Annotated in this window: 52 protein-coding genes and 1 riboswitch (2 of these 53 running past the window's edge); of the genes, 30 read left to right on the top strand and 22 right to left on the bottom strand. The window is 69.9% G+C overall.

Translation table 11 applies throughout. From position 1 onward, the window contains the following. From ACZ7OO_RS25695 to ACZ7OO_RS25710, 4 genes are all read right to left on the bottom strand, one after another. Positions 1-74 carry the 5' portion of a response regulator gene (locus ACZ7OO_RS25695; protein ID WP_471508033.1) on the bottom strand. 607 nt of this gene lie to the left of the window's left edge, so 74 of the gene's 681 nt are visible here — the first part of the coding sequence; the start codon lies at positions 72-74; the stop codon falls past the left edge of the window. Continuing rightward, the gene (locus ACZ7OO_RS25700; protein ID WP_471508035.1) at positions 71-1,726 is read right to left on the bottom strand and encodes an ATP-binding protein; all 1,656 of its coding nucleotides are present in this window, start codon (positions 1,724-1,726) and stop codon (positions 71-73) included. Before ACZ7OO_RS25700 ends, ACZ7OO_RS25695 begins: the two co-directional genes overlap by 4 nt. A 95-nt stretch (positions 1,727-1,821) precedes the next feature. Continuing rightward, the gene (locus ACZ7OO_RS25705) at positions 1,822-2,763 is read right to left on the bottom strand and encodes a sucrase ferredoxin (RefSeq protein WP_471508037.1); all 942 of its coding nucleotides are present in this window, start codon (positions 2,761-2,763) and stop codon (positions 1,822-1,824) included. A 70-nt stretch (positions 2,764-2,833) separates the two neighbouring features. After that, entirely contained in the window at positions 2,834-4,087 is a 1,254-nt protein-coding gene (locus ACZ7OO_RS25710; protein ID WP_471508039.1) for a citrate/2-methylcitrate synthase, read from the bottom strand. 109 nt (positions 4,088-4,196) lie between these two features. Between ACZ7OO_RS25710 and ACZ7OO_RS25715 the strand changes: the two genes are divergently transcribed. Further along, positions 4,197-5,360 carry a citrate synthase/methylcitrate synthase gene (locus ACZ7OO_RS25715; RefSeq protein ID WP_471508041.1) on the top strand — a complete coding sequence of 388 codons (1,164 nt, stop codon included), beginning with the start codon at positions 4,197-4,199 and terminating at the stop codon, positions 5,358-5,360. Positions 5,361-5,490: 130 nt separating this feature from the next. Continuing rightward, positions 5,491-6,567 carry a CobW family GTP-binding protein gene (locus ACZ7OO_RS25720; protein WP_471508043.1) on the top strand — a complete coding sequence of 359 codons (1,077 nt, stop codon included), beginning with the start codon at positions 5,491-5,493 and terminating at the stop codon, positions 6,565-6,567. On the opposite strand, the gene ACZ7OO_RS25725 is transcribed toward ACZ7OO_RS25720, so the two are convergent. After that, positions 6,564-9,020, bottom strand: a complete 2,457-nt coding sequence (locus ACZ7OO_RS25725) for a DNA gyrase/topoisomerase IV subunit A (RefSeq protein WP_471508275.1) — start codon at positions 9,018-9,020, stop codon at positions 6,564-6,566. The two genes, ACZ7OO_RS25720 and ACZ7OO_RS25725, sit on opposite strands and share 4 nt — an antisense overlap. Positions 9,021-9,297: 277 nt before the next feature. Between ACZ7OO_RS25725 and ACZ7OO_RS25730 the strand changes: the two genes are divergently transcribed. The 4 genes from ACZ7OO_RS25730 to ACZ7OO_RS25745 all read left to right on the top strand — a co-directional run bounded on the left by ACZ7OO_RS25730 (position 9,298) and on the right by ACZ7OO_RS25745 (position 14,149). Next, positions 9,298-10,701, top strand: coding sequence for a M16 family metallopeptidase (locus tag ACZ7OO_RS25730; protein WP_471508045.1), 1,404 nt, complete (start codon positions 9,298-9,300; stop codon positions 10,699-10,701). Next, complete coding sequence (locus tag ACZ7OO_RS25735) at positions 10,698-12,086, top strand: M16 family metallopeptidase (RefSeq protein WP_471508047.1); 1,389 nt, start codon at positions 10,698-10,700, stop codon at positions 12,084-12,086. The genes ACZ7OO_RS25730 and ACZ7OO_RS25735 overlap by 4 nt, the downstream gene beginning before the upstream one ends. 223 nt (positions 12,087-12,309) lie before the next feature. After that, positions 12,310-12,473, top strand: a riboswitch (cyclic di-AMP (ydaO/yuaA leader). A gap of 12 nt (positions 12,474-12,485) precedes the next feature. Next, complete coding sequence (locus ACZ7OO_RS25740; RefSeq protein WP_471508049.1) at positions 12,486-13,241, top strand: M23 family metallopeptidase; 756 nt, start codon at positions 12,486-12,488, stop codon at positions 13,239-13,241. 212 nt (positions 13,242-13,453) lie between these two features. Further along, a complete protein-coding gene (locus tag ACZ7OO_RS25745) occupies positions 13,454-14,149 on the top strand; it encodes a GntR family transcriptional regulator (protein ID WP_471508051.1) in 696 nt (231 codons plus the stop codon). A gap of 279 nt (positions 14,150-14,428) precedes the next feature. On the opposite strand, the gene ACZ7OO_RS25750 is transcribed toward ACZ7OO_RS25745, so the two are convergent. Then, entirely contained in the window at positions 14,429-14,710 is a 282-nt protein-coding gene (locus ACZ7OO_RS25750) for an HPr family phosphocarrier protein (RefSeq protein WP_030563197.1), read from the bottom strand. A 176-nt stretch (positions 14,711-14,886) separates the two neighbouring features. Between ACZ7OO_RS25750 and ACZ7OO_RS25755 the strand changes: the two genes are divergently transcribed. From ACZ7OO_RS25755 to ACZ7OO_RS25770, 4 genes are all read left to right on the top strand, one after another. Continuing rightward, a complete protein-coding gene (locus tag ACZ7OO_RS25755) occupies positions 14,887-17,889 on the top strand; it encodes a bifunctional acetate--CoA ligase family protein/GNAT family N-acetyltransferase (RefSeq protein WP_471508053.1) in 3,003 nt (1,000 codons plus the stop codon). Positions 17,890-17,970: 81 nt separating this feature from the next. Further along, entirely contained in the window at positions 17,971-18,567 is a 597-nt protein-coding gene (locus ACZ7OO_RS25760) for a DUF5998 family protein (RefSeq protein WP_352225937.1), read from the top strand. Further along, positions 18,567-19,760, top strand: coding sequence for an alkaline phosphatase family protein (locus ACZ7OO_RS25765; RefSeq protein WP_471508055.1), 1,194 nt, complete (start codon positions 18,567-18,569; stop codon positions 19,758-19,760). The genes ACZ7OO_RS25760 and ACZ7OO_RS25765 overlap by 1 nt, the downstream gene beginning before the upstream one ends. Positions 19,761-19,800: 40 nt before the next feature. Continuing rightward, on the top strand, positions 19,801-20,448 hold the full coding sequence (locus ACZ7OO_RS25770; protein WP_471508057.1) for a thymidine kinase: 648 nt from the start codon (positions 19,801-19,803) through the stop codon (positions 20,446-20,448). A 1-nt stretch (position 20,449) separates the two neighbouring features. Here the strand turns inward: ACZ7OO_RS25770 and ACZ7OO_RS25775 are convergent, their stop codons facing one another. Beyond that, positions 20,450-21,253: a VOC family protein gene (locus ACZ7OO_RS25775; RefSeq protein WP_471508059.1), complete on the bottom strand. Its 804-nt coding sequence runs from the start codon at positions 21,251-21,253 to the stop codon at positions 20,450-20,452. A gap of 312 nt (positions 21,254-21,565) precedes the next feature. On the opposite strand from ACZ7OO_RS25775, the gene ACZ7OO_RS25780 reads away from it, so the two are divergent. Further along, complete coding sequence (locus ACZ7OO_RS25780; protein WP_471508061.1) at positions 21,566-22,408, top strand: sulfurtransferase; 843 nt, start codon at positions 21,566-21,568, stop codon at positions 22,406-22,408. A 62-nt stretch (positions 22,409-22,470) separates the two neighbouring features. Here ACZ7OO_RS25780 and sepH read toward each other — a convergent pair whose 3' ends face one another. The 5 genes from sepH to ACZ7OO_RS25805 form a co-directional block, all read right to left on the bottom strand. Continuing rightward, entirely contained in the window at positions 22,471-23,505 is a 1,035-nt protein-coding gene (gene sepH / locus ACZ7OO_RS25785) for a septation protein SepH (protein ID WP_471508063.1), read from the bottom strand. A gap of 395 nt (positions 23,506-23,900) precedes the next feature. Then, positions 23,901-24,284, bottom strand: a complete 384-nt coding sequence (locus ACZ7OO_RS25790; protein WP_471508065.1) for a hypothetical protein — start codon at positions 24,282-24,284, stop codon at positions 23,901-23,903. 96 nt (positions 24,285-24,380) lie between these two features. Further along, positions 24,381-24,677 carry a hypothetical protein gene (locus ACZ7OO_RS25795; RefSeq protein ID WP_471508067.1) on the bottom strand — a complete coding sequence of 99 codons (297 nt, stop codon included), beginning with the start codon at positions 24,675-24,677 and terminating at the stop codon, positions 24,381-24,383. Positions 24,678-24,688: 11 nt separating this feature from the next. Then, positions 24,689-26,008, bottom strand: coding sequence for a D-arabinono-1,4-lactone oxidase (locus tag ACZ7OO_RS25800; RefSeq protein WP_471508069.1), 1,320 nt, complete (start codon positions 26,006-26,008; stop codon positions 24,689-24,691). After that, a complete protein-coding gene (locus ACZ7OO_RS25805; protein ID WP_471508071.1) occupies positions 25,968-27,206 on the bottom strand; it encodes an MFS transporter in 1,239 nt (412 codons plus the stop codon). Before ACZ7OO_RS25805 ends, ACZ7OO_RS25800 begins: the two co-directional genes overlap by 41 nt. 159 nt (positions 27,207-27,365) lie before the next feature. Between ACZ7OO_RS25805 and ACZ7OO_RS25810 the strand changes: the two genes are divergently transcribed. Both ACZ7OO_RS25810 and ACZ7OO_RS25815 read left to right on the top strand, forming a co-directional pair. Continuing rightward, positions 27,366-28,493, top strand: coding sequence for a ferrochelatase (locus ACZ7OO_RS25810; RefSeq protein WP_471508073.1), 1,128 nt, complete (start codon positions 27,366-27,368; stop codon positions 28,491-28,493). Positions 28,494-28,501: 8 nt separating this feature from the next. After that, positions 28,502-29,317: an inositol monophosphatase family protein gene (locus ACZ7OO_RS25815; RefSeq protein ID WP_471508075.1), complete on the top strand. Its 816-nt coding sequence runs from the start codon at positions 28,502-28,504 to the stop codon at positions 29,315-29,317. A gap of 141 nt (positions 29,318-29,458) precedes the next feature. Here ACZ7OO_RS25815 and ACZ7OO_RS25820 read toward each other — a convergent pair whose 3' ends face one another. Further along, positions 29,459-29,632 (bottom strand): hypothetical protein, encoded by a 174-nt coding sequence (locus ACZ7OO_RS25820; RefSeq protein WP_352225948.1) that lies wholly within the window; start codon positions 29,630-29,632, stop codon positions 29,459-29,461. A gap of 417 nt (positions 29,633-30,049) precedes the next feature. Between ACZ7OO_RS25820 and ACZ7OO_RS25825 the strand changes: the two genes are divergently transcribed. From ACZ7OO_RS25825 to ACZ7OO_RS25840, 4 genes are all read left to right on the top strand, one after another. Further along, complete coding sequence (locus ACZ7OO_RS25825; RefSeq protein ID WP_196943825.1) at positions 30,050-30,703, top strand: response regulator transcription factor; 654 nt, start codon at positions 30,050-30,052, stop codon at positions 30,701-30,703. Positions 30,704-30,708: 5 nt separating this feature from the next. Continuing rightward, positions 30,709-31,959 carry a sensor histidine kinase gene (locus tag ACZ7OO_RS25830; protein WP_471508276.1) on the top strand — a complete coding sequence of 417 codons (1,251 nt, stop codon included), beginning with the start codon at positions 30,709-30,711 and terminating at the stop codon, positions 31,957-31,959. Positions 31,960-32,361: 402 nt separating this feature from the next. Further along, a complete protein-coding gene (locus ACZ7OO_RS25835; RefSeq protein ID WP_003997302.1) occupies positions 32,362-32,658 on the top strand; it encodes a DUF4193 domain-containing protein in 297 nt (98 codons plus the stop codon). Between the two features lie 13 nt (positions 32,659-32,671). Then, positions 32,672-33,589: a hypothetical protein gene (locus ACZ7OO_RS25840; protein ID WP_471508077.1), complete on the top strand. Its 918-nt coding sequence runs from the start codon at positions 32,672-32,674 to the stop codon at positions 33,587-33,589. Positions 33,590-33,609: 20 nt separating this feature from the next. On the opposite strand, the gene ACZ7OO_RS25845 is transcribed toward ACZ7OO_RS25840, so the two are convergent. Further along, entirely contained in the window at positions 33,610-34,071 is a 462-nt protein-coding gene (locus tag ACZ7OO_RS25845) for a DUF3093 domain-containing protein (protein ID WP_352225950.1), read from the bottom strand. 58 nt (positions 34,072-34,129) lie between these two features. Here ACZ7OO_RS25845 and ACZ7OO_RS25850 point away from each other — a divergent pair, with 58 nt between their 5' ends. The 8 genes from ACZ7OO_RS25850 (at position 34,130) to ACZ7OO_RS25885 (ending at position 42,087) form a co-directional block, all read left to right on the top strand. Next, positions 34,130-34,714, top strand: a complete 585-nt coding sequence (locus ACZ7OO_RS25850; RefSeq protein ID WP_352225951.1) for a PaaI family thioesterase — start codon at positions 34,130-34,132, stop codon at positions 34,712-34,714. Beyond that, positions 34,711-35,274: a dUTP diphosphatase gene (dut, locus tag ACZ7OO_RS25855; protein ID WP_471508080.1), complete on the top strand. Its 564-nt coding sequence runs from the start codon at positions 34,711-34,713 to the stop codon at positions 35,272-35,274. The genes ACZ7OO_RS25850 and dut overlap by 4 nt, the downstream gene beginning before the upstream one ends. Position 35,275: 1 nt before the next feature. After that, positions 35,276-36,037 (top strand): DUF3710 domain-containing protein, encoded by a 762-nt coding sequence (locus ACZ7OO_RS25860; RefSeq protein WP_471508081.1) that lies wholly within the window; start codon positions 35,276-35,278, stop codon positions 36,035-36,037. 192 nt (positions 36,038-36,229) lie between these two features. Beyond that, entirely contained in the window at positions 36,230-37,399 is a 1,170-nt protein-coding gene (locus tag ACZ7OO_RS25865; protein WP_471508083.1) for an alginate lyase family protein, read from the top strand. Positions 37,400-37,555: 156 nt separating this feature from the next. Next, positions 37,556-40,123, top strand: a complete 2,568-nt coding sequence (locus ACZ7OO_RS25870; RefSeq protein WP_471508085.1) for a DUF4118 domain-containing protein — start codon at positions 37,556-37,558, stop codon at positions 40,121-40,123. Then, positions 40,120-40,806, top strand: coding sequence for a response regulator (locus ACZ7OO_RS25875; protein WP_471508087.1), 687 nt, complete (start codon positions 40,120-40,122; stop codon positions 40,804-40,806). Before ACZ7OO_RS25870 ends, ACZ7OO_RS25875 begins: the two co-directional genes overlap by 4 nt. A 123-nt stretch (positions 40,807-40,929) precedes the next feature. Continuing rightward, complete coding sequence (locus ACZ7OO_RS25880; protein WP_471508089.1) at positions 40,930-41,328, top strand: OB-fold nucleic acid binding domain-containing protein; 399 nt, start codon at positions 40,930-40,932, stop codon at positions 41,326-41,328. A gap of 3 nt (positions 41,329-41,331) precedes the next feature. Then, positions 41,332-42,087: a DUF3159 domain-containing protein gene (locus tag ACZ7OO_RS25885; RefSeq protein ID WP_471508090.1), complete on the top strand. Its 756-nt coding sequence runs from the start codon at positions 41,332-41,334 to the stop codon at positions 42,085-42,087. Positions 42,088-42,145: 58 nt separating this feature from the next. On the opposite strand, the gene ACZ7OO_RS25890 is transcribed toward ACZ7OO_RS25885, so the two are convergent. Then, on the bottom strand, positions 42,146-42,817 hold the full coding sequence (locus tag ACZ7OO_RS25890; RefSeq protein ID WP_471508091.1) for a potassium channel family protein: 672 nt from the start codon (positions 42,815-42,817) through the stop codon (positions 42,146-42,148). Further along, positions 42,817-43,488, bottom strand: a complete 672-nt coding sequence (locus ACZ7OO_RS25895; RefSeq protein WP_471508093.1) for a potassium channel family protein — start codon at positions 43,486-43,488, stop codon at positions 42,817-42,819. The genes ACZ7OO_RS25890 and ACZ7OO_RS25895 overlap by 1 nt, the downstream gene beginning before the upstream one ends. Before the next feature lie 362 nt (positions 43,489-43,850). Between ACZ7OO_RS25895 and ACZ7OO_RS25900 the strand changes: the two genes are divergently transcribed. The 4 genes from ACZ7OO_RS25900 to ACZ7OO_RS25915 all read left to right on the top strand — a co-directional run bounded on the left by ACZ7OO_RS25900 (position 43,851) and on the right by ACZ7OO_RS25915 (position 48,393). Next, positions 43,851-45,899, top strand: coding sequence for an APC family permease (locus ACZ7OO_RS25900; protein WP_471508095.1), 2,049 nt, complete (start codon positions 43,851-43,853; stop codon positions 45,897-45,899). 98 nt (positions 45,900-45,997) lie between these two features. After that, the gene (locus tag ACZ7OO_RS25905; protein ID WP_471508097.1) at positions 45,998-47,326 is read left to right on the top strand and encodes a class I SAM-dependent RNA methyltransferase; all 1,329 of its coding nucleotides are present in this window, start codon (positions 45,998-46,000) and stop codon (positions 47,324-47,326) included. Positions 47,327-47,719: 393 nt separating this feature from the next. Then, a complete protein-coding gene (locus tag ACZ7OO_RS25910; RefSeq protein ID WP_328779982.1) occupies positions 47,720-47,998 on the top strand; it encodes a hypothetical protein in 279 nt (92 codons plus the stop codon). Continuing rightward, on the top strand, positions 47,995-48,393 hold the full coding sequence (locus ACZ7OO_RS25915) for a DNA-binding protein (protein ID WP_471508099.1): 399 nt from the start codon (positions 47,995-47,997) through the stop codon (positions 48,391-48,393). The genes ACZ7OO_RS25910 and ACZ7OO_RS25915 overlap by 4 nt, the downstream gene beginning before the upstream one ends. 421 nt (positions 48,394-48,814) lie before the next feature. On the opposite strand, the gene ACZ7OO_RS25920 is transcribed toward ACZ7OO_RS25915, so the two are convergent. Continuing rightward, positions 48,815-49,228, bottom strand: a complete 414-nt coding sequence (locus ACZ7OO_RS25920; RefSeq protein ID WP_471508101.1) for a hypothetical protein — start codon at positions 49,226-49,228, stop codon at positions 48,815-48,817. An 87-nt stretch (positions 49,229-49,315) separates the two neighbouring features. After that, positions 49,316-49,990, bottom strand: coding sequence for an IS701 family transposase (locus tag ACZ7OO_RS25925; RefSeq protein WP_471508103.1), 675 nt, complete (start codon positions 49,988-49,990; stop codon positions 49,316-49,318). A 502-nt stretch (positions 49,991-50,492) separates the two neighbouring features. Here ACZ7OO_RS25925 and ACZ7OO_RS25930 point away from each other — a divergent pair. Further along, positions 50,493-51,683 (top strand): cupin domain-containing protein, encoded by a 1,191-nt coding sequence (locus ACZ7OO_RS25930; RefSeq protein WP_471508105.1) that lies wholly within the window; start codon positions 50,493-50,495, stop codon positions 51,681-51,683. A gap of 453 nt (positions 51,684-52,136) precedes the next feature. On the opposite strand, the gene ACZ7OO_RS25935 is transcribed toward ACZ7OO_RS25930, so the two are convergent. The 4 genes in view from ACZ7OO_RS25935 to ACZ7OO_RS25950 are tightly spaced (at most 51 nt apart) and all read right to left on the bottom strand, a layout consistent with a single transcriptional unit that may run on beyond the window. Beyond that, positions 52,137-52,271 carry a hypothetical protein gene (locus ACZ7OO_RS25935; RefSeq protein ID WP_471508107.1) on the bottom strand — a complete coding sequence of 45 codons (135 nt, stop codon included), beginning with the start codon at positions 52,269-52,271 and terminating at the stop codon, positions 52,137-52,139. Between the two features lie 51 nt (positions 52,272-52,322). Further along, positions 52,323-53,342, bottom strand: coding sequence for a DUF8094 domain-containing protein (locus ACZ7OO_RS25940; protein WP_471508109.1), 1,020 nt, complete (start codon positions 53,340-53,342; stop codon positions 52,323-52,325). A gap of 27 nt (positions 53,343-53,369) precedes the next feature. After that, the gene (locus ACZ7OO_RS25945) at positions 53,370-56,315 is read right to left on the bottom strand and encodes an NHLP bacteriocin export ABC transporter permease/ATPase subunit (protein ID WP_471508110.1); all 2,946 of its coding nucleotides are present in this window, start codon (positions 56,313-56,315) and stop codon (positions 53,370-53,372) included. A gap of 1 nt (position 56,316) precedes the next feature. Further along, a protein-coding gene (locus ACZ7OO_RS25950) for an NHLP family bacteriocin export ABC transporter peptidase/permease/ATPase subunit (protein WP_471508277.1) crosses the window boundary here: on the bottom strand, positions 56,317-56,977 show its final stretch. Its footprint extends 1,559 nt past the window's final position; the window shows 661 of its 2,220 coding nt (coding positions 1,560-2,220); its start codon lies beyond the right edge, outside the window; the stop codon is at positions 56,317-56,319.

Raw genomic sequence — 56,977 nt, forward strand, 5'->3', positions numbered from 1 at the left:
GGCACCTTCTCGACGTAGGCGGCGTTGACGCGGGCGACCCGGGTGTCGTCGTCCACGACCAGGACCTCGATCATCGCGTCTCCTCGTCGGCCCAGATGAGCGCCGGTTCCTGCTCCGGCTCGGTCAGCGCCTCCGGGAGCACGACCGTGAACTGCGCGCCCCCGCCGTCCGCCTCGCCCACGGTCGCCCGGCCGCCCTGCCGTTCGGCGAGCCGACGTACCAGCGAGAGCCCGATGCCGCGCTTGCCGTGCACGGGCGGCTTCTTGGTGGACCACCCCTCGGTGAAGACCAACTCCCGCTGCTCCGCCGGGATCCCGGGCCCGGTGTCGCGAACCCTGAGGACGATCGCGCGGTCCTCGGCGCACAACTCGACCTCCACACGCGCGTGCGGAGTGCCGGCGACCGCGTCCAGCGCGTTGTCCACGAGATTCCCGACGACCGTGACCAGACCCCTGGGGTCGATCAGCCGGTCCGGCAGCCGGGTGCGGTCCGACACCCACAGGGCGACCCCGCGCTCGGCCGCGACGGTGGCCTTGCCGACCAGCAGGGCGGCCAGCAGAGGGTCCTGGATCTTCTCCGTGACCTGCTCGGCGGTGACCCGGTGGTCGCCCACCACCTCGCCGACGAACTCCACGGCGTCGTCGTACATCTCCAGTTCCAGCAGCCCGAGCAGGGTGTGCATACGGTTGGCGTGCTCGTGGTCCTGGGCGCGCAGGGCGTCGATGAGCCCGCGTGTGGAGTCGAGTTCGCGGCCGAGCTGCTCCAGCTCGGTGCGGTCACGCAGGGTGGCGACGGCACCGCCGTCGTCGGTGGGCATGCGGTTGGCGACCAGGACCCGCTGGCCGCGCACGGTGAGCAGATCGGTGCCGGCCACCCGGCCGGCCAGGACATCGGTTGTACGGCCCTCGCCGAGCGCCTCGTCCGGAGACTGGCCGACGGCCTCGTCACCGATGCCGAGCAGCCGCCCCGCCTCGTCGTTCAGCAGGCGGATACGGCCGCCGCGGTCGAGGGCGACCACACCTTCCCGGATGCCGTGCAGCATGGCCTCGCGCTCCGCGAGCAGCGCCGAGATGTCGGAGAAGGCCAGGTCACGGGTCTGCCGTTGGACCCGCCGGGAGATCAGCCAGGCGGCCAGCGCGCCGGCCGCGAGCGCGCCGCCGGCGTACGCGAACAGCCCGGGGATCGCGCTGAGCAGGCGCGCCCGCACGCTGTCGTACGCGATGCCGACCGAGACCGCCCCGATGATCCGGTGCTTCGAGTCGTACAGCGGCACCTTGCCGCGCGCGGAGCGGCCCAGGGTGCCGTTGTCGATCTGCATGACCTCCTTGCCGGCCAGCGCATCCCGGGGACTGGTCGAGACATGGTGGCCGATCTCCGAGAGCGTGGTGTGCGACCAGCGGAATCCCCGCTGGTCCATCACCACGATGTACTCGGCACGGGTGGCCTTCCGGATCCGCTCCGCCTCCCGCTGCACCGGTCCGGTCGTGCTCGGCTCGGTGGTCAGGACGCCCTCGGCGATCTGCGGGTCCTGCGCCGTGGTCTGCGCGATCGCCAGCGCCCTGCGCATCGCCTCCTGGTCCAGTTGTTTGCTCAGCGGTGCCAGGAAGAGCCCGGTCGCGAGCACCGCGACCCCCGCGGCGATCGCCACCTGCATCAGCAGCACCTGAGAGAACGCCCGTCGGGGCAGGCCGAGGCGCAGGCGGCGTGCGGGGGGAGTGGGGCTCATACCCACGACGGTACGTGCGCGTGCGGGCCTGGCCGTAGCGGGTGTGGCGTGGATCTCTTGACTGTTTCTTGGGGAAATCCGGCTGCAGGGGCGCGTCAGCTCGCCAGAGCCGTCGTCCGCAGTTCCCGCAGCGACACCACGTCCATCCGGGCCGGCGACCCCAGCACCGACACCCCGCAGCTCTCCGCGCGGGGCGGCACGGAGGCGCCCTGAGCCACGCCGACCCGCCACCGACGGCCGTCGCTGTGGGCGACGGTGACGTCCCAGCGCGGGGCCGCGCCCTCGGTCCGTACGACGCTCAGCACGCCCGCCGCGTACTCGCCCACCGCCTCGCGCACGGCCAGCTCGGCCGCCTGGCCGGGCCGTTCCCAGGCGGAGCACCCACGGCACCCCTCCAGTACCACACGGCCCTCCTGGGCGCCGTGCACGACCTCCTTGACGGCACGGGCCTCGGCGCGGCCGTACGCGTAGCCGTACGGCAGGACGAGCACCGTCGGCGAGAAGCGATGACCACCCAGATGGGTGACCTCCCAGGTGCCCGTCACGCCGGAGGCGGCCAGCTCGGCGGCGAGCGGGCGGCCCAGCAGGGCGCAGCAGCGGTCGCGCTTGCCGTTGGTGCAGATGAGGGCGAGGGGGCTGCCCGCGTGCGGCCGACCGCCGAGCGCCGCACCGAAGGAACGGTGGTCGCCCGCGCCGAGCGCGCCGAAGTCGAGTCCGAGCAGCCGCCCGGGATCGCGGGTGGTGGCACTGTGCAGCCAGACGTTCCCGGGAACCGTGTGGGCCGCGTACACCTGGCGTACGGCGGGTGGGCCGGGGTCGGCGTGGCGGCCGGCGCGGCGGATGAGCGCGATCCGCACGCCGGTCCCCTTGGCGGCTGCCTCCAGGGCGCGGCCCAGCGCGGGGTCCAGATGGCTCGAAGTGAGCGCCTTGGCACCCCACGGGCCGGCCTGCTCCAGCAGCAGCCACGTCGTCGCGGTGGCGGCGGTGCCGGAAACGGGTTCGTCGAGCATCCGGGAGACGGTTGCGCACCTACTCACAGAGGTGAGCCTAACCTGACTGCGGCCGGGGCGACTTCCGGCCCGGCCCGTTCGCTTCTCGGGTGGGCTACTAAGGCAGGGGCTGCGGCGGTTTCGGACCGACGTAGTGGCCGCTGGGACGCATCCGCAGCGGGCGTTCCCCGTACTCCTCCAGGGCGTGCGCGATCCATCCCGCCGTTCGGGCGATCGCGAAGATCGTCTCGCCCGCGGTGGCGGGCATGCCGCAGGAGGCCGTGAACACGGCCAGCGCCAGGTCGACGTTGGCGTGCAGGGGAGCGTGCCGGGCGGTCGTGGCCACGATGTCCCGGGCCGCGAGCAGGGCGGGCTCCGCGCGGGGAACCTCCTCCAGGAGGCCGAACAGGACACGCGCGCGTGGGTCCTCCCCCTGGTAGAGCCGGTGGCCGAGCCCGGGGATACGGCGGCCCGCGCGGAGTTCGTCCGCGATCACCGGGACGGCGGTGCCCTGGTCGAGGACGTCGAGCAGCATCCGGTGGGCGAGGCCGCTGGATGCGCCGTGCAGGGGGCCTTCGAGGACACCGAGCCCGGCCGACACGGCCGCGTACGCGTGGGCACGCGCGGAGGCGGCGACCCGGACCGCGAGCGTGGAGGCGGCCAGGTCGTGATCGACGAGCAGGGCGAGCGCCGTGTCCAGCACGCGCAGCGCCGTGTCGCTGGGGTCGATGCCGGTCAGCCGGCGCCATAGGCGGTGGGCCAGCGGACCGTCGTCGTGCCGGCGCTCGCGCTGCACCGGCAGCGCGGCGACCAGGGTGGGGATCAGCACGCGCGCGGTGCCGAGGACGGCGTCCTCGGACAGGTCGAAACGCAGCGGATCCTCGGCGGCCGACGCGATCGTGGCGACTCGCAGCCGGTCGGTGGGGGAGGTGTGCTCCGGCAGTGCGTCGACGGCCCGGCGGGCGACGGCGACGGTGGCCTCCGGGGCGGTGAGGGTCACGCCCGGGGTCATCCGGCCCGTCCACAGCCAGTCGGCCACCTCCTCGTAGGAGTGGTGCGCGGCGAGCTCGGTGGCGTCGACACCCCGGAAGAAGTAGCGGTCCTTCTCGATCAGGGTGATCCGGGTGCGCACCGACAGATCCCCGCCGGAGCCCGAAGTCCCCGCGGCTTCCCGTCTGTTGCGCCGGGCGACGGCCTCCACCTCCTGGGCGTCGAAGGTGCTGGCACGTCCACCGGGTTCGCGCCTGCTGCTGAGCTGACCGCGGCTCACATAGGCGTACACGGTCTCGGGCTTCACCCCGAGCAGCTCGGCGGTCTCCTTGGTGCTCAGCCGCCGCGCGGGACTGCCGGGAGCGGGTTGTTGATCGCGCATGGCGCCACCGTAGTCGTGTTCGATGCACATTGATTCAATCAATATTGACAGATATTAAGTCAAGCATGGACAGTCAAATCAAGTTCGCAGAGGAAAGCGGAGGGATGTCATGACCGTCAACAGGAGCGCTTCGACCCTTGTCGAGGTGCCGCGCGGGCTCGCCGGTGTCGTCGTCGCGGACACCGAGGTGGGCGACGTCCGGGGGAGCGAGGGCTTCTACCACTATCGCCAGTACTCGGCCGTCGAACTCGCCCGCACCCGCGGCTTCGAGGACGTCTGGCACCTCCTGATCCACGGTGGACTGCCCGACGCGGAGCGCGCCGCCGCCTTCGCCGCCGAGACCGCCGCGCTGCGGCGCCTGCCCGACGAGGTCCGGGCGGCCCTGCCCGCGGTGGCCGCGGCGAGCGGCGGATCCGGACCGCTGGCCGGGATGCGCACCGCGCTCTCGCTGCTCGGCGCGGCACAGGGGTTCCGGCCGGTGTACGACATCGACGCGGACCGGCGACGCGCCGACACGGTCGCCGCCTGTGCGGCCGTACCGACGCTGCTCACCGCGCTGTACCGGCTCGGGCAGGGGCTCGACCAGGTGGAACCGCGCGAGGATCTGTCATACGCGGCCAACTACCTGTACATGTTGACGGGTTCGGAGCCCGATCCCCGGCGGGCACGTGCGGTCGAGCAATACTTGATCTCAACTATTGATCACGGATTCAATGCATCAACGTTCACCGCCCGTGTCATCGCGTCCACGGGCGCGGATGTCGCGGCCTGTCTCGTGGGAGCGGTCGGCGCGCTGTCCGGGCCTCTGCACGGAGGCGCGCCCAGCCGGGCGCTGGGCACCCTGGACGCGATCGGGACGCCGGACCGGATCGACCCCTGGATCCGCGAACGGGTCCTCGCCGGCGACCGCGTGATGGGCTTCGGGCACGCGATCTACCGTACGGAAGACCCGCGTTCCCGCATGCTGCGCGAGATCGCGCAGGACTTCGGCGGTCCCCGGGTGGAGTTCGCCGTAGAGGTCGAACGCCAAGTGGAGCGCATCCTCGCCGAACTGAAGCCCGGCCGTGAACTGCACACCAACGTCGAGTTCTACGCGGGCGTGGTCATGGAACTCTGCGGCCTGCCCCGGGAGATGTTCACCCCGACGTTCGCGGCGGCCCGCGCGGTCGGCTGGAGCGCCAACATCCTGGAACAGGCGGCGGACTCCAAGATCATCCGGCCGGTGGCACGGTATGTGGGGCCGGAGCCGAGGGTGACGGCTGCGGCTCGGTAGGCCTCTTCGGCGTCGTGGCGAACCGTCGTTCCTCAGTCGCACGCCTGGGGCGACGGGCGCGGTCTTCGGTGGCAGGTCGTTTCCTATCCTGGACCGACCCGTACCTCCGCCCGCATGAAAGAGGCACCCGTTGGAGCACCACCGCAGCCCCCAGCAGATCCCGGTCGTCGTGCTCGCCGGATTTCTGGGCTCCGGGAAGACCACGCTCCTCAATCACCTGCTGCACCGCAGCGGAGGCAGCCGGATCGGGGCGATCGTCAATGACTTCGGGGCCATCGAGATCGACGCGATGGCCGTGGCCGGCGCCCTCGGCGACTCGACCGTCTCGCTCGGCAACGGCTGCCTGTGCTGCGCCGTCGACGCGAGCGAACTCGACCTGTACCTGGAGCGCCTAGCCAACCCCGCCACCGGTATCGACGTCATCGTCATCGAGGCGAGCGGTCTCGCCGAGCCCCAGGAACTCGTCCGGATGCTGCTTGCCAGCGAGCACCCCGGCATCGTCTACGGCGGCCTCGTCGAGGTCGTCGATGCCGCCGAGTTCGACGACACGCGTGTGAAGCACCCGGAGATCGACCGGCACCTCGCCCTCGCCGACCTGGTCGTCGTCAACAAGCTCGACCGGGCCGAGCCGGGCGGTGAGCGTGTCCTGGTGCTCGTCCGGTCCCTCAGCGACCATGGGTCCGCCGTCGTCCCGGCCACCTACGGCCGTATCGACCCCGAGTTCCTCTTCGACTGCCGGCCCAGCGAGGAGCGCATCGGGCAGCTGTCCTTCGACGATCTGCATGATCAGGAAGGAGACGACGCGCACGAGGGGCATCTGCACACCGTGTACGACAGTCTGTCCTTCGTCTCCGAGCTGCCCCTCGATCCCCGTCGGCTCATGGCCTTTCTCGACAGCCGGCCCGAGGGGCTCTACCGGATCAAGGGGTACGTCGACTTCGGGCCGTACGACACCGGGAACCGGTACGCCATACACGCCGTGGGGCGTTTTCTGCGGTTCTACCCCGAGCCCTGGAGGCGGGACGAGGAGCGGCTGACGCAGCTGGTGCTGATCGGCTCCGGCATCGACGTGGCCGCCCTGCGCAAGGAACTGGACGCGTGTACGAACGACGCCCCGCACGCCGACGAGTACGGCATGTGGGGCGTCCTGCGGTACGTCCAGGGCCTGGAGGAGGGCCCGAGTCCTCAGGAGGACTACGAGGCCTAGACCGGGCCTGCCACCACCGACACCGTCTTCGGCAGCGACACACCTGAGCCGTCCCGGCGCGGGTCGACCTCCGGGAGGTCGGCCGGTGTGCCGTCCTTCTGGGCCGCCTTCGCCGGGACCGGGCCTGCCCAGGCGAAGGCCAGGCAGTCCTCGCCCTTCAGGAACCGCTGGCAGCGCACTCCGCCGGTGGCGCGGCCCTTGCGCGGGTACTGGTCGAACGGGGTCAGCTTGGCCGTCGTCTGCACCGAGTCGTCGAGGGTGCCGCGCGAGCCGGCCACCGTGAAGACCACCGCGTCGGCCGCCGGGTCCACCGCCGTGAAGGAGATCACCTTCGCACCCTCAGTGAGCTTGATGCCCGTCATACCGCCCGCCGGACGGCCCTGCGGACGCACCTGGGAGGCCTGGTAGCGCAGCAGCTGTGCGTCGTCGGTGATGAAGACCAGGTCCTCCTCGCCGGTGCGCAGCTCCATCGCGCCGACGATCCGGTCGCCCTCCTTGAGGGTGATGACCTCCAACTCGTCCTTGTTCGACGGATAGTCCGGGACCACGCGCTTGACCACGCCCTGTTCGGTGCCGAGGGCGAGACCCGGTGAGGACTCGTCCAGCGTGGTCAGGCAGACCACCGACTCGTCGTCCTCCAGGGAGAGGAACTCGGACAGGGGCGCGCCGCCCGCGAGGTTCGGGGCGGTCGCCGTCTCCGGGAGCTGCGGGAGGTCGACCACGTTGACGCGGAGCAGACGGCCGGACGAGGTCACCGCACCGACCTCGCCGCGGGCGGTCGCCGGGACCGCCGAGACGATCACGTCGTGCTTGGCCCGCTTGCCGTCGGTGTCCTCAGGGAACGGCTCGCCGTTCGTCGTGCGCGCCAGCAGGCCCGTCGAGGAGAGCAGCACCCGGCACGGGTCGTCGGCCACCTGGAGCGGCACCACGGCCGCCGGGGCACCCGAGGCCTCCAGCAGGACCGTACGCCGCTCGGTGCCGAACTTCTTCGCCACCGCGGCCAGTTCGGCCGAGACCAGCTTGCGCAGCTCAGCGTCCGACTCCAGGATCCGGGTCAGCTCGGCGATCTCCGTGGTGAGCCGGTCCTTCTCCGCGTCCAGCTCGATGCGGTCGTACCTGGTCAGCCGGCGGAGCGGCGTGTCCAGGATGTACTGGGTCTGGATCTCCGACAGCGAGAAGCGCTCCATCAGGCGTTCCTTGGCCTGCGCGCTGTTGTCGCTGGAGCGGATCAGCCGGATGACCTCGTCGATGTCGACCAGGGCCGTCAGCAGGCCCTCCACCAGGTGCAGCCGGTCGCGGCGCTTGGTGCGGCGGAACTCGCTGCGCCGGCGGACCACGTCGAAGCGGTGGTCGAGGTAGACCTCGAGCAGCTCCTTGAGGCCCAGGGTGAGCGGCTGGCCGTCCACCAGGGCGACGTTGTTGATGCCGAAGGACTCCTCCATCGGCGTCAGCTTGTAGAGCTGCTCCAGGACCGCCTCCGGCACGAAGCCGTTCTTGATCTCGACGACCAGGCGCAGCCCGTGCGCGCGGTCGGTGAGGTCCTTGACGTCGGCGATGCCCTGCAGCTTCTTCGAGTTGACCAGATCTTTGATCTTGGCGATGACCTTCTCGGGACCGACCGTGAACGGCAGTTCGGTGATGACCAGGCCCTTGCGGCGGGCCGTGACCGCCTCCACCGCAACCGTGGCCCGGATCTTGAAGGTGCCGCGGCCCGTCTCGTACGCGTCCCGGACGCCCTCCAGGCCGACGATCCGGCCGCCGGTCGGCAGGTCGGGGCCCGGGACGTGCTTCATCAGCGTGTCCAGGTCAGCGTTCGGGTACCGGATCAGGTGCCGGGCGGCCGCGATCACCTCGCCGAGGTTGTGCGGCGGCATGTTCGTCGCCATGCCGACCGCGATGCCCGACGAGCCGTTGACCAGCAGGTTCGGGAAGGCGGCGGGCAGGGCCACCGGCTCCTGCTCCTGGCCGTCGTAGTTGGGCGCGAAGTCGACCGTGTCCTCGTCGATCGACTCGGTCATCAGGCTGGTCGCCTCGGCCATCCGGCACTCGGTGTACCGCATGGCGGCCGGCGGGTCGTCGTTGCCCAGCGAGCCGAAGTTGCCGTGGCCGTCGACCAGCGGAACGCGCATCGAGAACGGCTGGGCCATGCGCACCAGCGCGTCGTAGATCGACGCGTCGCCGTGCGGGTGCAACTTACCCATCACTTCGCCGACCACGCGCGCGCACTTCACATAGGCGCGCTCTGGGCGCAGCCCCATCTCGTTCATCTGGTAGACGATCCGGCGGTGCACCGGCTTGAGGCCGTCACGGGCGTCCGGCAGGGCGCGCGAGTAGATGACCGAGTACGCGTACTCGAGGTAGGAGCCGCGCATCTCGTCCACGACGTCGATGTCGAGGATCCTCTCCTCGTACGAGTCGTCGGGCGGCGGGGTCTTCGTGCTGCGGCGGGCCATCGCTGCCGGCTCCTTGCTCATGCGTGAACGGGATCTGACGCGGACCATTGTGGACCGCGGTACTGACAACCCGGGCCAGGACCCGGTCTCCGCGGCCCGCCCCGGTGCCTCGGAGGCGCTCGGGAGTGGGTCGGACGCAGGCTACGCGATCCGCTGTGGGCGTACGTCGTGCGGGAACTTCGCCGGGCCCCCGCCCGCTTGCATACAGTGGCAGGACTGGCAGAAAAACCGCGGTTCGAGACCGCTTCCGCGAGTGAGCGCGAGTGAAGGGACGTACATGCCCATGGGTCACACGACCACGGCCGAGACAGGCTCCGGAGGCCTGACAGCGACCGAGCACCGCTTGGCCAACGGTCTGCGCGTGGTGCTTTCCGAGGACCACCTGACCCCGGTCGCGGCGGTCTGCCTCTGGTACGACGTCGGTTCCCGGCACGAAGTCAAGGGCCGTACCGGCCTGGCTCACCTTTTCGAGCACTTGATGTTCCAGGGCTCCGCCCAGGTAAAGGGCAACGGCCACTTCGAGCTCGTCCAGGGCGCCGGCGGCTCGCTCAACGGCACCACCAGCTTCGAGCGCACCAACTACTTCGAGACCATGCCCGCCCACCAGCTCGAGCTCGCCCTCTGGCTGGAGGCCGACCGCATGGGCTCCCTGCTGGCCGCCCTGGACGACGAGTCGATGGAGAACCAGCGGGACGTCGTCAAGAACGAGCGCCGTCAGCGCTACGACAACGTCCCCTACGGCACCGCCTTCGAGAAGCTGACCGCGCTCGCCTACCCGGAGGGCCACCCCTACCACCACACGCCGATCGGCTCGATGGCGGACCTGGACGCGGCCACCCTGGAGGACGCGCGGGCGTTCTTCCGTACCTACTACGCGCCCAACAACGCGGTCCTGTCGGTCGTCGGCGACATCGACCCGAAGCAGACCCTCGCCTGGATCGAGAAGTACTTCGGTTCCATCCAGGCACACGACGGCAAGCCCACTCCGCGTGACGGTTCGCTGCCCGACGTCATCGGCGAGCAGCTGCGCGAGGTCGTCGTGGAGGAGGTGCCCGCGCGCGCGTTGATGGCCGCCTACCGGCTACCGGAGGACGGCACGCGCGCGTCCGACGCGGCGGACCTGGCCCTCACCGTCCTCGGCGGCGGCGAGTCCTCCCGCCTCTACAACCGGCTCGTACGGCGCGACCGTACGGCCGTCACCGCCGGCTTCGGCCTGCTGCGGCTCGCCGGCGCGCCCTCCCTGGGCTGGCTGGACGTGAAGACCTCCGGTGACGTCGAGGTGCCGGTCATCGAGACCGCCATCGACGAAGAGCTCGCCCGGTTCGCCGAGGAGGGCCCCACGCCCGAGGAGATGGAGCGCGCCCAGGCCCAGTTGGAGCGCGAGTGGCTGGACCGGCTGGGCACGGTCGCGGGCCGCGCGGACGAACTGTGCCGGTTCGCCGTCCTGTTCGGCGACCCGCAGCTCGCCCTGACCGCCGTCCAGCGCGTCCTCGCGGTGACCCCGGAAGAGGTCCAGGAGGTCGCCAAGGCCCGTCTGCGGCCCGACAACCGCGCGGTGCTCGTCTACGAGCCCAAGTCCCCGGAGGCGGTCGAGGACGCCGACGTACCCGAGGACCCCGAGGCCGAGGCCACGGTCGAAGCCGCCACCGCCGAGCACGACGACGAGGAGACGGCCAAGTGACCGAGCTCGCCACCATGGACTTCCACCCCCGGCCCCAAGCGGGCGAGGCCCGCCCCTGGGCCTTCCCTGCCCCCGAGCGCGGCACCCTGGACAACGGGCTGACCGTGCTGCGCTGCCACCGCCCCGGCCAGCAGGTCGTCGCTGTCGAGGTGCTCCTGGACGCACCCCTGGACGCCGAGCCGGCCGGCCTGGACGGCGTCGCCACCATCATGGCGCGCGCCTTCTCCGAGGGCACCGACAAGCACTCCGCCGAGGAGTACGCCGCCGAGCTGGAGCGCGCCGGCGCCACCCTCGACGCACACGCCGACCACCCCGGTGTCCGGCTCAGCCTGGAAGTCCCGGCCTCCCGCCTGGGCAAGGGGCTCGGACTGCTCTCCGACGCGCTCAGGGCGCCGGCCTTCGCCGACAGCGAGGTCGAGCGGCTGGTCCGCAACCGCCTCGACGAGATCCCGCACGAGCTGGCCAACCCCAGCCGCCGGGCCGCCAAGGAGCTCTACAAGGAGCTGTTCCCGTCGACCGCGCGGATGTCACGTCCGCGCCAGGGCACCGAGGACACCGTCGAGAAGATCGACGCGGCCGCCGTACGCGCCTTCTACGACCGGCATGTACGGCCCGCCACCGCCACGGTGGTCGTCGTCGGCGACCTGACCGGCATCGACCTGGACGAGCTGCTGGGCGAGACCCTGGGCGCCTGGCGCGGCTCCACCGCCCAGCCCCGGCCCGTTCCCCCGGTGTCCGCCGACGACACCGGCCGTGTCGTCATCGTGGACCGCCCCGGAGCCGTCCAGACGCAGCTGCTCATCGGCCGCGTCGGCCCCGACCGGCACGACCGCGTCTGGCCCGCCCAGGTGCTCGGTACGTACTGCCTGGGCGGCACCCTCACCTCCCGCCTGGACCGCGTCCTGCGCGAGGAGAAGGGCTACACCTACGGCGTCCGCGCCTTCGGGCAGGTCCTGCGGTCCGCCCCCGACGGCAGCGGCGCCTCGATGCTCGCCGTCAGCGGCTCCGTGGACACCCCGAACACCGGCCCGGCGCTCCAGGACCTGTGGACGGTGCTGCGCACCCTCGCCGCCGAGGGCCTCACGGACGCCGAGCGTGACGTCGCCGTGCAGAACCTGGTCGGCGTGGCGCCGCTCAAGTACGAGACGGCGGCGGCCGTCGCCGGCACCCTGGCCGACCAGGTGGAGCAGCATCTGCCCGACGACTTCCAGGCCACGCTCTACCGGCAACTGGCCGCCACCGGCACTGTGGAGGCCACCGCGGCGGTGGTGAACGCCTTCCCGGTGGACCACCTGGTGACCGTTCTCGTCGGCGACGCGGCGCAGATCAAGGAGCCCGTCGAGGCCCTCGGCATCGGCGAAGTCACGGTCGTCGCCGCGGAGTAGGCAGAGCGAGGCAAGCAGCGCGGCCGGACGGGCGGCACGCGCGCGCAGCGGCCCTGGTGACTGTCGCGTCACCAGGGCCGCCCAATGTCCGAATTGGGGCGGAGGTTGCCTGTCTGCCCTGTGGGATACGCGACAAATACCGTGATCCGTTTGGGCATTGTGAGGACGTCCTCGTAGGTTCTTCCGGGCTGTCCGTCAGGCAGTGCGCCGCGCCCGCGGCACCGGACAGCCATCGCCGAGTCCCCGTACGGCGCGAGCCAGGGGAGCCGGGGACCCATGCAGTCCCTGGGGTGAATCGGGCGCCCGCGCGAGCCGCGAGGGGGCCCGTAGGAGACCTTCCTGCTCCGAACCCGTCAGCTAACCCGGTAGGCGAGAGGGAAGGAAAGGACCAGCCTCTACATGGCGTTCATGTGCGCCTCCGGGAAGCACCGTCGTCCCGGCCGGGTGAAGCGCACCACCGCGCAGGCCGCCGGCATTGCGGCCCTCACCGCCACGGGTGTCATCGGCACCGTCTCGGCCGCCCCGGCGCTCGCCGCCGAGAACTCCGTCGAGCAGACCGGCCTCACCCCGGTCATCACGGTCAGCGACTCCATCGCCGACCAGATCGACGCCCAGGCCGCCGCGCAGAAGGCCGCCGCCGAGCGCAAGGCGGCCGAGGAGGCCGCGCGCAAGAAGGCTGCGGAGAAGGTCAAGAAGGAGCGCGAGGCCAAGGCGCGCGCCGCGCGGGAGGCCGAGCGCAAGCGCCTCAACGCCTTCGTCGCGCCGATCTCCGACTCGTACGTCTCCACCGGCTACCAGACCGGCGGCTCCCTGTGGTCCTCCGGCGCCCACACCGGCATCGACTTCCACGCAGCCAGCGGCACGGTGGTGCACGCCGTCGGCACCGGCACGGTCGTGACCACCGGCTGGGGCGGGGCGTACGGCAACCAGATCGTCATCAGGATGGCCGACGGCATGTACACCCAGTACGGCCACCTGTCGTCCATCGGCGTCTCGGTGGGCCAGAAGGTCACCCCCGGCCAGCAGATCGGCCTCTCCGGCGCGACCGGTAACGCGACCGGCCCCCACCTCCACTTCGAGGCCCGCACGACCCCCGAGTACGGATCGGACGTCGACCCGGTCGCCTACCTCCGCAAGCACGGCCTGAACGTCTGACCCGACCACGGCGACGAACATGTGACGTCACATGACGAGAGCCCCGAAGCCCCGGCCCCCGGAGTCGGGGCTTTCGTCGTTTTCGTGACTCCGGTGTCCAAAAAATATGCATGGATTCCGGGCCGCCATCGGAAATTCCCGCTCATTGCAATAGAGTCACGGAACGGACGTCACTCGGCGGCGTTTCACGGGGATTAAGGCGGAGGTCGGACATGCGTATTCCGGCGCACTCGGTATGCACGGCGATCCGGGACGACATCGTCGCGGGTGTCTACGAGCGCGGCAGCCGGCTCACCGAGGAACTCCTGGCCCGTCGCTACGGCGTCTCGCGCGTCCCCGTCCGCGAGGCCCTGCGCACCCTGGAGGCCGAGGGCTTCGTGGTGACGCGTCGGCACGCGGGTGCGTGCGTCGCGGAACCGACCGAGCAGGAGGCCGCCGACCTGCTGGAAATGCGCCTGCTCCTGGAGCCGCTCGGCGCCTCCCGGGCCGCCCAGCGCCGCACCGAGGCCCACCTCAAGGTGCTGCGCGGACTCGTCAGGCTGGGCCAGGAACGGGCCCGCAGGGGCGGCAGCGACGACCTGCGCTCCCTGGGCGGCTGGTTCCACGAGACGCTCGCCCAGGCCACCGGCAGCCACGCCCTGACCTCGACACTCACCCAGCTGCGCCACAAGATCGCCTGGATGTACGCTGTCGACGCACCCGCCAACCCCGTGGAGTCCTGGGCCGAGCACGGTGCCATCGTGGACGCGGTGACGCGCGGCGACAGCGAGCGCGCGCGGGCGATCACCGCGCTGCACACCGAGCGGTCCACGATCTCCCACCGGCTGCGCTTTTCCGGCGGCACAGACCGGGCGAACGGTGTGAGGACTTCGCAACATCCCGTAAACATGTCGGGCCTGCGGCATTAACACGGGCGCCGTATACAAAGGGGTGTTATTCGATGGAGCAGTATTTCCGTTGCCCTTCGGTGGCCTCCGTCGCCCTTATTTGGCGCGCGCCCGGAATTTCCGATGGCGCGCCATCGGTGTGGCCGCCGGATAATTAACTATGCCCGGCGCAAAGTCCGGCCACGCATGAATGGCGGCCGTTCATAAAGACCGGCTACGGGAGAAGTCACGGCGGAAACGGCGAGGCCGCGCCGCCCTCGGAGGGGTGGCGCGGCCTCGGTCGTGCGGGCGCTTGGGCGCTCAGACGGTCTCGGGGAGCTCCTCGAGCCCCTCGGCGACCAGCTTGGCCAGGCGGTCGAGGGCGGCGTCGGCGCCCTCGGCGTCGGAGGCGAGGACGATCTCCTCGCCGCCCTGGGCGCCCAGGCCCAGGACGGCCAGCATGGAGGCCGCGTTGACGGGGTTGCCCCCGGCCTTGGCGATCGTCACCGGGACGCCTGCGGCCGTGGCGGCTCGGACGAAGATGGAAGCGGGGCGGGCGTGGAGACCCTCGGCCCAGCCGACGTTGACGCGGCGCTCAGCCATGTGATGCTGCCCTTCAGTACTCAGGGTTGTCTAGACCAGTTTCCCATATCGTGAAGCATGTCCGGAGCGGACGTGAGTCCCTCCGGGTGTGTCGTCGGACCGCGGCCTCGGTCCGGCTCCCGTCCTCCACAGACTGCCTCGCGCCACTGTCGGACGCGAGCCGTACTCTGGGGCCCATGCAGACCCCGGCGGACCGGCAGGACCGGCACGAGTACCCCTCCCACTGGGAGGCGGACGTGGTGCTGCGCGACGGTGGTACCGCGCGCGTCCGGCCCATCACCGTCGACGACGCCGACCGACTGGTCAGCTTCTACGAGCAGGTCTCGGCCGAGTCGAAGTACTACCGCTTCTTCGCGCCGTACCCCAAGCTCTCCGCCAAGGACGTCCACCGCTTCACGCACCACGACTTTGTGGACAGGGTGGGACTCGCGGCCACCATCGGCGGCGAGTTCATCGCAACCGTACGCTATGACCGCATTGGCGCCGACGGCATGCCAGCCTCCGTGCCCGCTGACGAGGCGGAGGTCGCCTTCCTCGTCCAGGACGCCCACCAGGGCCGGGGCGTCGCCTCCGCCCTGCTTGAGCACATCGCGGCCGTCGCGCGGGAGCGCGGCATCCGCCGGTTCGCCGCAGAGGTGCTGCCCGCCAACACCAAGATGATCAAGGTGTTCACGGACGCCGGCTACACCCAGCAGCGCAGCTTCGAGGACGGCGTGGTCCGCCTGGAGTTCGACCTGGAGCCCACGGACCGCTCGGTCGCCGTCCAGCGCGCACGGGAGCAACGGGCGGAGGCCCGTTCGGTACGGCGGCTCCTGGCACCCGGTTCCGTGGCCGTGATCGGCGTCGGCCGGGCACCCGGCGGCGTCGGCCGCAGCGTCCTCGGCAACCTCCGGGACGCCGGCTTCACCGGCCGGCTGTACGCCGTGAACAAGGCCTTCCCCGAGGACCTCAAGGAGGTCGACGGGGTGCCCGCGCACCGCTCGGTGCGCGACATCGACGCACCGGTCGACCTCGCCGTGGTCGCGGTGCCCGCCGAGCACGTCCCGGACGCCGTCACCGACTGCGGCGAACACGGCGTCCAGGGACTCGTCGTCCTCGCCGCCGGGTACGCGGAGAGCGGCCCGGACGGCCGTGAACGCCAGCGCGAACTCGTTCGGCACGCGCGCACGTACGGCATGCGGATCATCGGGCCGAACGCCTTCGGGATCATCAACACCGCCGCGGACGTACGGCTGAACGCCTCCCTCGCGCCCGAGATGCCCCGTCCCGGCCGCATCGGCCTCTTCGCCCAGTCCGGCGCCATCGGGATCGCCCTGCTGTCCCGGCTGCACCGGCGCGGCGGCGGCGTCACCGGGACCACGGGCGTGTCGACCTTCGTGTCGTCCGGCAACCGCGCGGACGTCTCCGGCAACGACGTCCTCCAGTACTGGTACGACGACTCCGAGACCGACGTCGTCCTCATGTACCTGGAGTCCATCGGCAACCCGCGCAAGTTCACCCGCCTCGCGCGGCGCTCGGCGGCGGCGAAGCCGCTGGTCGTGGTGCAGAGCGCCGGTTCGGCGCCGCAGGGGCACGCGGTACGGGCCACGCGGCTGCCGCACGCCACGGTGTCCGCGCTGCTCCGGCAGGCCGGGGTGATCCGCGTCGACACGATCACGGAACTGGTCGACGCCGGGCTGCTGCTCGCCCGGCAGCCGCTGCCGGCCGGGCCCCGGGTGACCATCCTCGGGAACTCCGAGTCGCTGGGGCTGCTGACGTACGACCGGTGCCTGGCGGAGGGGCTGCGGCCGGCGCCGCCGCTGGACCTGACGACCATGGCGACCCCCGCGGACTTCCATCGGGCGCTGTCGCAGGCGCTGGCGGACGAGTCGTGCGACGCGGTGGTCGTCACGGCCATTCCGACCATCGGGGAGGGTGCGGTCGCAGACGCGGAACTGGCGGAGGCGCTGCGGTCGGCGGCCGAGGGGGCGCACGGGAAGCCGGTCCTGGTGGTGCACGTGGAGCTCGGGGGGCTGGCGGAGGCGCTCTCGGCCGCGGGACGCACCGCCCCGCAGACGCATGTCATGGCACCGGGCGCCTCCGGCGGCACCCACCGGTTCCGCCCCGCACCGGCAGAGGCAGGAGCCGAGACGCCGTCTCCCGAGGCAACGGCACGACCGAGGACACCGACCGCCGAGACGACGACGCGACCGAATGCACCGTTGTCCGCCGCGGCGACAACGTGGTCGGGGACGCCGTCGTCCGCCGCACGAGACGCCCAGAACCCCCCCACCGCCGTCACCGACGCTGCCCAGCCGCCCACCCCCCACCCGTGCTCCCGTCTGATCCCCGCCTATCCCGCCGCCGAGCGCGCCGTCCGGGCCCTCGCCGAAGCCGTGAAGTACGCACAGTGGCGGCGGGAGGCCGCCGACCCGGGGAAGGTGCCGGAGTACGACGACATCGACGAGAAGGGGGCGGCCGAGCTGATCGGCGCGCTGCTGGAGCGCGGGGAAGGGCTCACCATCGGGGACGAGGAGACCTGTGTGCTCCTCGGCAGGTACGGCGTCGCCGTGCACCGCGCGCTGCCCGCCCCCACCCCCGAGGCCGCCGTCGCGGCCGCCCGTGACCTCGGCTACCCGGTCGCCCTCAAGGCCACCGCCCCGCACCTGCGTCACCGCGCCGACCTGGGCGGAGTGCGGCTCGACCTCGCCGATGAGGAGCAACTGCGCCGGGCGTACGCCGAGTTGACCGAGCTGTTCGGGCCGCCGGGGGAGCTGCGCCCGGTGGTGCAGCGGATGGCACCCCGGGGTGTCGACACCGTCGTACGGGCCGTGATCGACCCGGCGGCCGGGGCTGTCCTGTCCTTCGGGCTGGCCGGGGCCGCCTCGCAGCTGCTCGGGGACACGGCCCACCGTCTGGTCCCGGTGACGGACCGGGACGCGACCTCGCTGGTGCGGTCGATACGGACCGCGCCCCTGCTGTTCGGCTGGCGCGGCTCGACCCCCGTGGACACGCCCGCCCTGGAGGAACTGCTCCTGCGCGTCTCCAGACTGGTCGACGACCATCCCGAGGTGGTCGCGGTCACCCTGGAACCGGTCGTGGTCGCCCGGCACGGCGTCAGCGTCCTCGGGGCCACCGTCCGCCTCGCGCCCCCGCCCGCCCGCGACGACCTGGGTCCGCGGACCCTGCCCACCTACTGACCGTGACGAACACCCGTCCCCGTGATGGCTTTCCAAGAGGGTGCCGCGACTGGCCCGGACCCCCCTTGCCCACGGATTAGGATGGACGCCATGGCCAAGACCAGTACGACGACCCAGGGGCTGCGCGTCGCGATCGAGCGCAGCGGCTACTACCCGGCCCTCGTGGCCGAGGCGGTGGAGGCTGCCGTGGGCGGTGAGCCGATCCGGTCGTACCTGGTCCACCAGGAGACGACGTTCGACCAGAACGAGGTGCGGCGGCATGTGACCGTGCTCGTCCTCACCGGCAACCGCTTCATCGTCAGCCACACCGACGAGCAGGCCGCCGACAGCACCTCCCCGACTCCGTACGCCACCACCTCGACGGAGTCCGTCAAGCTCGGCCGGATCTCGTCGGTCGTGGTCAGCCGGGTCGTGGCCAACCCGGAGCAGTACACGCCGGGCACGCTGCCCCGCGAGATCGTGCTGACCATCGGCTGGGGCGCCGTCTCCCGTATCGACCTGGAGCCCGCCGCCTGCGGCGACCCCAACTGCGAGGCCGACCACGGCTACACGGGCAACTCCACGGCGGACGACCTCAGCCTGCGCGTGAGCGAGGCAGGGGACGGCCCGGAGACGGTGCGCCAGGCGCTCGCCTTCGCCCAGGCCATCTCCGAGGCGACCGCGGACGTCACGCACTGATGGCGTACGCCGCCTGGGACCATCCGGAACCGCTCCCCCTCGGCTCCGCGCCGCTGCCCGAGTACGGCAGCGGCTCCCTCGCCGACCTGCTGCCCACCCTGGCCGCCGGGATGGCCGTACCCGGAATGACCGCGTCGATCACCGAACTGACCGCGGCCGACCGCAACTGCGTCTTCCTGATCGACGGTCTGGGCTGGGAGCAGCTCAGGGCCCATCCGGACGAGGCCCCCTTCCTGGCCTCGCTGCTCGGCAGCTCGCGCGGCGGCACCGGGCGGCCGATCACCGCCGGCTACCCGGCGACCACCGCGACCTCGCTGGCCTCCGTCGGCACCGGCCTGCCGCCCGGCGCGCACGGCCTGCCCGGCTACACGGTCCGCAATCCCGCCACCGGCGAGCTGATGAACCAGCTGCGCTGGCAGCCCTGGACCAACCCGGCCGCCTGGCAGCCGTACCCCACCGTCTTCCAGCTCGCCCAGGACGCGGGCGTGCACGCCGCCCAGGTGTCCTCCCCGACCTTCGAGCACACCCCCCTCACCAAGGTCGCGCTCAGCGGCGGAACGTTTCACGGCCGGCTCACCGGCGAGGAACGGATGGACCTCGCGGCGGAGCAACTGGCCGCCGCCGACCGTTCCCTGGTCTACACGTACTACGCCGAACTGGACGGCGCCGGTCATCGGTACGGGGTCGACTCCGACACCTGGCGCGGCCAGCTGATGCACGTCGACCGGCTGGTGCAGCGGCTCGCCGAACAGCTCCCGCCGCGCTGCGCGCTGTATGTCACCGCCGACCACGGCATGCTCGACGTGCCGTTCGACGAGCAGCACCGCATCGACTTCGACGAGGACTGGGAGCTGCGGGCCGGTGTCGCCCTGCTCGGCGGCGAGGGCCGCGCCCGGCACGTCTACGCGGTACCGGGCGCCGGGAACGACGTGCTGACCTGCTGGCGCGAGGTGCTGGGCGAGCAGTTCTGGGTGGCCTCCCGGGACGAGGCGATCGCGGCCGGCTGGTTCGGCCCGCCGGACCGGTTCGACGAACGGGTGTACGACCGGATCGGCGATGTCGTCGCCGCCGCGCACGACGACGTCCTGATCATCGCCTCCGAGCGGGAGCCCAAGGAGTCGGCGATGGTCGGCAACCACGGCTCGATGACCCCTGTCGAGCAACTGGTGCCGCTGCTCGAAGTACGCTCCTGACACCGTGACCCCACCACCCCCGAAAGGTGCTCAACTCCCCATGCCCGAGCTGGTCTTCTTCTCCGGAACGATGGACTGCGGGAAGTCGACGCTGGCTCTGCAGATCGAGCACAACCGGTCGGCCCGCGGCCTCGTCGGCATGATCTTCAGCCGTGACGACCGCGCGGGTCACGGCAAGCTGTCCTCCCGTCTCGGCCTGGTCACGGACGCCGTGGAGGTCGAGGACGGCCAGGACCTTTACGCCTACCTGGTCGACCATCTCTCGCAGGGCGGCCGCGCGGACTACGTCATCGCCGACGAGGCGCAGTTCCTGGCGCCGGAGCAGATCGACCAGCTCGCGCGCGTGGTCGACGATCTGGGCCTGGACGTCTACGCGTTCGGCATCACGACCGACTTCCGCTCCAAGCTGTTCCCCGGCTCCCAGCGGCTGGTGGAGCTGGCCGACCGGGTCGAGGTGCTCCAGGTCGAGGCCCTGTGCTGGTGCGGCGCCCGCGCCACGCACAACGCCCGCACGGTCGGCGGCGAGATGGTCGTCGAGGGCGCCCAGGTGGTCGTTGGTGATGTCAACGGGGCGGCCGGGAAGGTCGGTTACGAGGTGCTGTGCCGGCGCCACCACCGGCGCCGGATGACCGCCGCATCGGCCCGCGCGGCGGCCCTGTCCCCGGACGTCCTGCCCGTCTCGACCTGACTCAGCGCGGGCTTTCGATCACCGAGAAGACCGCACCCTCCGGGTCGGCCACCGTGGCGACCCGGCCGTGTGCGCTGTCCCGGGCCGGCTTCAGCACCTGCCCGCCCAGTTCGGCGACCTCGCGCAGGGTCGCGTCCGCGTCGGCCACCTCGAAGTACGTCAGCCAGTGCGGACCCCGGTCCCGGGGCAGCGAGAGGCCGACCCCGTGGATGCCGGCCACCGGGCGGCCCTCTACATGCAGGGTCACGTAGTCGAAGTCGGCGGACACCACCGCCTCCTCCCCGTAACCGAACACCGCCTCGTAGAACTTGGCGACGCTTCCGGTCTCGAAGGTGAGCAGTTCGTTCCAGGCGGGCGTGCCCGGGACGCCGGTGACAGACGTGCCGAGGTGGGCCGAGGCCTGCCAGATGCCGAACACGGCGCCCGACGGGTCGGAGCCGATGGCCATCCGTCCGGCCTCGGCCGCGTCCAGCGGACCGACGCCCACCGTGCCGCCGCACATCCGGACCGTCTCGGCCGTCAGGTCCACGTCCTCCGAGGCGAAGTACGGCGTCCAGGCGATCGGCAGATGACGGTCCGGGGGCAGCTGCCCGATGCCCGCGACCTCCTGCCCGTCGAGCAGTGCCCGGACGTAGGGGCCGAGCTGCTGGGGCCCCGGCTGGAACTCCCAGCCGAACAAGGCCTCGTAGAACTCCTCGGTCGTGGTCAAGCCGTGCACCATCAGACTCACCCAGCAGGGGGTGCCGGGCGTGCGCCGAGCGTGTGTACCGCCGTTCGGGCCCGCCGAACCCCGTACCTCGGTCATCGTCACTCTCTCCTCGGCCCCTCGCGGTGGCCGTGTCGCTTCCGCTCTCCGGACCGGCTGTGCCGCAGTCGCGGGCACGCTCCGTGCCGATGCTCGCACCCTCCGTGGCGCCCCGCGTCCACACCGTGGAGGCGGCTTCGCCGCGAGGATGCCTGATATGCCGTTTCTCGCCCGTTTCCGGTCGATTGCCGCCGGTGTCCATCAGCCGTACAGCATGTGCCCGATCCCGCACGCCCGGTGATCGAGCCTGTCCGGCCGAGCAGAGTAGTCGGACCTGGACGATGCGGCCACCCCTGGCGTAAGGATGGGGTCATGGAAGCCATCATCACCGCAACCGAACTCGCCGACGACCTGACCGGGCCGAACCCGCCCGTGCTGCTGGACGTGCGCTGGCAGCTGACCACGCAGGGCGGCACGGCCTTCGACGGCCGGGCCGACTACACCGCAGGGCACCTTCCGGGCGCCGTCTACGTGGACCTGGACACGGAGCTGGCCGGGGCGCCCGGGGAGCGCGGCCGGCATCCGCTGCCCGACCTGGGCGCATTCGGGGCGGCGATGCGCCGCGCGGGCGTGTCGGCGGACCGGCCGGTCGTCGTGTACGACGGCGGACACGGCTGGGCGGCGGCACGCGCGTGGTGGCTGCTGCGCTGGACGGGTCACCCGGATGTGCGGGTCCTGGACGGCGGGTTGCCGTCCTGGAAAGGCGCTCTTTCGACTGACGCGGCCGAACCGGACGAGGGTGACTTCGAACCGGCGCCCGGCGCGGTGGAGTTGCTTGATGCGGACGGGGCGGCCGCGCTGGCCCGCGCGGGTGTGCTGCTCGACGCCCGCGGGGGGGAGCGGTACCGGGGTGAGGTGGAGCCGATCGACCGGGTCGGCGGCCACATCCCGGGCGCGGTGTCCGCGCCGACCACCGAGAACGTCGGCCCGGACGGCCGTTTCCTGCCCGCCGGGGAGCTGAGTGACCGTTTCAAGGCCCTGGGCGCCTCCGAGGCTGCCCCGGTGGGCGTCTACTGCGGCTCGGGTGTCTCGGGTGCCCACGAGGTGCTGGCGCTGGCCGTGGCGGGCATCCCGGCGGCGCTGTACGTCGGTTCGTGGTCGGAGTGGTCCGCCGACCCGTCCCGTCCGGTCGCGGTCGGCCCCGACCCGCAGTAACGACGGCCGGAAGAAGGGGCACACCCGCGTGCCCCTTCTTCGTACGGTCGTACGACCTGTCCCTATTCCTGCTTCTTGCGCCGCGTCCCGAAGACGATCTCGTCCCAGCTCGGCACGGCGGCCCGGCGGCCGGGGCGGACGCCGTCGGCCTCGGCCTGGCGGTCGGTGGCGCCGATCAGCCGGTCGCGGTGGCTGCCGACGGAGCGGGGCATGAGAACGTCCGCATAGGCTGAGCCGGCCGAGGCCGCGGGGGCCGGGGGCTCCTCCTCCGCCGGTTCCGGGGCGGGCTCCTCCGGGACGACCTCCGCGGGGCGCTCCGGGACCACCATGTCGCCCCGGAAGCTCGGTACCGCCTCCAGCAGGCTGGTCAGCGAGTCCCGCTCGCTGGTCGTCTCCTCGACCGGTTCGGACGACTGCGCGGGCAGGCTCGGCCGGTCCCGGTCGCCGGAACGGTCCATCGGGCGGTCACGCGGCAGCCGCGCGATCCGCGGCACGAACGGAAAGCTGGGCTCCGGTACGGCGAGGTCGTCGGACTCGCCGATCAGCGAGCGAGCCTCGTCGTCGACGGCCTGGACGAGCCGTCGGGGCGGGTCGTAGGTCCAGCTCGCCGAGTGCGGTTCGCCCGCGACCCGGTAGACGAGGAGGACCTCCCAGGTGCCGTCGTCGCGCCGCCAGGAGTCCCACTGCACGGTGTCCTTCTCGGCACCGCGCAGCAACAGCCGCTCCTGGACGGCCTCACCGAGCAGCGGCCCGGAGTTCTCGCCGGGCCGGCGGACCGGCGTCTTGCGGGCTCGTTCGGCCATGAAGGCGCGCTCGGCCAGTACCGGACCCTCGAAGCGCCGCACCCGGTCGACAGGGATCCCGGCGAGCTGGGCGACCTCTTCCGCGGTCGCGCCCGCACGTATCCGCGCCTGGATGTCTCGGGGCCGGAGATGGCTCTCGACCTCGATCTCGATCTGGCCGAGCCGGGGCCGGTCGCCGCGCACGGCGGCACGGAGCCGTTCGTCGATCGGAAGCGTGTACTCCGTAGAGTCGGCAGCCTTGAGCACCAGCCGTGTGCCGTCATTGGAGACGGCCACGACACGCAGTTCGGGCATGGGGACCTCCCGGGTGGTGCCTGCCGACGTCACGTGCGTCGCTGCTTCCGCTAGTCGAGTGTGGCCTGCCCGGGTGCAGCCTGCCACAACCTTGCCGAGTTGCCCGGCGTGTCGGGCGCGGGCCCGCGAACGCCGTTATGGCACGGTTACCTATTCGCAACGCTAAGTGACCAACTCCGTCACCCTGTGCAACGAGCCCCCTCCCGGCGGTCCTGCAAGGCCCCGGACGCCCTGGCGGGAGACCGGACCCAGGGCTCGCAACAGTACTCCATTCGGGCCACCTGCGTGGATTGGCGCGCCGCCCAACTTCTGGCAACGACCGCTTCCCGGCCGTCGGTTGCCCACTTCTGGGGATCTTGAACGTGGCGTACTTCACGCAATCGGCAGAAACGGAACTAATGGTTTCGTTCGTGCGTCCCTTTCTGATGCAGTGGATCGAACAAGTACGGGAAAGGCAGGCAAGGTTCGGGAATGCGTAAAAGGCCCGGTTCCGGTGACGAGACCAGTGTGGGGGAGGAGGTGAAGGGAAGTTCGAAACGGATCGACCTCAGCGTGCCCCAGGTCGCGGGCAGCGCGGTGGCCGCGGTGGTGGCCGCCAAACTCGCGTCGTGTTTCGGGCTGTACGGCACGATCGTCGGCGCCGGAGTCGTCAGCGTGGTCGCTACCTGTGGCGGCTCGTTGTTCCAGCACTTCTTCAAGCGCACCGGGGAACAACTGCGCGACGCGACGGTGACCACCCGGCCGCGCGAGCAAGCGCCCTCGGCGCCTGGCGAGTTCACCGAGGCCACCGTCTACCGCGCGCGGGTGAGGACCTGGCGCCGCCCGGTGTTCGCGGCGGCCGTGGTCTTCGCGGTCACCATGGCCGGCGTCACGACCTACGAACTGGTCTCCGGCAGCACCTTCAGCGGCGGCTCCGGTACGACGGTCAGCGGCGCCGTCGCCGGCGGCACCACGTCCTCGAAGTCGTCGGAACCCTCGGATCCCGCGGACTCATCGGATCCGTCGGGCTCCCCCGACCCGAAGTCCGGTGACGGTACGGCCACTTCGCCGGTCCCGTCGCCGTTGTCCTCCTCGGACGCGTCACGGACGCCTGCGAGCGAGGGGGCCACGACGCCGGCACCGTCTCCGAGCGAGTCCGCGAGCGGGGAGCCGAGTACGGCCCCCTCCCCCACCGAGTCCTCGGCTACTGCCCCAGAACCCTCCGCAAGTAGTCGTTCTGGAACAGCCGATCCGGGTCGAGCCGGTCCCGCAGCGCCGTGAACTCCCCGAAGCGCGGGTAGACCTGCGCGAAGTAGTCCGCGTCCCTGGTGTGCACCTTGCCCCAGTGCGGGCGGCCCTCATGCGCGACGAAGATGCGTTCGGCGGCGGTGAAGTACGACTGGTAGGGCGTGCCCCGGAACATGTGCACGGCGACGTAGGCGCTGTCCCGGGCTGAGGCGGTGGACAGGGCGATGTCGTCCGCGGGGGCGGTGCGGACCTCGACGGGGTAGCTGATCCTGAGGTCCGAACGGTCGACCATCGCCTTGATCTCCCGCAGCGTGTCCGGCAGGGCCTCGCGCGGGACGGCGTACTCCATCTCGACGAACCGCACCCGGCGGGTCGAGGTGAAGACCTTGTAAGGGATATCGGTGTAGGTCCTTGTGGACCAGGCCCTGGTGGAGATCTGGGCGATGGCCGGAATGGCCGCGGGCGCCGCCCGGCCGACCCAGTTGGCCACCTGCCAGAGGCCGTTGGCGACGAACTCGTCCTCGATCCAGCCCGCGAGCGGCTTCACGGGCTGTGCCGGACCCGCGCTGCGGTTGTTGCGCTTGGTGTTGGTGGAGGCGGTGTGCGGGAACCAGTAGAACTCGAAGTGCTCGTTCTCCGCCCTGTGCTGGTCGAACTCAGCCAGTACCCGGTCGAAGGGCATCGGTTCCTCGCGGGCCATGAGCAGGAAGAGCGGCTCCACCGCGAAGGTGATCGCGGTGACGATCCCCAGCGCCCCGAGGCCGATCCGCGCGGACGCGAAGACCTCCGGGTTCTCCTTCTCGGAGCAGGTGAGCACCGAGCCGTCGGCGGTCACCAGTTCGAGTTCCCTGATCTGGGCGGCGAGCGAGGCGGACTCGCGGCCGGTGCCATGGGTGCCGGTGCTGGTGGCCCCGGAGACCGTCTGCTCCATGATGTCGCCCATGTTGGTCAGCGACAGGCCCTCGCGGGCCAGGGCCACATTGAGTCTCTTGAGCGGGGTGCCCGCCTCGACCGTTACGGTCATTGCTTTCCGGTCGATGTTGCGGATCCCGGTCAACAGTTGAGGGCGGATCGAGAGACCGTCGGTCGCGGCGATCGAGGTGAAGGAGTGGCCGCTGCCGACGGCCTTCACCTTCAGGCCCTCCTCCGCCGCCCGCCGCACGGCCGCCGCCAGCTCGTCCACGGAGGCCGGCGTGACCTCCCGCGCGGGGCGGACGGTGACGTTCCCTCCCCAGTTACGCCACGTGCCGCTCTTCCCGCTCGCTGTACTGCTCAACGGTGCCTCCCCGACCCGTGACCGGCCTGTTGAGCCGGCGGTACCCGAGGAAACCGACCGCGACCGCGACGGCCCCGGACACGGCCGGAACCCCGTACCCGGCGCGGGCGCCGGCCGCGTCGATCACCCAGCCGGCGACCGAGGAGCCGAGCGCCACCCCGACCGCGAGGCCGGTGCTCACCCAGGTCATGCCCTCGGTGAGCTTCGCGCGAGGTACGTGCTTTTCGATGAGGGTCATCGTCGTGATCATCGTCGGTGCGATGGACAGGCCCGCAACGAACAGCGCCACGGCCAGAAGCGGCAAGTTTCCGACCAGTAGGAGGGGGATCATACTCACGGCCATCGCACATATGCCCAGCAGCCACCTGCGTTCCGGCTTCGCCGCGAAGCGCATCAGGCCGAAGACCACCCCGGCCAGGCAGGAGCCCGCAGCGTACAGGGCCAGGACCACGCTCGCGGCGCCCTTGTGGCCGCGTTCGTCGGCGAAGGCGACGGTGACCACGTCGACCGCTCCGAAGATCGCTCCGGTGGCCACGAAGGTCGCCACCAGCACCTGGAGGCCGGGCGCCCCCAGCGCCGAACCGCGGCCGTCCTGCTCGCGCGGGTGCGGTGCGGGCTCGGTGGCGCGCTGGGCGGTCAGCCAGAAGACGCCGGCGGCCAGGAAGCAGGCGGCCAGCAGCGGCCCCGCCTCCGGGAACCAGACCGTGGACAGCCCGATGGAGATGATCGGCCCGAAGACGAAGCAGACCTCGTCGACGACGGACTCGAACGAGTAGGCGGTGTGCAGTTGCGGGGTGCCCCGGTAGAGGGCGGCCCAGCGGGCCCGGATCATCGCGCCCAGGCTCGGCACCGCGCCGATCCCGGCGGCACAGACGAACAGCACCCCGTCCGGCCACCCGTAGTGCGCGGCACACAGCAGCCCGGCCGCCGCCGCCAGCGCCAGCAGGGTCGCGGGGCGCAGCACACGGCGCTGGCCGTGCTGGTCGACCAGCCGGGAGACCTGCGGGCCGATCGCGGCGGCGGAGAGCGCGATGGTGGCCGAGAGCGCGCCCGCGAGGCCGTACCGCCCGGTGAGCTGGGAGATCATCGTGACCACGCCGATGCCCATCATGGACAGCGGCATCCGGCCGAGGAACCCCGCGGCCGAGAAGCCCTTGGTGCCGGGTGCGGCGAACAGGGCGCGATAGGGGCTGGGCACGGAGGTCTCCGACGGCTGGGTAAGGCGTGACTGCGGCTGATACAGCTTACGAGTGAGGGCCCCCTGACGCACCTGCTGGGCACTGGGGATAAACCTCCCGAATCCGACTCTTCACACTCCTGTTTCCGGGCCGTCAGCGCCGGGTGGCAGGATCGGCTCATGTCAGACGCGCTCGATGCCACCCCCTACGACGCCCTGCTCCTGCTCTCCTTCGGCGGCCCGGAAGGCCCGGACGACGTGGTCCCGTTCCTGGAGAACGTGACACGCGGGCGCGGTATCCCGAAGGAACGCCTCAAGGAAGTCGGTCAGCACTACTTCCTGTTCGGCGGGGTCAGCCCGATCAACGACCAGAACCGCGCCCTGCTGGACGCCCTGCGCAAGGACTTCGCCGAGCACGGCCTAAACCTGCCGATCTACTGGGGCAACCGCAACTGGGCGCCGTATCTGACCGACACCCTCCGCGAGATGGTCGCCGACGGCCGCCGCCGCGTCCTGGTGCTCGCCACCAGCGCCTACGCCTCCTACTCGGGCTGCCGCCAGTACCGTGAGAACCTCGCGGACTCGCTGGCCGCGCTGGAGGCCGAGGGCCTGGAACCGCCGAAGATCGACAAGCTGCGGCACTACTTCAACCACCCCGGCTTCCTCGACCCGATGATCGACGGGGTCCTCGCGTCCCTCGCCGACCTCCCCGAGGACGTCCGCGCGGGCGCCCACATCGCCTTCACCACCCACTCCATCCCGACCGCGAGCGCCGACACCTCGGGGCCGGCCGAGACCCATGGAGAGGGCGGCGCGTACGTCGAGGAGCACCTGGACGTGGCCCAGCTGATCGCCGACGCGGTCCGCGAGCGCACGGGCATCGACCACCCCTGGCGGCTTGTCTACCAGTCCCGCTCCGGCGCCCCGCACATCCCGTGGCTGGAGCCCGACATCTGCGACCACCTGGAGACGCTGCACGGCGCCGGGGTCCCGGCCGTCGTCATGGCCCCCATCGGCTTCGTCTCCGACCACATGGAGGTCCTCTACGACCTCGACACGGAGGCCACGGCCAAGGCGGAGGAACTCGGACTGCCGGTACGGCGGTCCGCGACCGTCGGGGACGACCCCCGGTTCGCCGCCGCCATCCGTGACCTGGTCCTGGAGCGCGCGGCCGTGGAGAGCGGGCGGGAGGTCACGCCGTGCGCGCTGGGCTCGCTGGGCGCGAGCCACAACCTGTGCCCGGTCGGCTGCTGCCCGGCCCGCGCCCCCCGCCCGGCCGCGGCCGGCGCCGACAGCCCGTACGCGTGAGGAGCCCCGTGACCGACGCCCTGCACACCGATCTGCTCAGGCTCGCCCGGGAGGCGGCCACCCGCGCGGGCGAGCTGCTGCGGGACGGCCGCCCGGCCGACCTCGCCGTGGCCCGGACCAAGTCCAGCCCGATCGACGTCGTGACCGAGATGGACATCGCGGCGGAGAAGCTGATCACCGACCTGATCTCCGGGCACCGCCCCGAGGACGGCTTCCTCGGTGAGGAGGGGGCGTCGATCGAGGGCACGAGCGGGATCCGCTGGGTGATCGACCCGCTCGACGGTACGGTCAACTACCTGTACGGGCTGCCGACCTGGGCGGTCTCCATCGCGGCCGAGCAGGACGGCGAGACCGTGGCCGGCGTCGTGGCGGCCCCGATGCGCGGTGAGACGTACTACGCGGTGCGGGGCGGCGGGGCCTGGGCGACCGGGGCGTGGGAGGGCGAGCGGCGGCTGACCTGCCGTCCGGCCGCGCCGCTGGAGCAGGCGCTGGTGTCGACCGGCTTCAACTACGTGGCGGAGGTCCGCACCCACCAGGCCGAGGTCGCCGCGCGCCTGATCCCGCTGCTCCGCGACATTCGCCGCAGCGGGTCGGCGGCGATCGACCTGTGCGATGTGGCCTGCGGCCGGCTGGACGGGTACTTCGAGCGCGGGCTGAACGCGTGGGACTGGGGCGCGGGCGACCTGATCGCCAGAGAGGCCGGCGCGTTGACCGGCGGCCGCCCCGGAGAACCCCCGTCCCGCGACCTGACGATCGCGGGCACCGCGGGAGTCTTCGAGCCACTTCAGCAGCTGCTGGACGACTTCGGGGCCTGGCACGACTGACCCCGAACGCCTGGGTTTTCTTTCGGGTGAATGGGAATCGAACGTTGTCACGGTGGGTACGGGGCAACGTATGAGCAGGGCCCCGGCGCTGGATTCGCCGGGGCCCTGTTCTGGTGCCGCTGAGCTGCTACTGCGGGACTGTCAGACGGCGGTCGCGCCGACTTCCACACCGTGTTCGGCGGCGAGGCGGCGCAGGTCGTCGAGCTCGGCCTGTTCCACCTCGACAAGGAAGTCGTCGCCCTCGTCACGAGCCCGCGTGATGTCGGACTCGGTCGCCTTTATGCGCTGCAGAAGTCCTGCGGTGAATGCGTCCATGCTGCGCCCCCTCGTCCTGGGTCGTGGGTCGGTGGCACGGGGGTGTGCCGTTGAAGGGGCGATCACGTCTCTCGCGGGTGCCCAGCGCTGCCCTGCTGGGCGGCGACGGTGCCGGACACCCCCATCGTCCACTCTGCTGTAGCGGCGATGTACGTACCGCATGGTGCTGCGGCACATGCAGAGCGTGATCGCGGGGTGTACATGCCGTCCTCCCCCCGCGCCCCTCCGTGGAAACCTCAACCGGAAGAGAAAATCTCGCATTCCCGCCCGGCCGGACCGATCCGGCCTTCCCCGGCCCCCGTCTTACTGCCGACTTATGGCCGAAAAGGGCAGGATGGAGGTCACACACCCCATGGAGACCCCTGCCCACGTGCGCCGGTGCGCGCTACGCGGGTGGACAGAGGAAGGACAAGCGACGTGCGCGTACTCGTCGTCGAGGACGAGCAACTGCTCGCCGATGCGGTGGCCACCGGACTGCGCCGGGAGGCCATGGCCGTCGACGTCGTGTACGACGGTGCGGCCGCCCTGGAGCGCATCGGCGTCAACGACTACGACGTGGTCGTTCTCGACCGCGACCTCCCCCTCGTGCACGGCGACGACGTCTGCCGCAAGATCGTCGAACTCGGTATGCCGACGCGCGTGCTGATGCTCACCGCGTCCGGCGACGTCAGCGACCGCGTGGAGGGCCTGGAGATCGGCGCCGACGACTATCTCCCCAAGCCCTTCGCGTTCAGTGAGCTCATCGCGCGCGTGCGCGCCCTCGGCCGCCGTACCAGCGTGCCGCTGCCCCCCGTCCTGGAGCGCGCCGGCATCAAGCTCGACCCGAACCGCCGCGAGGTCTTCCGCGACGGCAAGGAGGTCCAGCTCGCGCCCAAGGAGTTCGCCGTCCTGGAGGTGCTGATGCGCAGCGAGGGGGCGGTGGTCAGCGCCGAGCAGCTCCTCGAGAAGGCCTGGGACGAGAACACGGACCCCTTCACCAACGTCGTGCGGGTGACCGTGATGACGCTGCGCCGCAAGCTGGGCGAGCCCGCCGTGATCGTCACCGTCCCCGGCTCGGGTTACCGGATCTGATGACCGTGGCCACCGCTCCCGCACCTCCGCAGGCACCCCCCAAGCCCACCTGGGACCCCCGCAGACCGCAGCCCGTCTTCCCGTGGCTGCGCCCGACCATCCGCATACGGCTCACGCTGCTGTACGGCGGCATGTTCCTGATTGCCGGCATCCTGCTGCTCTCGATCATCTACCTGCTCGCCGCGCAGGCGATCAGCACCGGCAACCAGCCGCTGTTCAAGATCATCGGCGGTTCGGACATCAAGATCTCCAGCGACAACTGTCCGGCGATCACCGGCGCGACCAATCTGCAGATCCCGGACTTCAACAGCGCGATCGCCCAGTGCGTGGACCGCCAGCGCCAGGCGGCCCTGGACGACCTGCTCAGCCGCTCGCTGCTGGCCCTGCTGGGCCTCGCCGTGATCGCCTTCGCGTTCGGTTACGCGATGGCCGGACGGGTGTTGTCCCCGCTAGGCCGGATCACCCGCACCGCCCGCGCGGTGGCCGGCTCGGACCTGTCCCGCCGGATCGAGCTGGACGGCCCGGACGACGAGCTCAAGGAGCTCGCGGACACCTTCGACGACATGCTGGAGCGGCTGCAGCGGGCCTTCACCGCCCAGCAGCGCTTCGTCGGCAACGCCTCCCACGAGCTGCGCACGCCCCTGGCGATCAACCGCACGCTCCTGGAGGTGCACCTCTCGGACCCGAACGCGCCCGTGGAGCTCCAGCAGCTCGGCAAGACCCTGCTGGCCACCAACGAGCGCAGCGAGCAGCTGGTGGAGGGCCTGCTGCTGCTCGCCCGCAGCGACAACCAGATCGTCGAGCGCAAGCCGGTCGACCTGGCCGAGGTCGCAAGCCAGGCCGTCGACCAGGTGCACGCCGAGGCGGAGGCCAAGGGCGTCACCATCCGGGGCGTGCGGAAGCCGGCGGTCGTGCAGGGCAACGGCGTACTGCTGGAGCGGATCGCGCTGAACCTGGTGCAGAACGCGGTGCGCTACAACGTGCCCGAGGACGGGTGGGTGGAGGTCGACACCGAGGTCCAGCACGGTCAGGCGGTACTGTCCGTCGCGAACACCGGCCCGGTGGTGCCGGCGTACGAGATCGACAATCTTTTCGAGCCCTTCAGGCGGCTCCGTACCGAGCGCACGGGCAGCGACAAGGGTGTCGGCCTCGGTCTCTCCATCGTCCGTTCCGTAGCCCGGGCCCACGGTGGTCATATCGCGGCCCAGCCCCGAGAGGGCGGTGGGCTCGTGATGCGGGTCACTCTGCCTATCTGAATGCCGTTACAAGATCGCGACACACGCGGGGGATGTTCGCTTTGCGCGGAATTTCCTGTCGGCGCGGCGTGCTACCCCGTGTGTGATCGATCACAAGGGCGGATTTCCGGCCATATACTCTCCGTGATCATGACTGGGGGAATAAAGCCGGGAAAATCCCTGTTTTCAAGGGTCTTGATCACGGGAAGTACAGGGTGAGGCGCCTTTGAGGTGCCTCATGAGGACCGTGTACGGTCCCCATCGCCATTCAACCTGATCAGTCTTGAGGGATCGGGTTGGATGTCGATTGAGTAACAGACCTTGATGTGAGGCAAAATCTCCGCCTCGGGTCGGGCACAAGTCCGGCCTCTCACGCGTTACGTGCGCTGGAGACACCGCAGACACCCAGAGGGGGAGAGCGACATGGCAACCGATTACGACACTCCACGCAAGACCGACGATGACGTCGACTCGGACAGCCTTGAAGAGCTGAAGGCCAGGAGGAACGACAAGTCCACGTCCTCGGTGGACGTAGACGAGTTCGAGGCCGCCGAAGGCCTGGAGCTGCCCGGCGCAGATCTCTCGAACGAGGAGCTGGCCGTCCGGGTGCTGCCCAAGCAGCAGGACGAGTTCACCTGCATGAGCTGCTTCCTGGTGCACCACCGCAGCCAGCTGGCCAGGGAGAAGAACGGTCAGCCGATCTGCCGCGACTGCGACTGAGGAGGGGTCGGGCATGACTGGCTCGACCCCACCTCGGAAGCGCCGCTTCTCTCGCCGGGGAGCGGACTCGGGGCCGTCCGACGGCCCACGCGCGCGTGACGACGAGCGGGGCTCATCCGATCCGGGAGCCTCGCTCGAACCGGCGGCCGACCGGGGTGACCTCCCGGCGCCGGCGGACCAGCCCGCGCCCGTCGCAAGGCGACGGGCCGGGGTCATTCGTGACAAGGCCGTGGATCTGGCCCGGGAAGGCGCCCGCAAGGGCGGCAGCCGGGCGAGAGCGGGGCTGGCCCACCTCGCGGACCGGATCATCGAGATCGCCCCTCGTGTCCCCGTACGCGACCTCGCGACCCTGCGTCGGCACTTCCCAGGCCTCGGCCCGGAGCAGCTCGCCGACAAACTGGTGGCGGGCGCGGCGGGCGCGACCTCGGCGGTCGGGGCCGGGGTCGGCGCGGCGGCGATGCTGCCGGTGCCGCCGGCGATGCCGACCGAGCTGGCCGCGGAGATCACCGGGGTCGCGGCGATCGAGCTGAAGCTGATCGCCGAGCTGCACGAGGTGTACGGCGTGCGGCCGCCGGGGAACCTGAAGGCCCGCAGCACCGCGTATCTGTCCTCCTGGTCGGGGGAGCGCGGGATCGACGTGATGAAGCCGTCGACGATCAACGGCGCCCTCGGCGGGCAGATGAAGCGCGAGCTGCGCCAGCAGATCATGAAGCGGATGGTGCGGGACCTGCCCAACCTGATGCCGTTCATGGTGGGCGCCGCGGTGGGTGCGGTCATGAACCGCCGGGACACGAAGAAGCTCGCGGCGCGGATCCGGGCTGACCTGAGAAAGATCCAGGTGCCGTGGGAGGAACTGCCGGAGCTGCCGCCGCTGGAGAAACCGGCGGAGCCGCTGCCGATCGCCGAGCTGCCGGAGGACTTCGAGGGCTGACGGCCGGCGGGCGGAGAGATCTACTGGGCCTTCTTGGCTGCCTCGATCGCCGCCGCGAGGGCCTCCGGCTCCCGCGTCGACAGGTAGAGGTACGGCGTCGGGTCCTCCGGGTCGGTGACCTCCACCCGCAGGGCCCTGGGGATGTAGGAGCGCAGCAGGAGGAAGGCGCGGACGTCGGCCTTGTACGTGCGCCAGGCGCGTGCCTCCTCCGGGTCCAGGATCTCCGACGCGCCCAGGGCCGCCACCGGGATCTTCGCCTCGCCCGCGATCAGCGAGTCGCCCACGACCCGGATGCGCGGGGAGCCGTACGAACTGGCCACCACCGCTGCCGCCGCCGTACCGCCCACCAGACCGCCCAGTGTGGGCAAGGTGCCGAACGGCAGCAGGACCAGGGCGCACGAGACGCCGATCAGGAAGCTGAGGAACCACCACGACCGGGGGGCCGTGAGGCGTTCTTCGTACGGGGTGGCGGAGAGCTGCATGGAGCCAAGCTTGGCACGGTGTCCGGATTCACCGGACGCGCGGGTAAGGTCTGCGGCTGTGAGTGGTAGTTCCGCAGCTCTTCAGCCTCCTGCCAGTGCCCGGAAACCGGTGCGGCATCCCGACGCTCCCGCGCCCGGTGAGCTCATCGGCGCCCACTACGAACAGTGTTTCGGGTGCGGCCACGAGCAGTCGCACGGGCTGCTTCTGGAGGTACGGGCCGGCGAGGGGGTCTCCCTCACCGCCGAGTTCACCGTGCGGTCCGCGCACCAGGGCGCCCCGGGCCTCGCGCACGGCGGTGTCCTCGCCACCGCTCTCGACGAGACGCTCGGTTCGCTGAACTGGCTGCTGCGGAAGATCGCCGTCACCGGACGGCTGGAGACGGACTTCGTACGGCCGGTGCCCGTGGGCACCACGCTCCACCTGGCGGCCGAGGTCGTCGCCGTGGCGGGCCGGAAGATCTACTCGACCGCCACCGGACGCGTGGACGGCCCCGAAGGACCCGTCGCCGTCCGCGCCGACGCCCTCTTCGTAGAGGTCCCCGTCGAGCACTTCGTCGATCACGGCCGCGAGGAAGAGATCAAGGCCGCCATGAACGACCCGGACCAGATCCGGCGCACCCGCGCCTTCGAGGTGAACCCGTGAACCCCGCATCCTCCGTGAGCCCTCTCGACGTGCTCATCCGCCGCGTCGAGCCCGGCGTACCGCTCCCGGCGTACGAGCACCCCGGTGACGCGGGAGCCGATCTGCGTACCACCGAGGCGTGCGAGCTGAAGCCGGGGGAACGGGTCGTCCTGCCCACCGGGGTGTCGATCGCCCTCCCGGACGGGTACGCGGCCTTCGTGCACCCTCGTTCGGGGCTTGCCGCCCGGTGCGGTGTGGCCCTCGTGAATGCCCCGGGGACGATTGATGCCGGGTACCGTGGGGAGATCAAGGTGATCGTGGTGAATCTCGACCCGCGCGAGTCCGTGCGGTTCGAGCGCTTCGACCGGATTGCCCAACTGGTCGTCCAGCAGGTCGAGAGGGTCCGCTTCCAGGAGGTGGCGGAGCTTCCCGATTCGGCGCGGGCCGAGGGGGGCTTCGGGTCCACCGGCGGGCATGCCGCGGTGGGTGACGTGAGCGGCACAAGCGGTCAGGCCGCCGAGGGCGGTCGGACGGGTGGGAATCGATACGCTTCGGTCGTATCCGACCGGGAAGGACAGTGACGTGTTCGGACGTCGCAAGAAGAAGGGTGCCGCCGAGGACGCGGCCGGCGAGGCCGAGCAGGTCGTCGACAGCGTCGACACCGAGGCGGACGAGGAAGAGGGCGAGCGCGAGCGCGTACGCCTGGAGCCGGAGCCCCGGCCCGACGGGCCGTGGGACGCCACCGAGGTGCGGGATCCGGGCGAGGGCCGGGTGGACCTGGGTGGTCTGTTCGTGCCCGGCGTCGACGGCATGGAATTGCGGGTCGAGGTCGCGGGTGACGCGATCGTCGCGGCGACCGTGGTGCTCAAGGACAGTGCCGTGCAGTTGCAGGCCTTCGCCGCGCCCAAGCGCGAGGGCATCTGGGGCGAGGTGCGTGAGGAGATCGGCTCCGGTATCACCCAGCAGGGTGGCATCGTCGACGAGGTCGAGGGTCCGCTGGGCTGGGAGCTGCGCGCCCAGGTGCCGGTACAACTGCCGGACGGCACGGGCGGCTTCCAGGTTGTGCGGTTCGTCGGTGTGGACGGTCCGCGCTGGTTCCTGCGTGGTGTGATCTCCGGGCAGGGCGCGGTGCAGCCGCAGGCCGCCGGGCTTCTCGAGCAGATCTTCCGGGACACCGTCGTGGTCCGCGGCGAGGGCCCGATGGCCCCCCGTGACCCGATCGTCCTCAAGCTGCCCAACGACGCCCAGATGATCCCCGAGGGTGTCCAGCAGGAGGAGGGCTCGCGCTTCTCCGGCGGCATGGGCCAGCTCCAGCGCGGACCGGAGATCACCGAGGTCCGGTAACAGCGAAGGAAGCGACAAGGGCCGTACCCCCTGTGGGTGCGGCCCTTTCACATGCCCGCCGCTCGCGGTGTGAACGGCGACCCTTACTTCACACCTTGACGGAAGGCTGGTCCGTACCTACGTTCTCGGCACGCCTACGTTCACGGAGGCGCTCCACGTTCACATACGCGAACGTACGAGAACGGAGTCGCTGTGCGTCGCATCCCCCTGCTCGCGGCCGTGGGAGCCCTGCTCCTGGGCGTCTTCACGGCCCCCGCCGCCCACTCGGCCCCCAGCACCTTCGTGCACCCCGGGGTCACCGTCTCCAAGGCCCAGCTGGACTTCGCCCGCACCGAGGTGCTGGCCGGCGCCCAGCCCTGGAAGGCGGCCTACGACCAGATGATGGCGAGCAAGTACGCCGACCTGAACCGCACGCCCAAGCCGTGGGCGACCGTCGAGTGCGGGTCGTACTCGAATCCGAACTACGGCTGCACCGACGAGCGCGAGGACGCGATCGCCGCCTACACCGACGCCCTCGCCTGGTACATCACCAAGGACGCCCGCTACGCCCAGAAGGCCATCCAGATCATGGACGCCTGGTCGGCCACCATCACAAGTCACACCAACAGCAACGCGCCCCTGCAGACCGGCTGGGCCGGCTCCTCCTGGCCCAAGGCCGCCGAGATCATCAGGTACACGTACACCGGCACCTGGGCGAACGAGGCCCGCTTCGCCACCATGCTGCGCAACGTCTACCTCCCCACCGTCATCAAGGGCTCCAACTCCAACGGCAACTGGGAGCTGACGATGATGGAGGCCGCCGTCGGCATCTCCGTCTTCCTGGAGGACAAGACGTCGTACGACACGGCCATGGCCAAGTTCCGCACCCGCACGGCCGCTTATGTCTACCTGGCCTCCGACGGATCGGTGCCGAAGACCGTGCCCAGCCAGAACCTCGACACCACCGCCAAGATCGTCTCCTACTGGCAGGGCCAGTCCACCTTCGTCACCGGCCTCACCCAGGAGACCTGCCGGGACTTCACCCACACCGGGTACGGCATCTCCTCGATCTCGCACGTCGCCGAGACCAGCCGGATCCAGGGCCAGGACCTCTACGGCACCGACGTCGGCGAACGGCTGCGGCAGGCGCTCGGCTTCCAGTCCAAGTACCAGCTGGGCACCGCCGTCCCCAGCTGGCTCTGCGGCGGCTCCCTGACCCTCGGCCTCGGGCCCGTCACCGAGGTCGGCTACAACGCCCTCCACAACCGGCTGGGCATCGCCATGACCAACACCCAGACACTCACCCAGAACAACCGTCCCGCGGGCAGCAATAACCTCTTCGTCGCGTGGGAGACCCTCACCCACGGCGACAATCCCAACTGAGCCCCCGGTGCCCCGCGGCCCGCTCGGGGAGGCCCGCGGGGCACATCAGGGTTCTGTCAAAGATGCCCGCCGCCGAACCCCCTGCCCCATTCGCCGGGATTGTTGGCCGTAAGGTCGACGCTGCGTAGGCGGCGGTGAGCGGAAGACAATAGGACCATGGCACGCGGCAAGCTTCGGATCTATCTCGGTGCGGCACCGGGCGTGGGCAAGACCTACGCCATGCTCTCCGAGGCCCATCGGCGCGTGGAACGGGGCACCGACTGCGTGGTCGCCTTCGTCGAGCACCACGACCGGCCGCGCACCGAGGTGATGCTGCACGGCCTGGAGCAGGTTCCGCGCAAGGAGCTGGAGTACCGGGACGCCCTGTTCACGGAGATGGACGTGGACGCCGTACTGCACCGCGCCCCCGCCGTCGCCCTGGTGGACGAACTCGCCCACACCAACATCCCGGGCTCCCGCAACGCCAAGCGCTGGCAGGACGTCGAGGAACTGCTGGCGGCCGGGATCGACGTGGTCTCGACCGTCAACATCCAGCACCTGGAGTCCCTCGGCGACGTCGTCGAGTCCATCACGGGAGTGCGCCAGCGCGAGACCGTGCCCGACGAGGTGGTACGGCGCGCCGACCAGATCGAACTGGTCGACATGTCTCCCCAGGCGCTGCGCCGGCGCATGGCGCACGGCAACATCTACCAGCCGGACAAGGTCGACGCGGCCCTGTCCAACTACTTCCGGCCCGGTAACCTGACCGCCCTGCGCGAACTGGCGCTGCTGTGGGTGGCCGACCGGGTCGACGAGTACCTGAAGCAGTACCGCAGCGAGCACCGGGTCTCGGCGATATGGGGCTCGCGGGAGCGCATCGTCGTCGGGCTCACCGGCGGTCCCGAGGGGCGCACGCTCATCCGGCGGGCCGCACGGCTCGCCGAGAAGGGCGCCGGGGGCGAGGTGCTCGCCGTCTACATATCCCGCAGCGACGGTCTGACCTCGGCCTCCCCGAAGGAACTCGCCGTCCAGCGCACCCTGGTCGAGGACCTCGGCGGCACCTTCCACCAGGTCGTCGGCGAGGACATCCCGGCCGCCCTGCTCGACTTCGCGCGCGGCGTCAACGCCACCCAGATCGTGCTCGGCTCCTCTCGCCGCAAGGCCTGGCAGTACGTCCTCGGGCCCGGCGTCGGCGCCACGGTCGCCCGCGAGTCGGGACCCGACCTGGACGTCCACATCGTCACCCACGAGGAGGTCGCCAAGGGGCGCGGGCTGCCGGTGGCCCGGGGCGCGCGGCTCGGGCGGGGCCGGATCATCGCGGGCTGGCTGGCCGGCCTGGCCGGCCCGGCCGTCATGGCGGTGCTGCTGAACACCGTCGACCTCGGCCTCGCCAACGACATGCTGCTCTTCCTGACCCTCACGGTCGCGGCCGCGCTGCTCGGCGGGCTCTTCCCGGCGCTGGCCTCGGCGGCCTTCGGGTCCCTGCTGCTGAACTACTTCTACACCCCGCCCCTGCACCGGCTGACCATCGCCGATCCGAAGAACATCGTGGCCATCGTGATCTTCTTCGGGGTCGCGCTGTCCGTCGCCTCGGTCGTGGACCTCGCGGCCCGGCGCACTCACCAGGCCGCCCGGCTGCGCGCCGAGTCCGAGATCCTCTCCTTCCTCGCCGGCAACGTGCTGAGAGGGGAGACCAGCCTGGATGCGCTCCTTGAGCGGGTGCGGGAGACCTTCGGCATGGAGTCCGCCGCCCTCCTCGAGCGGGCGAGCGATGTCGAGCCGTGGAGCTGTGCGGGCCGGGCCGGTTTCGGGCCCGCCCTGGAGCGGCCGGAGGACGCCGACGTCGACATGCCCATAGGCGACCACATGGCCCTCGCCCTGACCGGCCGGGTGCTGCCCGCCGAGAACCGCCGGGTGCTCGCCGCCTTCGCCGCCCAGGCAGCCGTCGTACTGGACCGCAGGCGGCTTCAGGAGGAGGCCGAGCAGGCCCGCGCGCTCGCCGAGGGCAACCGCATCCGTACGGCCCTGCTGGCCGCCGTCAGCCATGATCTGCGCACCCCGCTCGCCGGGATCAAGGCGGCGGTGTCGTCGCTGCGCTCGGACGACGTGGCGTGGTCCGAGGAGGACCGGGCGGAGCTGCTGGAAGGCATCGAGGAGGGCGCCGACCGGCTCGACCACCTCGTCGGCAACCTGCTCGACATGTCCCGCCTGCAGACCGGCACCGTCACCCCCATCGTCCGTGAGATCGACCTCGACGAGGTGGTCCCGATGGCGCTGGTGGGGGTACCGGACGGCAGCGTGGACCTTGACGTCCCCGAGACACTGCCCATGGTCGAGGCCGACGCCGGGCTCCTGGAGCGGTCGGTGGCCAACCTGGTCGAGAACGCCGTCAAGTACAGCCCGGCCGACCGGCCCGACAGTGTCGTCGTCGTCTCGGCCAGCGCCATCGCGGACCGCGTGGAGCTGCGGATCGTGGACCGCGGGCCCGGTGTGCCCGACGATGCCAAAGAACGCGTGTTCGAGCCTTTCCAGCGCTACGGTGACGCTCCGCGTGGCGCCGGGGTCGGACTGGGGCTCGCGGTCGCCCGGGGCTTCGCCGAGGCGATGGGCGGCACCCTCAACGCCGAGGACACGCCCGGCGGCGGCCTCACCATGGTCCTCAGTCTCCGCGCGGCAGGATCGGTCACCGCAGCAGCAGAACCCGTGGCGCAGACCGCGGCAGAACCGGAAAGGCAGGCCTCATGACCCGTGTGCTCGTGGTCGACGACGAGCCGCAGATCGTGCGCGCCCTCGTGATCAACCTCAAGGCGCGCAAGTACGAGGTCGACGCGGCCCCCGACGGCCGTACCGCCCTCGAACTGGCCGCCTCCCGCCACCCCGACGTGGTCGTCCTCGACCTCGGCCTGCCCGACATGGACGGCGTCGAGGTGATCAAGGGGCTGCGCGGCTGGACCCGGGTGCCGATCCTGGTGCTGTCCGCCCGCCACACCTCCGACGAGAAGGTCGAGGCGCTCGACGCGGGCGCCGACGACTACGTCACCAAGCCCTTCGGCATGGACGAGCTGCTGGCCCGGCTGCGGGCCGCCGTCCGCCGTGCCGAGCCGGTCGCCGGAGGCGACGAGGACGACGTGCTGGTGGAGACCGAGGGGTTCACCGTCGACCTGGCCGCGAAGAAGGTCAACCGGGCCGGCAAGGACGTCCGGCTGACCCCCACCGAGTGGCATCTGCTGGAGGTGCTGGTCCGCAACACCGGCCGGCTGGTCAGCCAGAAGCAGCTGTTGCAGGAGGTGTGGGGGCCGTCGTACGGGACGGAGACCAACTATCTTCGCGTGTACATGGCACAGCTGCGCCGCAAGCTGGAAGCGGACCCCTCGCATCCCAAGCACTTCATCACGGAGCCGGGCATGGGGTACCGGTTCGAGAAGTGAACCGGACCACGGCGAAGTGAACCGGACCACGGCGAAGTGAACCGGACGACGGTGAAGTCAGCTGGACTACGGCGAAGTGAGCTGGACTACGGCGGTGTCTGTGGACCCCGGTACGCTTCAGACATGAGTGCTGTTCCTCGTTCCGAAAAGCCGGCCGGCCGGTTCCGGCGCATGCTGGGCCGGCTGTCCTCGTCGCAGGAGGACCTGGAGTCCGAGGAGCTGCGTGAGGACGCCGACACGACGGGCTGTATCCGGATCGGCGACTGCCAGGACCGGCAGATCGTCACCGTTACTGGTACCTTGCGCACGGTCACCCTGCGACCGCGCGCCGGAGTCCCGGCCCTGGAGGCCGAGCTGTTCGACGGCTCCGCCGCGCTGGACGTGGTGTGGCTCGGCAGGCGCTCCATCGTGGGCATAGAACCGGGGCGCAGGCTGATCGCATCGGGCCGGGTCTCGCTGAGCCGGGGCCGCCGGGTGCTGTTCAACCCCAAGTACGAACTGAGACCCCTCGGTAGGGAGTAGCCGGTGACGTCGCTCGACAAGCCGACCGAAGACACTCAGGCGGAGGACGATGCGCGGGCGGTGACCGAGGCCGCGCTGTTCGAGGCCTTCGGCGGCGTGCGCGGCATGGTCGAGACGGTGCTGCCCGGCCTGTTGTTCGTCACGATCTTCACCATCAACAAGAACCTGCACTGGTCGGCGATCGCCGCCCTCGCGGTCGCCGTGGTGCTGGTCGTGGTCCGCCTCGCCATGAAGGACACCGTCAAGCACGCCTTCAGCGGTGTCTTCGGCGTCGCCTTCGGTGTCGTGTTCGCGATGTTCACGGGCAACGCCAAGGACTTCTACCTCCCCGGCATGCTCTACACGCTGGGCCTGGCGCTGGCGTACATCATCACCACGCTGTGCGGGGTGCCGCTGATCGGCCTGATCCTCGGCCCGGTCTTCAAGGAGAACCTCTCCTGGCGCACCCGCAACCCCGGCCGCAAGAAGGCGTACGCCAAGGCCAGCTGGGCCTGGGGCCTGATCCTGCTCGCCAAGTGCGCGATCCTCTTCCCGCTGTACTGGTGGGCGAACACGGCCCAGCTCGGCTGGGTGCTGGTCGCGTTGAAGATCCCGCCGTTCCTGCTCGCCGTCTGGCTCACCTGGGTCTTCCTGGCGAAGGCGCCGGCGCCGATCGATGTCTTCGCCGAGATGGAGGCGGAGGAGAAGGCCGAGGAGGAGCGCAAGGCCGCGCTGGCCGCGGAGAGCGGCGAGCCCTCCGGCGGACGCCACCGCAAGTAGGCAGGTACGGGAGAAGGGCGCCCTCCGCAGCGGAGGGCGCCCTTCTCCCGTACCTGTGTCAGACGTCTTCCCGCCGTACCGACAGCAGGTCCTCCAGCTGTTCCTCGCGGGCCTGGGCCGCGACGAAGAGGAGTTCGTCGCCCGCCTCCAGGGAGTCCTCGCCGGAGGGGGTGAGAACCCGGGTTCCGCGGATGATCGTGACCAGGGAGGTGTCCTCGGGCCACGCCACGTCGCCGACCTGGGTGCCGGCCAGGGCCGACTCCTCAGGCAGAGTCAGCTCCACCAGGTTCGCGTCGCCGTGGCTGAAGCGGAGCAGCCGGACCAGGTCGCCGACGCTCACCGCCTCCTCGACCAGGGCGGACATCAGACGGGGCGTCGAGACGGCGACGTCCACGCCCCAGGCCTCGTTGAACAGCCACTCGTTCTTGGGGTTGTTGACCCGGGCGACGACGCGCGGAACGCCGTACTCCGTCTTGGCGAGGAGCGAGACGACCAGGTTCACCTTGTCGTCGCCCGTCGCGGCGATCACGACGTTGCAGCGCTGCAGCGCCGCCTCGTCCAGAGAGGTGATCTCACAGGCGTCGGCGAGCAGCCACTCCGCCTGCGGGACCCGCTCCACCGAGATGGCGGTCGGGGCCTTGTCGATCAACAGGACCTCGTGGCCGTTCTCCAGCAGCTCGCCCGCGATCGAGCGGCCGACGGCGCCGGCTCCGGCAATGGCGACCCTCATCAGTGACCCGCCTCCTCTTCCGGACCCCCGGCGAAGGCGGCCTCGACCTTGTCGACGTCGTCCGTCCGCATCATCACATGCACGAGGTCGCCCTCCTGCAACACCGTCTGCGAGGTGGGCAGCATCACCTCACCGAGCCGGGTCAGGAACGCGACCCGGACGCCGGTCTCCTCCTGCAACTTGCTGATCTTGTGGCCGACCCACTTCGGAGAGGCGTGCACCTCGGCGAGCTGGACCCCGCCGGTGGGGTCGCGCCACAGCGGCTCCGCACCCGAGGGCAGCAGCCGGCGCAGCATCTGGTCGGCGGTCCAGCGGACCGTGGCGACGGTCGGGATGCCGAGGCGCTGATAGACCTCGGCCCGGCGCGGGTCGTAGATACGGGCCGCGACGTTCTCCACGCCGAACATCTCGCGGGCCACCCGGGCCGAGATGATGTTCGAGTTGTCACCGCTGGAGACGGCGGCGAAGGCGCCGGCCTCCTCGATGCCCGCTTCGCGCAGGGTGTCCTGGTCGAAGCCGACCCCGGTGACCCGACGACCGCCGAATCCCGGGCCCAGCCTGCGGAAGGCGGTGGGGTCCTGGTCGATCACGGCGACCGTGTGCCCCTGTTGCTCCAGGGTCTGGGCGAGAGCGGAACCCACTCTGCCGCAGCCCATGATGACGATGTGCACGACCGTCCTTCCGGTGTCCAAAAGTTAGTGCTCAGCCCCATCAGGGTCTCAGACCGACGTCAAAGCTACACACGCACCGTCCCGGCCGGGCACCCCTGTGCCACGCTCACCGCCGAGTGATGCTGCGCACGCTCCAGGCAGTGAGGATTCCGAGGCCGACGAGGGTCACCGCGGCACCGATCAGCTCTGCGGTCGCAGGCATGAGACCTCCGAAGTGCGATGACAGGCGGGGTCTGCCATCTAGGCACGGATCGGGCGTAAGCTGCGGAATCCGCAGTTCCAGCCGTCACCTTTTTCACTCGGGAGGCAGATCACGCCCCGCGGCTGGAGCCCTGCCAGGTGAAGGCCTACGATCCTTTCTCGTGTCCAAACTGACCGACGTGCCCAAACGGATCCTGATCGGGCGCGCACTGCGCAGTGACCGGCTGGGCGAAACGCTCCTGCCGAAGCGCATCGCACTCCCCGTCTTCGCCTCCGACCCGCTGTCCTCCGTCGCCTACGCGCCGGGGGAGGTTCTGCTGGTCCTGTCCATCGCGGGCGTGTCGGCGTACCACTTCAGCCCCTGGATCGCGGTCGCGGTCGTCGTGCTGATGTTCACCGTGGTCGCCTCCTACCGGCAGAACGTCCATGCCTACCCGAGCGGCGGCGGCGACTACGAGGTCGCCACCACCAACCTCGGGGACAAGGCCGGCCTGACCGTCGCGAGCGCGCTGCTCGTCGACTACGTCCTGACCGTCGCCGTCTCCATCGCGTCCGGCATCGAGAACCTCGGCTCGGCGGTCCCCTTCGTCGTCCAGCACAAGGTCCTCTGCGCGGTCACCGTGATCGTGCTGCTGACCCTGATGAACCTGCGAGGCGTGAAGGAGTCCGGCAAGCTCTTCGCGATCCCGACGTACGTGTTCGTCGGCGGCGTCTTCATCATGATCATGTGGGGCGCTTTCCGGGGCCTCGTCTTCGGGGACACGATGCGGGCCCCGACCGCCGACTACCACATCAGGGCCGAACACCAGGGCCTGGCCGGCTTCGCCCTGGTCTTCCTTCTCCTCCGCGCCTTCTCCTCCGGCTGTGCCGCACTCACCGGTGTCGAGGCCATCTCCAACGGCGTCCCCGCCTTCCGCAAGCCGAAGTCGAAGAACGCGGCGACCACGCTGGCCATGATGGGCCTGCTGGCGGTCACCATGTTCTGCGGCATCATCGCGCTGGCCATGGTCACCAAGGTCCGCATGGCGGAGAACCCGGCCACGGACCTGATCCACAACGGTGTCGGGGTCGGCTCGGGGTATGTCCAGAACCCGGTGATCTCCCAGGTCGCCGAGGCCGTGTTCGGCAAGGGCAGCTTCCTGTTCGTGGTGCTCGCCGCCGCCACCGCCCTGGTCCTCTTCCTGGCCGCGAACACCGCGTACAACGGCTTCCCCCTGCTCGGCTCGATCCTCGCCCAGGACCGCTACCTGCCGCGCCAGCTGCACACCCGCGGCGACCGCCTCGCCTTCTCCAACGGCATCGTGCTGCTCGCCGGTGCCGCCGCGCTGCTGACGGTGATCTACGGCGCCGACTCGACGCGCCTCATCCAGCTGTACATCGTCGGCGTCTTCGTGTCCTTCACGCTCAGCCAGACCGGCATGGTCCGGCACTGGAACCGCCACCTGGCGACCGAGAAGGATCCCGCCAAGCGCAGCCACATGATCCGCTCCCGTGCGATCAACACCTTCGGCGCCTTCTTCACCGGCCTGGTGCTGGTGGTCGTCCTGGTCACGAAGTTCACGCACGGCGCCTGGGTGGCGCTCCTCGGCATGTGCATCTTCTACGCGACGATGACCGCGATCCGTAAGCACTACGACCGGGTCTCCGAGGAGATCTCCGCCCCCGAGGAGCCCGACGACGACCTGGTCCGCCCCTCCCGAGTCCACTCGGTCGTCCTGATCTCCAAGATCCACCGCCCCACCCTGCGCGCCCTCGCCTACGCCAAGCTGATGCGCTCGGACACCCTGGAGGCGCTCACCGTCAACGTCGACCCGGCCGAGACGAAGGCGCTGCGCGAGGAGTGGGAGCGGCGCGGGATAGACGTACCGCTGAAGGTCCTCGACTCGCCCTACCGCGAGATCACCCGGCCGATCATCGAGTACGTCAAGGGCCTGCGCGCCCAGTCTCCGCGGGACGCGGTCTCCGTGATCATCCCGGAGTACGTCGTCGGCCACTGGTACGAGCATCTGCTGCACAACCAGAGCGCCCTGCGCCTCAAGGGCCGGCTGCTGTTCACGCCGGGTGTGATGGTGACCTCGGTGCCCTACCAGCTGGCGTCCTCGGAGGTGGCGAGGAACCGGGCCCGCAAGCGGCAGGAGTGGAACGCACCGGGCGCGGTACGACGCGGGCCGGCCGAGCACCGGCCGAAGGAGCCCAGCGGAAGGAACTGAGCGGATCAGGAGGCCCGGGGAAGGACGTAGACTGGTGGGCTGTCGTCGGCCCACGAGCGGCCCTTCCCCCCTCTCTCTGATCTGGAGTCCCCCCCACCATGCAGGCAGAACCGAAGAAATCGCTGGTGGGGACGGAGTACGAGGTCGAGGTGGGCCCGGTCGCGCACGGCGGGCACTGCATCGCCAGGACCGCAGAGGGCCAGGTGCTGTTCGTCCGGCACGCGCTGCCCGGCGAGCGGGTCGTGGCCCGGGTGACCGAGGGCGAGGAGGGGGCCCGCTTCCTGCGCGCCGACGCGGTCGACATCGTGGACGCCTCCAAGGACCGCGTCGAGGCCCCCTGCCCCTACGCCGGCCCCGGCCGCTGCGGCGGCTGCGACTGGCAGCACGCCAAGCCGGGCGCCCAGCGCCGGCTCAAGGGCGAGGTGATCGCCGAGCAGCTGCGGCGGCTGGCCGGCCTGACGCCGGAGGAGGCGGGCTGGGACGGCACGGTGATGCCCGCCGAGGGCGACAAGCTGCCGGCGGGCGAGGTGCCGCAGTGGCGCACGCGTGTGCAGTACGCGGTCGACGCCGACGGCAACGCGGGACTGCGCCGGCACCGCTCGCACGAGGTGGAGCCGATCGACCACTGCATGATCGCGGCGCCGGGCGTCAGCGAACTCGGCATCGAGGAGCGCGACTGGTCCGGCATGGTGGCCGTGGAGGCGATCGCCGCGACCGGTTCCCAGGACCGCATGGTGATCCTGGAGCCCCGCCCCGGCGCCCGCCTGCCCCTCGTAGAACTCGACAGGCCGGTCTCGGTCCTGCGGGTGGACGAGAACGACGGCGGCATCCACCGCGTCCACGGCCGCGCCTTCGTCCGCGAGCGCGCCGACGGCCGCACCCACCGCGTGGGCAACGGCGGCTTCTGGCAGGTCCACCCGAAGGCGGCGGACACCCTGGTGACGGCGGTGATGCAGGGCCTGCTGCCGCGCAAGGGCGAGATGGCGCTGGACCTCTACTGCGGTGTCGGCCTGTTCGCCGGCGCCCTCGCCGACCGCCTCGGAGAGAAGGGCGCGGTGCTGGGCATCGAGTCAGGCAAGCGAGCGGTTGAGGACGCCCGCCACAACCTGGCGGACTTCCCGCGTGTCCGCGTCGAGCAGGGCAAGGTCGAGTCGGTCCTCCCGCGCACCGGCATCACCGAGGTCGACCTCATCGTCCTCGACCCGCCCCGCGCGGGCGCGGGCCGCAAGACGGTGGACCACCTGTCGTCGCTGGGCGCCCGCCGCATCGCGTACGTCGCCTGCGACCCGGCCGCACTGGCCCGGGACCTGGCGTACTTCAGGGACGGGGGTTACCGGGTGCGGACACTGCGGGCGTTCGATCTGTTTCCGATGACCTCGCACGTGGAGTGCGTGGCGATTCTTGAGCCGGTCGGGAAGGGTTCCTGACCTGCGGTTTTGCGCGTGCGCACTGTGTTCCGATGACGTCGCACGTGGAGTGCGTGGCGATTTTGGAGCCTGCTGCAAAGGGGCTCTGACCTGCGACTTTCTTGGGTTTTCCAGATGTGGTCGGCGGTGCTCGACCTGTTTCCCGAAGTGCAACGTGTGAAGGGTGACGCTGTCTGCCGGAAACAGCCTGACCTGCGGTTTCAGCAGGGGACGACGATCCCTTCGCCAGCAGCATCAGAGCGATTCCTCCGACTGTTGACGCTCACATGACGCACGTTCTGAAGCCCCATCACGTCGGCCGGGCCGCGTCCACGGAGGCCGCCGGGCCGACGCTTTTGGATGTGGATCCACAACCGGCTAGCCCTATGCTATTTCGAATGCCAAACTGGCCCCATGGTTGACGATGCTGACTTCCTCCCAGGAGACGGCCCCAGTAGCGGTATCTCTGTGTCCCTGACCGCCGGCACGCTGCAGGCCATCCGCGAGCGGGTGGGTAGGCGTGGAGTCTCCGCGTATCTGGAGCGGGCCGCGCAGCGCCAGATCGAGCGTGACAACCTGGACGAGCTGATTGCGGACTTTGACAAGGTCCACGGCCCGGCCGATCCGGAGGCCGTGGCGGCCAAACGAGCCAAGCTCACCGGATCCCAGCCCGGGGCCGAGGCTGCCGCGTGAGTGGTGCCCTGATCCTGGACAGTGAGGGTTTGGCGAAGGCCGTCCAACGAGACCGAGACGTCCACGAGTGGCTGACGGCCGGCCGCGAGGCGGACCTCCCGGTGATCACGTCGGCTGCGGTGCTGGTCGAGGTTACCCACCCGAGGATCAACGACGCTGCCCTGAGGTGGACTCTGTCCTGCCTGCGCGTCGAGCCGGTCACTCAAGCGATTGCCCAGTCTGCAGCGGCTCTCCTTCGGGCTGCGGGCGTCCATGGCCACAAGTACGCCATAGACGCCATGCTCTGCGCGACGGCCTTGGCTCATCCGGGCCGGGTGACGATTCTGACCTCCGACTTGGAAGACATCGAGATGCTTACTGTGGAGCATCCGCGAGTGGTGGCCGAGAAGGTGTGATTCGACCAGCACGCACCCCTTGGCGCTCTGGCCGATGTCGGACGCGCGGTGCGCGCGCTTACCTGCGTGGCGCGGAGTTCCCGTGGGAAGTCCACAAGGAAGGGCTGACCCTGGGCCCGCCGGACGAGCAAGAATGCGGGCATGAAAGCGATCATCCCGAGTTGTGATGGCGCTGGTGCGAACGGCCCTGCCGTGTACTACAGCCTCAGATCTTGAGGTTGTGATCGGTTCTGCTCGGGTTGTCGCCAGGGGCGGAGGCGGGTGGGCAGGGGGTCGCAGCGCCGGTTGTAGTGGCTGACGGTGGTCCGGTTCTGGTGCAGGGCTCGCCAGTGATGCTGCTGGAGGTGGTGGGCGTCGCTGTGGTGGGCGGTCAGGGCGGTGGCCGCCAGGAGACAGGCGAGGGCCGGGACGGTCAGCCGGATCAGCGGAAGGTGCTCCTTCCCGCCGTCTCCTGCGCTTTTCCCACGTCTGCCGGGGCTGGGCCGGTGGGCTGCCCGGTGGGCTCGGCCGCGGGTTCTGCTTCCGGGCCGGGGTGGCGGGCGCGCTGGGCGGTCAGGAAGGCCAGGGCGAGCATCGCGCAGGTCACGTGCCGGTGCCAGGAGGTCCAGCGGCGGACCTGGTACTGGCCGAGGCCGGTGATCTGCTTGGCGAGCTCGTTGTTCTCCTCGATCTTCCAGCGCACCCCGGCCCGGCACACAGCCTCGGTGACCGGGGCGTCGGCGGGGGCATGGACGAGGAAGTACGCGTAGTCGAAGTCCACGCGGCCGCCGGCCAACTGCTTCTTCTCGGTGCTGCGGCGGATCAGCAGCTGGTGGGCGAAGCCGTCGGCCTGCATCTGTCCGGGCAGGGTGACCTCGAACCAGGCCCAGTCGTCACTGCGTTGCCCCTTGGAGCCCTCGCCCTGGCTGCGGCGCTCCCACTGCTAGCGCACCGTGGAGTAGTGCAGCAGGTCACCGGCCGCCGCGACCTTTGGCAGGTACGGCTTGCCCGGCGGACCCTGAACCGGCAGTGTCACCGGCACCGCGAGCACGTAGCGGATCCCCTGCTCGTGCAGCCAGGACCTGAGGGCGGGGTCCTTGCCGTAGTCCGCCTCGGCGGCCACCCAGGAGAACGGCAGAGAGCCGGCCACCGCGGCCTGCAGGATGGCGATGCCCAGATGCGGCTTGGTGGTGAAGGCGACCTCGTCGGGCACCCCGGCCGCCCGAGACCGCTCACGGTCGCCCGTCCAGGACTGCGGCAGGTACAGGCGCCGGTCGAAGAAGGTGTGGCCACTTGCGGCGGCGTAGGTGAGCATCACCACGACCTGGCAGTTGCGGACATCGCCGGTCGTCCCGCAGTGCTGGAAGGCGACCCCGACGGACTTGTCACCCTTCTTGACCACCTGGGTGTCGTCCAGCACCAGCGTCGCGCCTGGATCCCCCAACTCCCTTGCCACGTACGCCTGCACCTCGGCCAACAGTGCGTCCGCGTTCCAGGACGCCTCGCCCAGGAACTTCTGGATCCGGTGCGGGGTGGCGTGACCGGCCCGCCCTGCCATCGTCCAGCCGTTCTTTCGGCCCAGGTCAGACAGCAGCCCCTCGATGAGATCGGCGAACACGTCCCGCGGCTCCGGCCGGGCAAACAGATGCCCCAACCCGCCTGTCAGGGCAGCCAAGTTCCTCCGCCCAACCCCCGACTTGCTCCGCACTCACATCCATCAGCATGACCGGACAACGGTCAGCACCGATCACCAGTCACAAGATCTGAGGCTGTAGTACCGGTGCAGGTTAATCGCGTACCGAAATATCGACCGCAAGGTTCGGATACGGCGTTGACGCCCACGATTTGAGCGTGCGTAGATGAAGCCGTTCCGATAAGCCTCCGCCGGACCCACTTCTGTGCCAAATGACGTCCAGTTCTGCGTTGGCTCCGCTCAGCGGACAGAAATGCGCCCTGAGTCGCTGCCCACGCAGACCGGCAAGGCCAGGGAACAGGAACGCGCAAGACCAGCGCCTGAAGTCTGGTTGGACACAGGGTATACGGCATCGTTCGGCGGCTGTCTGCATCGGTACATGCGGGCGAAGCCTGGCGGCCATGCCCGATAGCACAGGAAGGTAGCCATGACTCGCGATGTCGATGGGCTCATAAAGGACACCGGAAGGACGCTGGGCCGCGCCTGGCGAAGCCAGGACTACGACGATCACGCCTTTCCTGAACTTGCCGCCACTGTCCTGGCCCAGAGCGGACTTCATGAAGTCCTTGACATGATGACGCTCGCCCGATGGTCGATCGCCACACGACCTCACCCCATGCCGGGTCCTAACATGGGAACAAGTTTCGGGGAGCCCCCCGTCACGCTCTACAGTGAATCCGACGCCGGATTCGCGATCGAAGCGCTTGTGTGGCTGGACGGCACAACCGCTATCCATGATCACGGTTTTGGCGGTGCTTTCATGGTTAGTCAGGGATCAAGCATACATACCAAATTCAGTTTTACCGAAACCGACCGTGTGCGTGACAAGTTGAAATTCGGCGACGTCAGGTGGAGCTCGTCCGAGCTGCTGAGTCACGGGCAGGTCTGCCGCATCGATCCCGGATCACGATTCATCCACTCGCTGTTCCACCTGGATCGCCCTTGCGTGACCCTCATCGCCCGCACCGCGACGGCTGCCAACGTACAGCAGTACGCCTACACCCCTCCCAGTGTGGCGTTCGATGCGTTCTACAAGCCTGAACCGCTCAGGACGCAGCTACGCATGCTCGCCTCGCTGATGACCGTCGATGTGCACATGCTGCAGGAGGCGGCCGAATTGCAGCTGGCGGGAGCCGACCTGTGGACCACACAGAAGGTGCTCGCGCTGTTGTACCCGCACCGCCGGCGGGTTGTTGACTGGGACAGGCTGATCAAAGATGCTGTGGAGCGCCACGGCGAGGCCCGAGTTGATCAACTGTTGAGTTCGTTCGCCGAGACGGAGCGGATGAAGAAAATCACTGCCCTCCGTCGGAGCGTGAAGCAGCTGGACCACCGGTTCTTCCTCGCGCTCCTCCTGAATGTTCCGGATCGAGCCGCGATTCTCGATCTCATTGCCAAACGCTATAACGATGTGGATCCGGTGGAGCAGATCCTGAATTGGCTGCAGGAGCTTGCCGACACGCCGAAGGTCGACCTAATGCTGTCGCCGGAGAAAATCGCCTTGCTTCGCGCAGCGCTCTCCGCGGACATGCCCGCGAGCAGCAGTGCCGCTTGGGATGACCTGCGCCACAGCGCTCTCCTCCAGCCGCTGCTGCGTTCGACGGACAGTGAGCGGTGATCCCGTCCGGACAACACTGGCGCGGCCCCTGAACCGACGCGGGCTCCTTGACGGATCCACTGGTCACGGAGATGGCCCACCGGCGTGACGACGGGACCTCTCGTGGAGCAGGAAGACCTTGGTCGGCCTACTGCTTCCACCAGCGGTCCCGTTCTGCTGCCCCCGGAAGGTCAAGGTGGACAAGCTGGTTGGCTGCCCGGCTACGGGGCCTTGCCCGCACGCCCCCGTACCTGCCTGTCTCGCCCCGAACCCGGCCCGTGAAACCGGTGAGGGTGCCGGCGTCGCGGTCACCGGCCAAAACGACCGTGCCGGGCGAAGTCGACACTTCGCCCGGCACGGTCGTCCATGACGGACCATCGCTCGGTCACCGTGGGAAGCCCGCGCGGCTTCGTCGGCAAGTCCCCCGACGACGGGCGGACCCGTTCGCCGGCTCAGCTTGACGTTTATCCTCGCTCAGAGATACGGCGGGTAGGTGGACTGTCCTCCGTCACCGGCGTCGACCTGGTCCAGCTCATCCTCGTTGAGGTCCTCTTCAAGCTCCAGGTCACTTCCCGTGACCGCTTCTTCGATGTTCTTGCTTTCCGACATCTCAGATCTCCTCTATGTCTGCCATCATGTGTACGGAAGCCAGCCGACAATTCATCGCTGGGCAGATACGCCGGTCTCACTGTAGGCGATCAACTTCGCCTTCTGACCTGAGGACCGGGCAGGGTCGTAGGTCAAAAACATTTCCAGTCGTTCAATGGTGAAACCCTTGGCGCTCACCCCACCGGGCTTCCCGATCAATGCGGCGTCATTGCTTCCCGAACGTAGCGAGGCGACGCTTCCCTTTTTGACCGCGCGAAGCGTGTCGGTGACTTCCACGGAACTGAAGACCAGGGCTCCACCATCCGAAGTACGCAGTGCGTAGGACTCCGGCAAGGAACGGTTCAGCAGCCTCCTCAGCGATACACCACGCTGCCCCAGCACGCTGACACCGATATTGTATCCGGAACCGAGTTGATTATCCAAGGCATCGCTGAATTCGAAACCGTCCTTCCCGGACAGTTGCTTCACATAGTGGTCTGTGACGGCTCGGCCGAGACCTGCGGGCGGCACTGCCAGCGCGTCCCCGTCATTGACCATCGACGCCGTGCCGTCTGCGCTCTTTGCGAGATCCGGAACGTTCTCCTGGCCGGTCGGCGTCAGAGCATACGCAGCCTGGAACGGCGCGGATTCGGCACTCTTCACGAAAATGGAGTACGTCGGATAGGGAGCGGGCACCCCGCCCCTGACCCGCTGGGTGATCGCAAGGAACCAGCGAGGGTAGCCGGACTGCTTCGGGACGACGACTTGGGTGTCCGAGTTGTAGATCGCCGGAACCGTCTGCTTCAGTTCCTTGGTGATCCGCATCCACGCTTGGCTCGACGTTCTCAATGGGACGGTCTCTGCTCGCGCGATCCCTGGGTAGTCGAACGTCCTGTTCACTTGATTGTTCTGCCGCTCATACGCCTTGACCGCTGCAAGAGCCTGGGCCTGCGTGATCCCACCGGATGCGGTGGCGGAAGCGCGCGCGGGAGACGCGGCGGTCGCGTGCACTGTCCCGCAGCCGGCCAGGCACCCTGCTGCCAGCAACCACGCGGCCGCGCTGACACCCGCGGACTTGGTACCGCTGAACATCAAACCCTCCGATCGGTGCCACAGCACCTACTGCATCTGACGTCTGACAAGCTGGTGGAAAAGGCCGTCCTCGTCGGCGAGCAGGCCGGCCGGCGACCCGTACTGGGCCACGCGCCCCCCGGCGAGAACCAGGATCTTGTCCGCCTCCATGACCGTGGACAGTCGGTGCGCGATGACGATCCGGGTAGCCCTCAGTTGCCGGGTCGCTTCGGTGACGATCTTCTGGGTGCGGTTGTCCAGTGCGCTGGTCGCCTCGTCGAAGAAGAGGATGCGGGGGCGCCTGATCAAGGCATGGGCGATCGCCAGCCGTTGGCGTTGGCCACCGGAAAGCGTCGAGCCGTCGCTGATGTAGGTGTGCATGCCCATGGGCATCGCGGCGATGTCCTCGCTCAGGCCAGCGAGTTTGGCCGCCTCCCATGCGTCCGCCAGCGAATAGTTCATCGCCCCCGTCATGGCCTGGAAGATCGAACCGCTAAGTTGCTTCGCCTGCTGCAACACCACCCCGCACTGGCTTCGCACCGCCACGCTGTCCAGGGAGGAGAGATCCTGTCCGTCGTACAGCACGGTGCCGGCATCGGGTTTCTCGAACCCGAGCAGCAGGCGCAGGAGCGTCGACTTTCCTCCGCCGCTCGCGCCGACGACTGCAAGGAACTCCCCGGATGCCACACGGAACGACACGTTGTCGAGTACCGGCGGCGCGTCCTTGGAGTATCCGAACGTCAGGTGGTTGACCTCGATGTTTCCGGACAGTTCTCCAGGGGACTTGCTCGCGCTCGACACCTCCAAGGGGTGCCGCAGGATCGGCTTGAGCCTCCTGAAGATGGGAACCACGGACATCGCCGAGGACACCGTGGTGGTCACCTGGGTGACCGACGAGAGCATGACGGTGAGCGCCGCCAGGAACGTGAGGAACTTGGGTATCGGCAGCACCCCGCCCGGGCTGGTCGACTCGATCACGAAGACCACGAGAAGACAGAGGGGGGAATACGCCGAATTGATTACGGCGGTGGCGTTCTGGTAGTGGCTGATCTTTTTCTGGATTTCCTTCTGCTGCGTGAAGGTCCCGGCCCAGTCGGAGTAGGCACGTTCCTCAGCCGCGGCTACTCGCAGTTTGGGCAGTCCGCGCAGGTTCTGGAAGACCTTGTGCGTCAGCCTGTGGCCGAGTTGGACCGATTGGACCTGCCACTTCATCTGCCTGGCACCCAGCACCGCGCAGAGGACCAGGTTGGCGGCAGCGAACGCGGCAGCCAGGAGAGCGAACGTCGGGCTCGCCCACAGCAGTACGAAGAAGTTCACCACTACGACCGCACTCGAGTACAAGGCGGTCGAAGTGACACCCATGAGGACGGTGCGGATCTCACCGATTCCGAGTGCCGCGCCGGCGAGTTCACCCGTCGTGTAGTTCTTGAAGAATCCCGCCGGCAGCCGAAGCAGCCTGTCCCAGACCGCGGTCTGCAGCGTGGCGCCGAATCGGCCCTCGAGGCGCAGGAGTGCAATGTTCTCCATCACGCCGAACGCGGCTGACGCCACGCCCGCCAACAGGAGGGCCACGCCGACCTGGGTGATCAGGTCCGTTCTCGCCTCGGGTACCAGCGTGCCGAGCACCGTGCCGGACAGGACCGGGACCAGCGCGCCCAACGTGACGGCGAAGATCACCCCTGTCACGACAGCGCGGATGTCGCCGGCCGCCCCGCGGAGTCCCGTGCGCAACAGGGCCCAGTTGTTCACCTCGCCCTCGGGCAGGGGTTTGTAGAACATCACGGCCCGCTTCTCGAACTCGGACGCGGTCCTCTCGTTGATCCGCACCGACTCGCGGCTGGCGGGGTCCTTGGCGCAGTACCCGCCTCTCTCCCACACAAAGGCGATCGGACTGAAGTCCTTTGTTCTGTGCCCGACAAATGGACCGATGTTGCTACGCCACCAGTGGCCCTTCAGCGATACCGTGCGCGTGCGCAGGTGTGCGCGGAGCGCAGCCTGTTCGATCGGGCCCGCCATGGTGTGCACCGGCGGACCGTTCGTGCGGAAGTCCTCGATACCCATGGCAGCGGCCACCGCACGACAGGCGGCCGTGGTGGGGTCCTCGTCGGGGTGCGAGCGCCATCGGTCACCCTGGTCGGCCACCCGCAACACGCCGCCCAGAGCGCGATCGGCGCGCTCCGCCGCAAGCCTCGTGGCTTCCCGGCTGGCCGACATGCTCGATTCCGCAGTCAGCCGCTTCCGTTCGATCGCCCTGTCGACGACATACAGGGCCCGGTTCTGGAACTCCACGACGTAGCGCCACAGCTGACCGGACGCGCACAGGTCGCGGGTCGAGTGGGCCCGCACCTTCGCCGGTGTCGCACTGTTGATCCAGTCATGCTCGGTCAGCGTTACCGAGTCCCCCGCGCCGTGCTCGTGGAGGCCTCCCAGACCGCTCGCCGTGACGTCGCCCGCCAGGACGTCGACCCACACGACTCCCTGAGTGGGCCGGGCGTTCTGGCCTTCCGTCAGTTCGAGTCGAGTGCCCGCGACGAGCGGGACGAAATCCTGCGGAGGAAGACCTTCACGGAGGAAGTCCAGCAAAACCCTCAGGCCGTTGTCGATCGCGTCGGACAGGCCTTGCTCCCAGGGAGCCAACCCGTACGCGTCACGGTGACCGGCGGTCCCGGAACGGCTCCGGGCCGCACAGTCCTTGATGGACAGCCGACAGAGCCGGCCGCCTTCCAACGGGCGCACAGTCAGCGTATGGCGCGGCCCGGCAGTCGGCGCCATCACGATGGCGCCAGGCATCAGCCGTCCGATGTGAACCCACTGGCCTGTGCCGTCCGCGTCCACGGCGAACAGATCGAAGGCGCCCTCGGCCACCAGCCAGAGCGTGTCCCTCCGGCGCAGCGAGATGTGCCGCGCCGAGCAGTCGACGGGCAGGGCGAGGTCCACCAGCGACTGCCAACCCGTGAGGTCCTCGGCGATCATCGGCGAGTTCATCGGTTCCATATCAATGCTCCCCGATCAGCTGAGAGTAGCGACCGGCGGCCGCCACGAGCTCCGAGTGACTTCCTCGTTCCACCGCCCGGCCACGCTCCAGAACGACTATCTGGTCGCTGCTGCGAATGGTGCTCAGACGGTGTGCGACCACGACGGTCGCGCAGCCACGCCGCCGCAAATGGTCGATGATCTGACTTTCCGTCTCGGAGTCCAGTGCGCTCGTGGCCTCGTCGAGAACCAGGAGGCTCGGGTCGCGAACCAGCGCCCGGGCGATTTCGAGACGCTGACGCTGACCGCCGGAGAAATTGCGCCCGTCCTGCTCCACCGAACTGTAGATTCCGCCTGGTCGGGAGGAGATCACGTCGTAGATGGCAGCGTCCTTCAGCGCCCGGATGATTTCGTCGTCGGGCACCGATCGGTCCCAGAGGGTGAGGTTGTCGCGGACGGTTCCCTCGAAGAGGAAGATGTCCTGGTCGACGAAGGCCACGGATGCGGCAAATACCGGACGGCTTATCCGTTCCCTCGGGGTTCCGTCCAGCATGATGACACCGCTCCACGGCCGCTGGGTGCCCGATATCAGTCTGGTCACCGTCGACTTGCCGCTACCCGAACCACCGACCAGGGCGATCTGCTCGCCCGGGCCGATCGAGAACGACAGGTTCTGCAGCAGT

This window comes from Streptomyces sp. NPDC111744 (assembly GCF_055634995.1).

What these genes read in the sequence shown, in the direction of transcription:
- ACZ7OO_RS25700 (WP_471508035.1), bottom strand. Translation starts at nt 1,726, where the DNA reads ATGAGCCCCACTCCCCCCGCACGCCGCCTGCGCCTCGGCCTGCCCCGA.
- ACZ7OO_RS25710 (WP_471508039.1), bottom strand. Translation starts at nt 4,087, where the DNA reads ATGCGCGATCAACAACCCGCTCCCGGCAGTCCCGCGCGGCGGCTGAGC.
- ACZ7OO_RS25715 (WP_471508041.1), top strand. Translation starts at nt 4,197, where the DNA reads ATGACCGTCAACAGGAGCGCTTCGACCCTTGTCGAGGTGCCGCGCGGG.
- ACZ7OO_RS25725 (WP_471508275.1), bottom strand. Translation starts at nt 9,020, where the DNA reads ATGGCCCGCCGCAGCACGAAGACCCCGCCGCCCGACGACTCGTACGAG.
- ACZ7OO_RS25730 (WP_471508045.1), top strand. Translation starts at nt 9,298, where the DNA reads ATGCCCATGGGTCACACGACCACGGCCGAGACAGGCTCCGGAGGCCTG.
- ACZ7OO_RS25740 (WP_471508049.1), top strand. Translation starts at nt 12,486, where the DNA reads ATGGCGTTCATGTGCGCCTCCGGGAAGCACCGTCGTCCCGGCCGGGTG.
- ACZ7OO_RS25745 (WP_471508051.1), top strand. Translation starts at nt 13,454, where the DNA reads ATGCGTATTCCGGCGCACTCGGTATGCACGGCGATCCGGGACGACATC.
- ACZ7OO_RS25750 (WP_030563197.1), bottom strand. Translation starts at nt 14,710, where the DNA reads ATGGCTGAGCGCCGCGTCAACGTCGGCTGGGCCGAGGGTCTCCACGCC.
- ACZ7OO_RS25755 (WP_471508053.1), top strand. Translation starts at nt 14,887, where the DNA reads ATGCAGACCCCGGCGGACCGGCAGGACCGGCACGAGTACCCCTCCCAC.
- ACZ7OO_RS25760 (WP_352225937.1), top strand. Translation starts at nt 17,971, where the DNA reads ATGGACGCCATGGCCAAGACCAGTACGACGACCCAGGGGCTGCGCGTC.
- ACZ7OO_RS25765 (WP_471508055.1), top strand. Translation starts at nt 18,567, where the DNA reads ATGGCGTACGCCGCCTGGGACCATCCGGAACCGCTCCCCCTCGGCTCC.
- ACZ7OO_RS25770 (WP_471508057.1), top strand. Translation starts at nt 19,801, where the DNA reads ATGCCCGAGCTGGTCTTCTTCTCCGGAACGATGGACTGCGGGAAGTCG.
- ACZ7OO_RS25775 (WP_471508059.1), bottom strand. Translation starts at nt 21,253, where the DNA reads ATGACCGAGGTACGGGGTTCGGCGGGCCCGAACGGCGGTACACACGCT.
- ACZ7OO_RS25780 (WP_471508061.1), top strand. Translation starts at nt 21,566, where the DNA reads ATGGAAGCCATCATCACCGCAACCGAACTCGCCGACGACCTGACCGGG.
- sepH (WP_471508063.1), bottom strand. Translation starts at nt 23,505, where the DNA reads ATGCCCGAACTGCGTGTCGTGGCCGTCTCCAATGACGGCACACGGCTG.
- ACZ7OO_RS25810 (WP_471508073.1), top strand. Translation starts at nt 27,366, where the DNA reads ATGTCAGACGCGCTCGATGCCACCCCCTACGACGCCCTGCTCCTGCTC.
- ACZ7OO_RS25820 (WP_352225948.1), bottom strand. Translation starts at nt 29,632, where the DNA reads ATGGACGCATTCACCGCAGGACTTCTGCAGCGCATAAAGGCGACCGAG.
- ACZ7OO_RS25835 (WP_003997302.1), top strand. Translation starts at nt 32,362, where the DNA reads ATGGCAACCGATTACGACACTCCACGCAAGACCGACGATGACGTCGAC.
- ACZ7OO_RS25840 (WP_471508077.1), top strand. Translation starts at nt 32,672, where the DNA reads ATGACTGGCTCGACCCCACCTCGGAAGCGCCGCTTCTCTCGCCGGGGA.
- ACZ7OO_RS25845 (WP_352225950.1), bottom strand. Translation starts at nt 34,071, where the DNA reads ATGCAGCTCTCCGCCACCCCGTACGAAGAACGCCTCACGGCCCCCCGG.
- ACZ7OO_RS25870 (WP_471508085.1), top strand. Translation starts at nt 37,556, where the DNA reads ATGGCACGCGGCAAGCTTCGGATCTATCTCGGTGCGGCACCGGGCGTG.
- ACZ7OO_RS25875 (WP_471508087.1), top strand. Translation starts at nt 40,120, where the DNA reads ATGACCCGTGTGCTCGTGGTCGACGACGAGCCGCAGATCGTGCGCGCC.
- ACZ7OO_RS25880 (WP_471508089.1), top strand. Translation starts at nt 40,930, where the DNA reads ATGAGTGCTGTTCCTCGTTCCGAAAAGCCGGCCGGCCGGTTCCGGCGC.
- ACZ7OO_RS25890 (WP_471508091.1), bottom strand. Translation starts at nt 42,817, where the DNA reads ATGAGGGTCGCCATTGCCGGAGCCGGCGCCGTCGGCCGCTCGATCGCG.
- ACZ7OO_RS25905 (WP_471508097.1), top strand. Translation starts at nt 45,998, where the DNA reads ATGCAGGCAGAACCGAAGAAATCGCTGGTGGGGACGGAGTACGAGGTC.
- ACZ7OO_RS25910 (WP_328779982.1), top strand. Translation starts at nt 47,720, where the DNA reads ATGGTTGACGATGCTGACTTCCTCCCAGGAGACGGCCCCAGTAGCGGT.
- ACZ7OO_RS25920 (WP_471508101.1), bottom strand. Translation starts at nt 49,228, where the DNA reads ATGCAGGCCGACGGCTTCGCCCACCAGCTGCTGATCCGCCGCAGCACC.
- ACZ7OO_RS25930 (WP_471508105.1), top strand. Translation starts at nt 50,493, where the DNA reads ATGACTCGCGATGTCGATGGGCTCATAAAGGACACCGGAAGGACGCTG.
- ACZ7OO_RS25935 (WP_471508107.1), bottom strand. Translation starts at nt 52,271, where the DNA reads ATGTCGGAAAGCAAGAACATCGAAGAAGCGGTCACGGGAAGTGACCTG.
- ACZ7OO_RS25940 (WP_471508109.1), bottom strand. Translation starts at nt 53,342, where the DNA reads ATGTTCAGCGGTACCAAGTCCGCGGGTGTCAGCGCGGCCGCGTGGTTG.
- ACZ7OO_RS25945 (WP_471508110.1), bottom strand. Translation starts at nt 56,315, where the DNA reads ATGGAACCGATGAACTCGCCGATGATCGCCGAGGACCTCACGGGTTGG.